General features: G+C 70.5%; 50 protein-coding genes (2 of these 50 only partly in view). 35 read left to right on the top strand and 15 right to left on the bottom strand.

The annotated features are described in order from the left end of the window. The 21 genes from OED52_RS06815 to OED52_RS06915 all read left to right on the top strand — a co-directional run. Positions 1–515: the end of an ABC transporter permease gene (locus OED52_RS06815; protein WP_264153898.1), read on the top strand. 619 nt of this gene lie to the left of the window's left edge; 515 of the gene's 1,134 nt are visible here — the last part of the coding sequence; the start codon falls outside the window, past its left edge; it ends in the stop codon at positions 513–515. Beyond that, the gene (locus OED52_RS06820) at positions 512–1,342 is read left to right on the top strand and encodes an ABC transporter permease (RefSeq protein ID WP_264153899.1); all 831 of its coding nucleotides are present in this window, start codon (positions 512–514) and stop codon (positions 1,340–1,342) included. The genes OED52_RS06815 and OED52_RS06820 overlap by 4 nt, the downstream gene beginning before the upstream one ends. Beyond that, positions 1,335–2,249: an ABC transporter ATP-binding protein gene (locus OED52_RS06825; RefSeq protein WP_264153900.1), complete on the top strand. Its 915-nt coding sequence runs from the start codon at positions 1,335–1,337 to the stop codon at positions 2,247–2,249. Before OED52_RS06820 ends, OED52_RS06825 begins: the two co-directional genes overlap by 8 nt. Beyond that, positions 2,246–3,115 (top strand): ABC transporter ATP-binding protein, encoded by an 870-nt coding sequence (locus OED52_RS06830; RefSeq protein ID WP_264153901.1) that lies wholly within the window; start codon positions 2,246–2,248, stop codon positions 3,113–3,115. Before OED52_RS06825 ends, OED52_RS06830 begins: the two co-directional genes overlap by 4 nt. After that, positions 3,112–3,852: a cupin domain-containing protein gene (locus OED52_RS06835; RefSeq protein WP_264153902.1), complete on the top strand. Its 741-nt coding sequence runs from the start codon at positions 3,112–3,114 to the stop codon at positions 3,850–3,852. Before OED52_RS06830 ends, OED52_RS06835 begins: the two co-directional genes overlap by 4 nt. 94 nt (positions 3,853–3,946) lie before the next feature. Next, complete coding sequence (locus tag OED52_RS06840) at positions 3,947–4,750, top strand: IclR family transcriptional regulator (RefSeq protein ID WP_264153903.1); 804 nt, start codon at positions 3,947–3,949, stop codon at positions 4,748–4,750. Between the two features lie 73 nt (positions 4,751–4,823). Further along, positions 4,824–5,573, top strand: a complete 750-nt coding sequence (locus OED52_RS06845; RefSeq protein ID WP_264153904.1) for a maleate cis-trans isomerase family protein — start codon at positions 4,824–4,826, stop codon at positions 5,571–5,573. A gap of 29 nt (positions 5,574–5,602) precedes the next feature. Beyond that, complete coding sequence (locus OED52_RS06850; RefSeq protein WP_264153905.1) at positions 5,603–6,787, top strand: FAD-dependent oxidoreductase; 1,185 nt, start codon at positions 5,603–5,605, stop codon at positions 6,785–6,787. A gap of 206 nt (positions 6,788–6,993) precedes the next feature. Continuing rightward, positions 6,994–8,076, top strand: a complete 1,083-nt coding sequence (gene rutA / locus OED52_RS06855; protein ID WP_264153906.1) for a pyrimidine utilization protein A — start codon at positions 6,994–6,996, stop codon at positions 8,074–8,076. A 71-nt stretch (positions 8,077–8,147) separates the two neighbouring features. Then, positions 8,148–9,107: a carbon-nitrogen hydrolase family protein gene (locus OED52_RS06860; RefSeq protein ID WP_264153907.1), complete on the top strand. Its 960-nt coding sequence runs from the start codon at positions 8,148–8,150 to the stop codon at positions 9,105–9,107. Further along, entirely contained in the window at positions 9,104–10,756 is a 1,653-nt protein-coding gene (locus OED52_RS06865; protein WP_264153908.1) for an amidase, read from the top strand. Before OED52_RS06860 ends, OED52_RS06865 begins: the two co-directional genes overlap by 4 nt. After that, positions 10,749–12,236: an MFS transporter gene (locus tag OED52_RS06870; protein ID WP_264153909.1), complete on the top strand. Its 1,488-nt coding sequence runs from the start codon at positions 10,749–10,751 to the stop codon at positions 12,234–12,236. The genes OED52_RS06865 and OED52_RS06870 overlap by 8 nt, the downstream gene beginning before the upstream one ends. After that, the gene (locus OED52_RS06875) at positions 12,233–12,883 is read left to right on the top strand and encodes an isochorismatase family protein (protein WP_264153910.1); all 651 of its coding nucleotides are present in this window, start codon (positions 12,233–12,235) and stop codon (positions 12,881–12,883) included. Before OED52_RS06870 ends, OED52_RS06875 begins: the two co-directional genes overlap by 4 nt. 151 nt (positions 12,884–13,034) lie before the next feature. Then, positions 13,035–14,216 carry a sugar ABC transporter substrate-binding protein gene (locus OED52_RS06880; protein ID WP_264153911.1) on the top strand — a complete coding sequence of 394 codons (1,182 nt, stop codon included), beginning with the start codon at positions 13,035–13,037 and terminating at the stop codon, positions 14,214–14,216. Continuing rightward, a complete protein-coding gene (locus OED52_RS06885; RefSeq protein WP_264153912.1) occupies positions 14,213–15,763 on the top strand; it encodes a sugar ABC transporter ATP-binding protein in 1,551 nt (516 codons plus the stop codon). Before OED52_RS06880 ends, OED52_RS06885 begins: the two co-directional genes overlap by 4 nt. A 7-nt stretch (positions 15,764–15,770) precedes the next feature. Beyond that, the gene (locus tag OED52_RS06890; protein ID WP_264153913.1) at positions 15,771–16,796 is read left to right on the top strand and encodes an ABC transporter permease; all 1,026 of its coding nucleotides are present in this window, start codon (positions 15,771–15,773) and stop codon (positions 16,794–16,796) included. A 166-nt stretch (positions 16,797–16,962) separates the two neighbouring features. Beyond that, on the top strand, positions 16,963–17,466 hold the full coding sequence (locus tag OED52_RS06895) for an NADPH-dependent FMN reductase (RefSeq protein ID WP_264153914.1): 504 nt from the start codon (positions 16,963–16,965) through the stop codon (positions 17,464–17,466). Further along, complete coding sequence (locus OED52_RS06900) at positions 17,463–17,960, top strand: flavin reductase family protein (protein WP_264153915.1); 498 nt, start codon at positions 17,463–17,465, stop codon at positions 17,958–17,960. The genes OED52_RS06895 and OED52_RS06900 overlap by 4 nt, the downstream gene beginning before the upstream one ends. Next, complete coding sequence (gene ribB, locus OED52_RS06905) at positions 17,957–19,177, top strand: 3,4-dihydroxy-2-butanone-4-phosphate synthase (protein WP_264153916.1); 1,221 nt, start codon at positions 17,957–17,959, stop codon at positions 19,175–19,177. Before OED52_RS06900 ends, ribB begins: the two co-directional genes overlap by 4 nt. Before the next feature lie 220 nt (positions 19,178–19,397). Beyond that, positions 19,398–21,326 carry an ABC transporter ATP-binding protein gene (locus OED52_RS06910; RefSeq protein ID WP_264153917.1) on the top strand — a complete coding sequence of 643 codons (1,929 nt, stop codon included), beginning with the start codon at positions 19,398–19,400 and terminating at the stop codon, positions 21,324–21,326. Continuing rightward, positions 21,323–22,150 (top strand): energy-coupling factor transporter transmembrane component T family protein, encoded by an 828-nt coding sequence (locus OED52_RS06915; protein ID WP_264153918.1) that lies wholly within the window; start codon positions 21,323–21,325, stop codon positions 22,148–22,150. Before OED52_RS06910 ends, OED52_RS06915 begins: the two co-directional genes overlap by 4 nt. A 4-nt stretch (positions 22,151–22,154) precedes the next feature. Here the strand turns inward: OED52_RS06915 and OED52_RS06920 are convergent, their stop codons facing one another. After that, positions 22,155–22,811, bottom strand: coding sequence for a DedA family protein (locus OED52_RS06920; RefSeq protein ID WP_264153919.1), 657 nt, complete (start codon positions 22,809–22,811; stop codon positions 22,155–22,157). Positions 22,812–22,945: 134 nt separating this feature from the next. Here OED52_RS06920 and OED52_RS06925 point away from each other — a divergent pair, with 134 nt between their 5' ends. The 3 genes from OED52_RS06925 to OED52_RS06935 all read left to right on the top strand — a co-directional run bounded on the left by OED52_RS06925 (position 22,946) and on the right by OED52_RS06935 (position 24,912). Next, positions 22,946–23,449, top strand: coding sequence for an NADPH-dependent FMN reductase (locus OED52_RS06925; protein ID WP_264153920.1), 504 nt, complete (start codon positions 22,946–22,948; stop codon positions 23,447–23,449). Further along, positions 23,446–23,928, top strand: a complete 483-nt coding sequence (locus OED52_RS06930; protein ID WP_264153921.1) for a flavin reductase family protein — start codon at positions 23,446–23,448, stop codon at positions 23,926–23,928. Before OED52_RS06925 ends, OED52_RS06930 begins: the two co-directional genes overlap by 4 nt. Positions 23,929–24,120: 192 nt before the next feature. Further along, positions 24,121–24,912, top strand: a complete 792-nt coding sequence (locus OED52_RS06935; protein ID WP_264153922.1) for a maleylpyruvate isomerase family mycothiol-dependent enzyme — start codon at positions 24,121–24,123, stop codon at positions 24,910–24,912. Between the two features lie 71 nt (positions 24,913–24,983). On the opposite strand, the gene OED52_RS06940 is transcribed toward OED52_RS06935, so the two are convergent. Next, the gene (locus OED52_RS06940; protein WP_264153923.1) at positions 24,984–25,259 is read right to left on the bottom strand and encodes a hypothetical protein; all 276 of its coding nucleotides are present in this window, start codon (positions 25,257–25,259) and stop codon (positions 24,984–24,986) included. Positions 25,260–25,441: 182 nt separating this feature from the next. Between OED52_RS06940 and OED52_RS06945 the strand changes: the two genes are divergently transcribed. Beyond that, positions 25,442–26,110, top strand: coding sequence for a hypothetical protein (locus OED52_RS06945; RefSeq protein WP_264153924.1), 669 nt, complete (start codon positions 25,442–25,444; stop codon positions 26,108–26,110). Here OED52_RS06945 and OED52_RS06950 read toward each other — a convergent pair. Next, positions 26,098–26,922, bottom strand: coding sequence for a helix-turn-helix domain-containing protein (locus OED52_RS06950; RefSeq protein WP_264153925.1), 825 nt, complete (start codon positions 26,920–26,922; stop codon positions 26,098–26,100). The genes OED52_RS06945 and OED52_RS06950 overlap by 13 nt on opposite strands. A 37-nt stretch (positions 26,923–26,959) precedes the next feature. On the opposite strand from OED52_RS06950, the gene OED52_RS06955 reads away from it, so the two are divergent. Together OED52_RS06955 and OED52_RS06960 are read left to right on the top strand one after the other, a co-directional pair. After that, on the top strand, positions 26,960–27,523 hold the full coding sequence (locus OED52_RS06955) for a maleylpyruvate isomerase family mycothiol-dependent enzyme (RefSeq protein WP_264153926.1): 564 nt from the start codon (positions 26,960–26,962) through the stop codon (positions 27,521–27,523). A gap of 13 nt (positions 27,524–27,536) precedes the next feature. Further along, on the top strand, positions 27,537–28,445 hold the full coding sequence (locus OED52_RS06960) for a pseudouridine-5'-phosphate glycosidase (protein ID WP_264153927.1): 909 nt from the start codon (positions 27,537–27,539) through the stop codon (positions 28,443–28,445). Between the two features lie 7 nt (positions 28,446–28,452). On the opposite strand, the gene OED52_RS06965 is transcribed toward OED52_RS06960, so the two are convergent. After that, positions 28,453–29,118 carry an NUDIX hydrolase gene (locus OED52_RS06965; RefSeq protein WP_264153928.1) on the bottom strand — a complete coding sequence of 222 codons (666 nt, stop codon included), beginning with the start codon at positions 29,116–29,118 and terminating at the stop codon, positions 28,453–28,455. A 78-nt stretch (positions 29,119–29,196) separates the two neighbouring features. On the opposite strand from OED52_RS06965, the gene OED52_RS06970 reads away from it, so the two are divergent. Further along, the gene (locus OED52_RS06970) at positions 29,197–30,603 is read left to right on the top strand and encodes an ADP-ribosylglycohydrolase family protein (RefSeq protein ID WP_264153929.1); all 1,407 of its coding nucleotides are present in this window, start codon (positions 29,197–29,199) and stop codon (positions 30,601–30,603) included. Between the two features lie 84 nt (positions 30,604–30,687). Continuing rightward, a complete protein-coding gene (locus tag OED52_RS06975; RefSeq protein ID WP_264153930.1) occupies positions 30,688–31,848 on the top strand; it encodes an iron-containing alcohol dehydrogenase in 1,161 nt (386 codons plus the stop codon). Between the two features lie 7 nt (positions 31,849–31,855). On the opposite strand, the gene OED52_RS06980 is transcribed toward OED52_RS06975, so the two are convergent. After that, positions 31,856–32,050, bottom strand: a complete 195-nt coding sequence (locus OED52_RS06980; RefSeq protein WP_264153931.1) for a hypothetical protein — start codon at positions 32,048–32,050, stop codon at positions 31,856–31,858. Between the two features lie 207 nt (positions 32,051–32,257). Between OED52_RS06980 and OED52_RS06985 the strand changes: the two genes are divergently transcribed. Further along, positions 32,258–32,755: a beta-class carbonic anhydrase gene (locus OED52_RS06985; protein WP_264153932.1), complete on the top strand. Its 498-nt coding sequence runs from the start codon at positions 32,258–32,260 to the stop codon at positions 32,753–32,755. Between the two features lie 21 nt (positions 32,756–32,776). Here OED52_RS06985 and OED52_RS06990 read toward each other — a convergent pair whose 3' ends face one another. The 4 genes from OED52_RS06990 to OED52_RS07005 all read right to left on the bottom strand — a co-directional run bounded on the left by OED52_RS06990 (position 32,777) and on the right by OED52_RS07005 (position 43,078). Beyond that, positions 32,777–33,550, bottom strand: coding sequence for a PIG-L deacetylase family protein (locus tag OED52_RS06990; protein WP_264153933.1), 774 nt, complete (start codon positions 33,548–33,550; stop codon positions 32,777–32,779). A 38-nt stretch (positions 33,551–33,588) separates the two neighbouring features. Then, on the bottom strand, positions 33,589–35,631 hold the full coding sequence (locus OED52_RS06995) for an elongation factor G-like protein EF-G2 (RefSeq protein WP_264153934.1): 2,043 nt from the start codon (positions 35,629–35,631) through the stop codon (positions 33,589–33,591). Between the two features lie 92 nt (positions 35,632–35,723). After that, positions 35,724–37,484 carry a sulfite reductase subunit alpha gene (locus OED52_RS07000; RefSeq protein WP_264153935.1) on the bottom strand — a complete coding sequence of 587 codons (1,761 nt, stop codon included), beginning with the start codon at positions 37,482–37,484 and terminating at the stop codon, positions 35,724–35,726. Then, positions 37,481–43,078 (bottom strand): glutamate synthase-related protein, encoded by a 5,598-nt coding sequence (locus tag OED52_RS07005; RefSeq protein WP_264153936.1) that lies wholly within the window; start codon positions 43,076–43,078, stop codon positions 37,481–37,483. Before OED52_RS07005 ends, OED52_RS07000 begins: the two co-directional genes overlap by 4 nt. Before the next feature lie 314 nt (positions 43,079–43,392). Between OED52_RS07005 and OED52_RS07010 the strand changes: the two genes are divergently transcribed. Then, the gene (locus OED52_RS07010; protein WP_264153937.1) at positions 43,393–44,817 is read left to right on the top strand and encodes an aldehyde dehydrogenase family protein; all 1,425 of its coding nucleotides are present in this window, start codon (positions 43,393–43,395) and stop codon (positions 44,815–44,817) included. 16 nt (positions 44,818–44,833) lie between these two features. On the opposite strand, the gene OED52_RS07015 is transcribed toward OED52_RS07010, so the two are convergent. Together OED52_RS07015 and OED52_RS07020 are read right to left on the bottom strand one after the other, a co-directional pair. Next, positions 44,834–44,995, bottom strand: a complete 162-nt coding sequence (locus OED52_RS07015) for a hypothetical protein (RefSeq protein WP_413247725.1) — start codon at positions 44,993–44,995, stop codon at positions 44,834–44,836. Positions 44,996–45,224: 229 nt separating this feature from the next. Beyond that, positions 45,225–45,518, bottom strand: coding sequence for a chorismate mutase (locus OED52_RS07020; RefSeq protein ID WP_264153938.1), 294 nt, complete (start codon positions 45,516–45,518; stop codon positions 45,225–45,227). A gap of 318 nt (positions 45,519–45,836) precedes the next feature. On the opposite strand from OED52_RS07020, the gene OED52_RS07025 reads away from it, so the two are divergent. Both OED52_RS07025 and OED52_RS07030 read left to right on the top strand, forming a co-directional pair. Beyond that, positions 45,837–46,634 carry a hypothetical protein gene (locus tag OED52_RS07025; protein WP_264153939.1) on the top strand — a complete coding sequence of 266 codons (798 nt, stop codon included), beginning with the start codon at positions 45,837–45,839 and terminating at the stop codon, positions 46,632–46,634. Positions 46,635–46,766: 132 nt separating this feature from the next. Continuing rightward, positions 46,767–47,951, top strand: a complete 1,185-nt coding sequence (locus OED52_RS07030) for a thiolase family protein (RefSeq protein ID WP_264153940.1) — start codon at positions 46,767–46,769, stop codon at positions 47,949–47,951. A 145-nt stretch (positions 47,952–48,096) separates the two neighbouring features. On the opposite strand, the gene OED52_RS07035 is transcribed toward OED52_RS07030, so the two are convergent. Genes OED52_RS07035 through OED52_RS07045 form a run of 3 tightly spaced genes read right to left on the bottom strand, consistent with a single transcriptional unit; the run spans position 48,097 to position 54,433 of the window. Beyond that, positions 48,097–52,266: a TIGR02680 family protein gene (locus OED52_RS07035; RefSeq protein WP_264153941.1), complete on the bottom strand. Its 4,170-nt coding sequence runs from the start codon at positions 52,264–52,266 to the stop codon at positions 48,097–48,099. Next, complete coding sequence (locus OED52_RS07040; RefSeq protein WP_264153942.1) at positions 52,263–53,375, bottom strand: TIGR02678 family protein; 1,113 nt, start codon at positions 53,373–53,375, stop codon at positions 52,263–52,265. The genes OED52_RS07035 and OED52_RS07040 overlap by 4 nt, the downstream gene beginning before the upstream one ends. After that, positions 53,372–54,433 (bottom strand): DUF2397 domain-containing protein, encoded by a 1,062-nt coding sequence (locus OED52_RS07045; protein WP_264153943.1) that lies wholly within the window; start codon positions 54,431–54,433, stop codon positions 53,372–53,374. The genes OED52_RS07040 and OED52_RS07045 overlap by 4 nt, the downstream gene beginning before the upstream one ends. A gap of 100 nt (positions 54,434–54,533) precedes the next feature. On the opposite strand from OED52_RS07045, the gene OED52_RS07050 reads away from it, so the two are divergent. Next, a complete protein-coding gene (locus OED52_RS07050; RefSeq protein ID WP_264153944.1) occupies positions 54,534–55,022 on the top strand; it encodes a MarR family winged helix-turn-helix transcriptional regulator in 489 nt (162 codons plus the stop codon). Beyond that, the gene (locus OED52_RS07055) at positions 55,015–56,805 is read left to right on the top strand and encodes an AMP-dependent synthetase/ligase (RefSeq protein ID WP_264153945.1); all 1,791 of its coding nucleotides are present in this window, start codon (positions 55,015–55,017) and stop codon (positions 56,803–56,805) included. Before OED52_RS07050 ends, OED52_RS07055 begins: the two co-directional genes overlap by 8 nt. Positions 56,806–56,854: 49 nt before the next feature. Here OED52_RS07055 and malQ read toward each other — a convergent pair whose 3' ends face one another. Further along, positions 56,855–57,671 carry the end of a 4-alpha-glucanotransferase gene (gene malQ / locus OED52_RS07060; RefSeq protein ID WP_264153946.1) on the bottom strand. Its footprint extends 1,307 nt past the window's final position, so 817 of the gene's 2,124 nt are visible here — the last part of the coding sequence; its start codon lies beyond the right edge, outside the window — the gene reads right to left on this strand; it ends in the stop codon at positions 56,855–56,857.

Raw genomic sequence — 57,671 nt, forward strand, 5'->3', positions numbered from 1 at the left:
TGGGGCAGCTCCCGATGACGGCGTCGTCGCCCCCGGCCATCACCGGCGCAGCGTTCCTGGACGCCGTGCTCACCGGTGACTGGAGCACGGCGGGGGCCGCCGCCCAGCAGATGGTCCTGCCGATCGCGGCGCTCGGGATCTCCGGCAGCGTCGTGTTCGCCCGCGTGGTGTACGCGGCGGCCGCGGAGGTCTTCGCCTCGTCGCACACAGCGTTCGCCCGGGCCCGTGGGATCGGGGAACCGACCGTCGTCCGCCTCGCCGTGCGTGCCTCGCTGCTTCCGGCGGTGGCGGCGAGCGGAATCGTGGTCGGCAGCCTGATCGGCGGCAGCGCGGTGGTCGAGGTGGTCTTCAACTGGCAGGGGCTCGGCCAGTGGGGCGCGGAGGGCGCGCTCGAGGCCGACATCCCGGTGCTCGAGGGCTACATCATCGCGGGTGCCGGCCTGGCGCTGCTCGCGTACATCGTCGCCGACATGTCCATGTACTGGCTCGATCCGAGAGTGCGGGTGAAGAGATGAAACGTACCGACTGGAGCGTCGTCGTCGCCGTCGTCGTGGTGGCCGGGCTCCTGCTCGCCGGCTTCGGCCCCCTGCCCTTCGATCCGCGGGAACCGCACCTCGAGGCGATCCTGACCGGTCCCGGTGCCACCCACTGGTTCGGAACCGACCGCAGCGGCCTCGACGTGTTCTCGGTGACGCTGGCCGCGACCGCGGAGATCCTGCCCATCGCGCTGGTGGGCACGCTGGTCGGCGGAGCGCTCGGCGTCGTCCTCGGTGCCCTGGCGGCCTCGGTCCTGGCGGGCCGGCAGTCGGGTTCGTCCGGCCGCAGCGAATGGCTCCTGCGCGTGCTGGACATGATGCAGTCGCTGCCCGTCGCCGTCCTGATGATCATCGTCGTCGGCATCGGGGGCAGGGGCACCAACGTCACCGGGGTGATCGCCGCTCTCGCCCTGGTCAACATCCCGCTCTTCGCGAAGGTCACCTACGCCCAGGCACTGTCGGTGGTCCACGAACCGTACGTCGTCGCGGCGCGCGGCTACGGTGCCTCCCGCACCCGGATCGCGTTGCGGCACATCCTCCCCGGGGTGTCCGGCATCATCGCGAGCCAGTTCTCGCTGTCGATCGGCAACGCGATCATCGCCCTCGCGGCCCTGGGATTCCTCGGAATCGGTATCGCCCCGCCCGACCCGAGCTGGGGTGAGCTCATCCGGCAGGGCTCGGAGGAGGTGGCCAGCGGGGTCTGGTGGCTGCTGGTCTTCCCGACCGCCACGATCTGCGCGCTCGTACTGGCGCTGAACGCGCTGGCACGTCGCCTCTCGACCAGGAAGGGGCTCGCCCATGCCTGAATCCGCCGTGCTCGGCACACCGCCGAGCCTCGTCGACACACCGACGGAACCGGTGTTGTCGGTTTCGCACCTGAGCGTCACCTATCCGGGACAGGAATCCGGCAGCCGTGCGGTGGAGGACGTGTCCCTGGACCTGCACCGCGGCGAGATCGTTGCCGTGGTGGGGGAGTCCGGATCCGGAAAGTCCACCCTCGTGCGGTCCGTGATCCGGTTGCTGCCCGCTTCGGCCGACATCCGGGGCACGATCGGTGTCGTCGGGCGGGACGGGACCCGGTACGACGACCTCCTCGCCCTTCCGGACCGGACGTTGCGGCAGGTGCGCGGCAAGGTCGTCGGATTCGTCCCCCAGAGCACGTCCGGGGCGCTGAACCCGGTGATCTCGATCCGTCGCCAGTTCGAACTCACCCTGCGGTCCGAGCGGATGAGCAGGAAGGAGATCCGCGAACGTGCGATCGAGGCACTGTTCGACGCCGGGGTCCGGGACTTCGATCTCGTGTGGCAGGCCTATCCCCACGAACTGAGCGGCGGTCTCGCCCAGCGGGTCGTGATCGCCCTGGCCATCTGCAAGCGACCCAGCGTCCTGCTCGCCGACGAACCCACCACCGCCCTGGACCCCATCGTCCAGGCCGACGTGCTGGCACGCCTGCGTCACACGGTGATGGAGACCCGTTCGGCGGCCCTGCTGATCACCCACGATCTCGGTGTCGCGGCGCGCTACGCCGACCGCATCGTCGTGATGCTGCACGGGCGTGCCGTCGAATCCGGTGCGGTGGGTGACGTCGTCTCCGATCCCCGGCACCCGTACACCCGCGAACTCCTCGCTTCCGGAATGGGACGCGGCGCAGCCCTGCTCGGGACCACAGAACCCGTGGCCGGCGACACCGACGAGAAGGGGGCCGATCGATGACGACGGTGGAATTCGACACCTCGACCGGTGCCGTCGACGAGACACAGATGGACCGGAACTGCGCGGTCTCCCTCCGGAACGTCACCAAGCGCTACCGCAAGGGAAACCGGGACGTGCTCGCCCTCGACAGCGTGGATCTGACGATCCGGGCGGGGGAGCGGCTGGCGCTCATCGGCGAGAGCGGTTCGGGCAAGTCCACCATCGGCAAACTCGTCCTCGGCCAGATCGGCGCGGACGAGGGAGATGTGGACGTCCTCGGAACCGGCACGCTCGGAGGCAAGGACCGCACTCGGCAGCTCGCCCGTCGCGTGGGCTTCGTCTTCCAGCAGCCCTTCGACTCGCTCGATCCGCGGATGAAGGTCGGCTCGTCCCTGGCCGAACCGCTGCGTATCCATCGACGCGACCTGTCGAAGGCCGAGATCGCCGAGCGGGTGTCGGACGGCCTCGCCGCCGTAGGACTTCCCCGCGAGTTCGTCTCCCGCTATCCGGGACAGTTGAGCGGCGGTCAGGCACAGCGCGTGTGCATCGCGCGGGCGTTGATGCTCCAGCCGGACCTGCTCGTCCTCGACGAACCGACCTCGGCGTTGGACGCGACGAGCCAGCGCGAGGTGCTCCGCCTGTTGTGCGACCTGCACAGCGCGCGGGAGATCGCATGGCTGTTCATCACCCACGACCTGCGCGTCGCCGAGGCGATCACCGACACGACTGCCGTCCTGCGGCACGGCGTCATGGTCGAATACGGCCCGACCGTGGAGGTCCTGGGAAATCCGGTCACGGACTACGCCCGCCGTCTGATCGATGCCAGCCTCGGGTCCGGTCTCCACGCTTCGGAGCCCGCCCCTGTCGCGGGAGGTGCGGCGCTGTGACGACGCAGGAGACACATCACAGCGGCACCCGGGTGTGCTACGACACGAACCTGTCCCGATGGGACGACCTGATCGGCGGAGGTGGATCGTGGACGGTGCTCCGCCGATCCCCGGACGGGTCCGTGCTGTCGGCACTCGTGCGCCTGGCACCCGGATCCACCCGCACCCATCGGATGCGGGCCGGTGAACTGCCGCTGATCGGCTACGTCCTCGACGGCACGATCACGATCCGGGGCGCACAGCGCGGTCGCGGCACGATGGTGGCGTTGCGCCCCCGCGGCGACGAGGAACTCACCGTCACCAGCGAAGCCGGCGCCACCGTGGTGCTCATCCGGCGCCCCGACCACGGTGCCTGCCCGGGGCTCGCCGACCACGGTGAGACGGTCCTGGTGGCGACACCGGAGGACATGCCGGTGGTCGAGTCCGTCGTGGCGGGGAAGAAGACCGGCATCACACGCCGGGTCATGTGGGTGGATTCGGCCCTCGGTGGCGACATCCGCGAGCTGACCGTGCCGCCGGGTTTCGTCGGAGCCGGCCGTGGCCACCACCCCTGTGGTGAGGAGATCCTCTGTCTCGACGGCGCGATCGTGGCGGACGAACTGCACGAGATGAAGCAGGGCTGGTATCTGTACAACCCCGCCGAGTACGTACACGGCGGGCACGAGTTCTCCGAACACGGAGCGACACTGCTCGAATGGCACGACGGTGCTTGGGATCTCGTTCTCGACCCCGCGTGACCGGTGATCGCGGCGGCATCCGGAGGAACTGCGTGACGCCGCGACACGAAGGGCACCGGCACACAGTTCGTAAGCGACGTGGAGGAGAGCACACATGGTGACGACGAACGCCGTCGGAAACCGGAATCGAACCGAGAAGGTGGCGCGGACGGCCGCGAGCGGCTCGGAGACCCACCGGCGCCGACTGGGTGTGCTGCTCGGTTTCACCGAGGAATGCCACACCCAGACGGTCCAGGAGATCGCCGCACGCATGGACATCCCGGTCAGCTCGGCGTACCGCTACGTCAGCCAACTGCGTGAGGTCGGCCTGCTGGAGGAAGCCGAGTTCGGCGGGTACCGCGTCTCGCTGCGCGCAGTCGAACTCGCACGGGCCGCACGGGCCGGGTCGGCCGGCATCGCCGAGATCACTCGCCCGGTACTCGAGCGGCTGACCCGCGAGCACGGAGAGACCTCGCTCCTCATCCGGCGGATGGGTCATGCCGTCGTCGCGGTGGACATGGAGGAGACCCGGTCCTCGGTGCGGCTGGCGTTCGAACGCGGACGGCTCATGCCCCTGAACCAGGGCGCCGCCGCGCGTGTGCTGCTGGCGGCCATGAAGCCCAGGGAACGCACCGAGTACTACGCCTCGGTCTACTCCTTCGGCGCGAGCCCGGAACTGCCCGGCGACGCCGAACTCGCCATGATCGCCGAGCAGGGCTGGGCCGAGAGCTTCGGCCAGATCGAGGAGGGCATCTGGGGATGCGCTGCCGCCATCAGGGCCCGTCGCCAGGTCGTCGCCGCACTGAGCATGGCCGGACCCATCTACCGACTCGACGCGAACCGACGTGAACAGGTGAAGGCCGCGGTCAGGGAGGCCGCCACCGAGATCAACGAACACCTGGCCCGCATCGAGTTCTGAGGAACCGGTCCGGGCGGATCGGTCCGGACACCCGCGACAACACTTTTCCGCACACGAATCTAGGGGTATTTCAATGGGACTGGATGTCACCGGCTACCGAGCGAAGATCGGAGTGGTGGTTCCCTCGACGAACACCGTCGTCGAACACGATTGCGCACTGCTGGCGCCGCACGGCGTGACCTTCCACGTGGGCCGCTCCTATGTGGAACAGCCCGCGATGGACGACCACGAGACGTTCATGGGGCTTCAGAAACAGATCAACGACTCGACCGCCGTGGCGCTGCGCGACGTGATGACGACGCAGCCCACCCACATCATGATGGGCATGTCGGCCCCCACCTTCTGCAACGGCGTGGCCGGCAACGAGGAGTTCCGTCGCCGGGTCACCGAACAGGTGGGAGGGCTTCCCGTCACGACGGGCGCCTCCGCCTGCCGCGCCGCGCTCGAAGCGCTCGGGGTCAAACGCATCGCGGTGTTCTCGCCCTACCAGCCGGTCGCCGACGGGTGGGTCGACCAGTACTTCGGTGAAGCGGGATTCGACGTCCTGCAGGTGACCGGCCTGCGCATTCCCTCGGCCACTGCGATCGCCGAGGTCGGCCCGGAACAGATCGTCGACGTGCTCCGGCGGATCGACGGCCCGGAGGTCGAGGCGATCGTCCAGGTGGGCACGAATCTCTCGATGATCCGTGTTGCGGATCAGGCCGAGCACTGGCTCGGCAAGCCGGTGATCGCGATCAACGCGGCCACCATCTGGCACACGCTGCGGATGGCAGGGTTCGACGACACCTGGGGTGACGCCGGGACGTTGCTGCGGCACCACTGACGGACAATTCTCGAAGGAGCTCGACAGACATGATGCAGGATACGAACCCGGCCGCACTCGACGCCGATGTCGTGGTCGTGGGCGGTGGCCCCGTCGGGACCACCACTGCGCTCAAACTGGCCCACGGAGGGATGCGCGTGATCGTGCTGGAAGCGCGGGAGGCGAATCTCCTGGAGGGCCGCGCCACCACCTTCCACCCCCCGACACTGGAGATGCTCGAATCCATCGGGGTCACCGAGGAACTCGTCCGGCGCGGTCTCAAGGCACCCTACTACCAGTTCCGTGACGCGAAGCTGGGAAAGATCGTCGAGCTCGATTTCGGTGTCCTGCACCAGGACACGCGTTACCCTTACCGGCTGCAGCTCGAACAGAGCCACCTCACGAAGCTCGCCGTCGACGGTCTGGAAGCACACCCGCTCGCGGATTTCCGGACCGGTTCGCGCGTCGAGTCCGTGACGCAGCTGCCCGATGGGGTCGAGGTGCACGTCGACGGTGGTGAGGTCCTCCGGGCCCGCTGGGTCGTCGGGGCCGACGGGATGCGCAGCGTGGTGCGGACCGGCCTGGGGCTCGACTTCAGTGGCCACACCTACCCGGAGAGGTATCTGGTGCTCTCCACGAGCCTTCCTCTGCACGAGATGATGGAGGACCTCGCCGCGGTCAACTACGTCGCGGACCCGGAGGCCTGGCACGTGCTCCTCCGCAATCCCGCGGGGTGGCGGATCCTCTTCCCGGCTCCGCCCACCGCGGGGACCGATGAGGAGGTGCTCAGTGACGAGTACGTCCGCCGCGAGCTCCGGCGCGTCCTGCCGGAGGCCGATCTCGCGGATCTCGACCGCGTGACACTGTACGAGGTGCACCGGAAGGTCGCGGAACGGTTCCGCGTCGGGGACATCTTCCTCGTCGGCGACGCCGCACACGTCAACAATCCGCTCGGGGGCATGGGCATGAACAGCGGCATCCACGACGGCATGCTGCTCGCCGACGTCCTGCTCGCCGGCGCCGACTCCGACGCCCTGGACGAGTGGGCGGCGAACCGCCGGGCGGTCGCCCTCGAGTTCGTCGGTGAGGAGACCGAAGGGAACTGGGAGGCGCTGCGTGAGGACGACGAGGAACGCCGGGCCCGCAAACGGGAGGAATGGCGCGCCCTCGAAGCGGACCACGGTGCTCAGCGGGAGTTCCTGCTGCGCTCGTCCATGCTCGCCAGCCTGAAATAGGTCACCTGTCCTCGGGCCGCGGGCCGGCGAACGGCCCGCGGCCCGTTCGTGTTCGGGTCCACCGTGCCGACCGTTAACCTGGGCAACAGTGCTGTTACCCGGGGGTCCGAATCCCGCAACAAGCGGTGAATACATTCGAAGTCACAGCGTGTCGGGCAGCGTGGCCGGAGCGCTTTCCCGTCTCCCCGTCCTCAGGAGTGAGTGTCATGGAAATCGGCGTCTTCATCCCCATCGGCAACAACGGCTGGCTCATCTCCAAGAGCGCCCCGCAGTACATGCCCTCGTTCGAATTGAACAAGACGATCGTGCAGAAGGCCGAGTCGTACGGACTCGACTTCGCTCTGTCGATGATCAAGCTGAAGGGGTTCGGGGGTGAGACCGAGTTCTGGGATCACAATCTCGAATCGTTCACGTTGATGGCGGGTCTGGCCGCGGCGACGGAGAAGATCAAGTTGTTCGCCTCGACGGCGATCCTGACGTTGCCGCCGGCGATCGTGGCGCGGATGGCGTCGACGATCGATTCGATCGCGCCGGGCCGGTTCGGGGTCAACATCGTGACCGGGTGGGCGCCGAACGAGTACACGCAGATGGGGTTGTGGCCGGGGGAGGAGTACTTCGGGTACCGCTATGCGCAGGCCACCGAGTACGTGACGGTGATGAAGCAGTTGTGGGCCGATGGGGTCAGCAATTTCAAGGGTGAGCACTACACGATGGACGAGTGTGTGCTCTCGCCGCGTCCGACCGGTGGTGGTGTGCCGATCGTGGCGGCGGGTCAGTCGAAGGCGGGGATGAAGTTCGCGTCGGAGATGGCCGATTTCAATTTCATCATGGGGTCGGGGATCAATACGCCGACGGCGATCTCGGAGTCGGTGGCGAGCCTGGTGTCCGCGGTCGAGGAGACGGGCCGGGATGTGGGTGCTCTGACGTTGTTCATGATCATCGCGGAGGAGACCGACGAGGCGGCGCAGGCGAAGTGGCAGGACTACCACGACAATGCCGATCTGGCGGCGCTGGGGTACATGGCGGATCAGTCGTCGGCGGATGCGACGGCCGATGAGTCGTCGACGGCGAAGACGATCTCGTTGCCCGAGGGTGCGGTGAACTTCAACATGGGTACGTTGGTGGGTTCGTACGAGTCGGTGGCGAGGATGCTCGACGAGGTCGCGGGGATCGACGGGATCAAGGGGATCATGTTGACCTTCGACGATTTCGTGGAGGGTATCGAGAAGTTCGGTACGCGGATCCAGCCGTTGATGAAGAGCCGTACCACGATTCAGGCCGCAGCCTGACACGAGCGGCGGGTGGGAGCGCGTGCACCCGGCCGCGCTCCCACCCGTCATCCCATTCCCAGGAGGTCCCCTTGTCATCACGCACCCTCGACGTCGCCATCGTGCAGGCCGGTGAACTGACCGAGGACCTCCTCGGCAACCTCGCCACGCTCGCGGACCTCGTCCGCACCGCGGCCGCGCCCGGCGACGACGGCACCACCCCCGACCTGGTGGTCCTTCCCGAACTGATCACCACCCCCTACTTCTGCACCAGTCACGAGGTCGACCGCACATCCTGGGCCCGGACCATCCCCGGTGACGCCACGAACCTCTTCGGCGACCTCGCCCGGGAACTCGGATGCGCCGTCGTCTTCGGTATGTTCGAGCGCACCGCGCACGACGTGACCCACAACTCCGTCGTGTTCGTCGACCCCACCGGAGAGGTGCTGAGCTGGCGCACTCCCGACGGGGGTGCGTTGCCCGCCTACCGGAAACTGTCGCTGCCCGCGAGCAAGGTCGGGGACGTCGACATCGACGAGAAGTACCACTTCGCCCCCGGTCAGGCTCCCGCCACCGTCGACGCCTTCGGTACCCGCTTCGGCTGCGTGATCTGCTACGACCGCACCTTCCCCGAGAACTGGGCCGTGGCCCGCGCCCTCGGCGCCGAGGTGATGCTCGCGATCGTATCCTCCCTCGGCACCCGCGAGGACCTCTTCCTCGCCGAACTGCAGACCCGTGCCCTCGAATCGCAGATGTGGATCGTTGCCGCCAACCGCGGCGGCCCCGAGACCCTCAACGGGGTGACCGTCGACTACTTCGGCCTGTCGTGCGTGATCGCCCCCGACGGTGCCATCGTCGCCCAGGCCCCGGCACACAAGTCGGGGGAGACCTTGCGGCTCACACTCGACCTCGACGCGGTCCCGGCCCAGCGTGCCGCATTCCCGCTCACCCGGGACCGCCGCCCCGACGTGCTGCGCCTGCTCGCCGACCTCACCGCCGGAACCGTACGGCCCGCACCGCTGCCCCGCGCTTCGAAGGAGCCGATCGGATGACCACCACCGACTACCCCGATCTCACCGCCGCGCCGGCCACGACCGTCGACGACCTGCTGCCCCGGGCCCGCACCGACATGGACGCCCTGCTCGAGACGAGCTGTCGCGCACCCCTGCCCCCGGTACCGGACGGACCCGCCTGCGAACCGGCGCATTCGGTGGTGTTGCTCGCCACGAGCCCCGTCCCGTCGGCTTCCGTGGCAGCCCCCGTCCACGGCGTCCGCACCGACGCGCCGTTGCACGAACTCGGTGTCCTCGACCTGCTCGCCGCCTACCGCACCGGAACCACCACACCCACCGATGTCCTTGCCGCGCTGCGGGTCCGGTGGAGCGATGCGGAGCTGGTGGGCGGGGCCGTCCTGGCCGTCGTCGACGGTGCGGACGAGGCCGCCGCGGAATCGGACCGGCGCTGGAGCACCGGCACGGTCCGGCCCCTCGAGGGGATCTTCTTCGCGGTCAAGGACATCATCGACGTCGCCGGAGCCCCCGTCACCGCGGGGTCGCGCACCACCGGCGACCGCATCGCCGCCGCCGACGCGACCGTCGTGGCGCGCCTGCGGGAGGCCGGTGCCATTCCCGTCCTCATGACGGCGACCACCGAGTTCGCCTGCGGTGCACCGCACAACGCGCGCTACGGCGCCGTGACCAATCCCTGGGACCGCACCCGGTGGACGGGTGGCTCCTCCACCGGATCGGCCGGTGCCCTCGCCGCCCGGCTCGTGCCGCTCGCCCTCGGCACCGACACCGGCGGATCCATCCGGGTGCCCAGCGCCCTGTGCAATCTCACCGGCATCAAGCCGACCTACGGGCTCGTACCCCGCACCGGGGTGGCGTCGCTGTCGTGGACCCTCGACCACATCGGGCCGATGGCACGCTCCGCCGCCGATCTGCGGGCCGTCCTCGACGTCCTCGCCGGGCCCGACGGCCACGACCCCGCCGCCGTCCCGGACGCGGTGGCGCGGCAGGTGCGGTCCGCGCTCGCCGCCGCGGGCAGTTCCGAGGCGCCGTCGCTGGCCGGGGTTCGGCTCGGCGTACCCACCGCCTGGTTCACCGAACTGTGCGACGCCGGTGTGCTCGCTGCCTGGCAGTCCGTGGTGGAGACCTTCCGCGGCCTCGGCGCCGAGATCGTGCCCGTCGACGTCCCCGACGCGCACCGCCTCCACGACGACGTCACGATCGTCATGACCAGCGAACTGGCCTCCAATCAAGAGGGTTCTCTCGGCAGGTTCGAGCTCTACGACATCGGCACCCAGGTGCGGATCGCGCGTGGATTCGTGCCCTCGGCGGTGGACTATCTGCGGTCGGTGCGCCGTCGCAGCCTGGCCCAGCGCGCAACCCTCGACGCCTTCGACGCCGCCGGTGTCGACCTGCTCGTCACCCCCGGTATCGGTGCCACCGCCGCCCGCCTGTCCGACGTGACGATGGAGATCGACGGCGTGCGGCATCCCATGCAGTCCATCGTGGGCCGCAACACCGGGCTGTTCGACTACCTCGGATTCCCCGCCGTCATGGCACCCGCCGGCTTCTCCGAAGGGATGCCGGTCGGGGTCCAGCTGGTGGGGCGGCCCTGGGCGGACGACACGTGCCTGCGCCTGGCGCAGGTGCTGCAGGCAGTCACCGACGTCCACGACCGCCGGGCCGATGACTGATCTGGCAGTGCAGCGCCATCCGCATCCTTGGCGGGTCTTCTCGGCGACGAGCATCGGCGTCGTCGCGGTGTTCCTGAGTCTGAGCGGACTGACGGTGGCGCTGCCCACCGTCACCCGCGAGCTCGACGCCTCCGGGGCCCAGTCGACGTGGATCCTGCTCGGCTACATGCTCGTCACCACCGCACTGATCCTCGTGTTCGGCCGGCTCGCCGACATCATCGGGCGACGCCCGCTCTACCTCGCCGGTCTGATCACCTTCGCCGCCGCGACGGGTCTGTGCATGCTGGCACCCTCCGCCGGCTGGCTCGTCGCCGCCCGCGTGGTCCAGGGCGTCGGTGCCGCCGCGATCGTCACCAACAACACGGCGCTGCTCACCGACACCTTCCCCCCGCACCTGCTCGGTCGGGCCCTGGGCTGGAACGCGACGGTCGCGGCGGTCGCGCAGGTGGTCGGGCCGCTCGTCGGAGGCGCCGCCACCGCCGTGCTGGGCTGGCGCGGACTGTTCGCTGTGGTCCTGCCCGTGGCGCTGCTCGCGATCGTGGCGTCGATCCGGGTGATCCCGCCCGGCCCGTCCCGCGCGGTGGCCCGCGAACCGTTCGACCTCGCCGGAGCGGTGCTGTCCACGGCCCTGCTCGCCGCCGTCGTGCTCGCGCTCACCCCCGGGGTGGGGTCGGCACCGTGGCTGCCCTGGGTGTGCGGCGGAGCGAGCGTCGTCCTGGCGGTCGTGTTCGTGGCCGTGCAGATCCGGCGGGCCCACCCGCTCGTGGACCTGTCGCTGTTCCGCAATCGGGGCATCGCCCTGGTACTGGTGGCGGTGCTGGTGAACGCGGTCGCCACCTATGCCGTGACGCTGCTCGTCTCGCTGTACGGGCAGGCGGTGGAGGGGATCTCCGCCGTCACCGCCGGTGCCCTGGTGATGCCGGTCGCGATCGGCACCGTCGTCGCCGCGGCCGCCGCGGGTTCGCTCGTCGTGCGGTTCAGCCCGCGCACGCTCACCGCGATCGGTATGGCCCTCAACGCCGCCGGACTGCTCGGTGTCGCGCTGCTGCTGGATCCCGACGGTGGGTCGCTCGGGGCGACCGCGCCCCTGCTGTTCGTACTCGGTTGCGGCAACGGTCTGTTCATGACCCCCAGCACCAGCGCGCTGATGCTCACCGCCCCTGCGGACCGACGCGGTATCGCCAACGGTCTGCGCTCGACCCTGCAGAACGTCGGGTACCTGCTCAGCACCGCGTTGGCCCTCGTGTTCGCGACGGCCGGCCTGAGTGCCGCCGCTCGCCAGGCCGCCTACGGCGGCACCCTCGGTGAACTCGGCGGTGGGGAGGTGGCGCGCTTCGCCGACAACGTGCGCGCCGTCGGTATTGCCCTCGCCGTCGTCGCCCTGATCGGAGTCGTCGTCTGCCTCGCGTTCCCGCGTCGCAACCCCACGGCGACGGTCCACACCCTCGAATCCGTCACGACCCTGAAGGAGTCAGCTTGACCATCGCAGATCGCATCGAACAGGCCGCGGACTACGCCCGCGCAGGATTCGGGAAGGAACTCCGGCCCGGCACCCGGCCCGCGTTGATCGTCGTCGACCCTGCCCGCGCCTACATTGATCCCGAGTGCGCGCTCTACGCCGGCGTGGAGGAGAACGTGGAGGCGATGCGCGCCCTGCTCGCCAGTGCCCGCGAAGCCGGAATCCCGGTGGTGATCACCGAGGTACGGCTCCGCGCCGACGGCGCCGACGCCGGGGTCTTCTTCAGGAAATCGGGCACGCTCGTCGCCTTCTGCGAGGGCAGCCCCTACGGAGAGCTGATCGAGGGTCTCGAACCGACCTGCGCCGAAACCCTGGTGACGAAGAAGTATCCGAGCGCATTCTTCGGTACCACCCTCAACTCGCATCTCACCTCGCTCGGTGTGGACACCGTGCTCATCGCCGGCCTGTCCACGAGCGGTTGCGTGCGCGCGACCACCCTCGATGCGATGCAGCACGGCTTCATCCCGATCGTGGTGGAAGATGCTGTGGGTGACCGTGATTCGGCGATCCACAATTCCAATCTGTTCGACATGCAGCAGAAGATGGCCGAAGTGTGGCCCCTGGACCGCGCGCAGCAGTACCTGAAGGAGATCACCGTGCGCGACTGAATCTCCGGGCGGCAATTAACACGAATGAACCAAGGATGTCGCCGCATGCAACACGCCGCAGATACATTCGAAGTCATCGACTTTCCCAGCCGGTTCCGCAACGACGCGGCCGCTTCTTCTTCGGCACCCTCCTCATCCCTCAGGAGAATCCATGCGTCACATCCTCCCCGGCCGCGCTGCGATCGCCGCGCTCGCCCTCTCGACGGTTCTCGGCCTCACTGCCTGCAGCAGTGACGGATCGAGCGGCGGCGACGTCTCCGACGCGGACGTCGCCGCCGGAATCGATTACGCCCGAGCACAACTCGCCCTGTACGCGGACGATCCCGAGTTCACGCTCGAGGCCGAACCCTTCCCGATGGCCGAGATCGCCGGGAAGACCATCTTCGCGATCCCCACCAACAGCGAGAACCCCTACAACGTCGCCGTCGACGAGGAGTCCAGGAAGGTCGCCGAACGCTACGGTGCCACCTGGATCGAATACACCAACCAGGGCCAACCCGCCCAGTGGGCGACCGGCGTCGAGCAGGCCGTGAACCAGAAGGTCGACCTCATCATCCTGTCACAGGGTGTCGACGCATCCCTCATCAAGCCCTCGCTCGAAAAGGCCGAAGCCGCCGGGATTCCCGTCCTTCTCACCCACACCATTCTGCGTGGCGAACCGGTTCCCGCCGACCTCGAAGGACTGATCGACGCCACCACCGACGCCCCGCTCTCCGAGGCCAACCGGCTCACCGTCGACTGGATGATCGACCGCACCGAAGGCGAGGGCAACGCACTCATCATCACCTCCAACGAGGTGCCCCCGGCCAAGGCCGAGGTGGCTGCGATGGAGGACGAGATCGCGCAGTACTGCCCGAAGTGCACGTACAAGATCGTCAACGTCCCGGTCACCGAGTGGGCCACCAAGATCCAGTCCGAGGTGCAGTCCGCGCTCTCCGCCGACCCGAACATCAACTTCATCCTGCCCATCTACGACTCGATGTCGCTCTACGCGCAGTCCGGCATCAAGGCCGCGGGCAAGACCGGGCAGGTCGAGATCTCCTCGGTCAACGGCACCCCCGCGGTCCTGAAGATCCAGCAGGACGACGGCATCGTCACCATGAACGTCGGTGAATCCATCCCGTGGCTCGCCTGGGCGACGATGGACCAGGCCGGTCGGCTCCTGCTCGGCTACGAACCCGTCCCGAACGGGGCGCAGGAGACTCCGCTCAAGCTCATCACCGCGGAGAACATCGACGAGACCGGCACCCCGCCGCAGCCCGACAAGGGATACGGCACCGCCTACGTCACCGGTTACGAGGCGCTGTGGGGTCCCGCCCAGGGGGCGCAATGAGCAGCCCCGATCCCATCGTCAACATCGTCGGCCTCTCCAAGACCTTCGGTGACCACACCGTCCTGAAGAAGGTCGGCCTGACCATCCACGCGGGCGAGGTGCACGGACTGCTGGGGGAGAACGGCTCCGGCAAGTCCACCCTCATCAAGGTCCTGGCAGGCTTCCACGCCCCCGACCCCGGTGCGGCCCTGCAGGTCCGCGGCCGGGACGTGCCCCTGCCCGTCCCGGCCGGCGGATTCCGCGACCTCGGAATCAGCTTCGTCCACCAGGACCTCGCCCTCGTCCCCGACCTGTCGGTGGTCGAGAACCTTCGCGTCGGACCCGTCGTGGCCGGCTCGAAGCCGTGGATCTCCTGGCGGCACGAGAAGCGCACCGCCCGCGCGCTGTTCGAACGGTTCGGACTCGACATCGACCCCGACGCCCCGGTGTCGACCCTGAACGAGACCGAACGCGCCCTCCTCGCGATCCTGCGGGCCACCGAGGAACTGGGGGAGCGTCGCACCCTGCTCGTACTCGACGAACCGACGGTCTTCCTGCCCCGTGAGGGCACCGACCTGCTGTTCTCCGTCGTCCGCGAGATCGTCGCCGACAGGAAGGCCGCGGTGCTGTTCGTCTCCCACGACCTCGACGAGGTCCTCGACCACACCGACCGCGTCACCGTCCTGCGAGACGGCGTCTCACAGGGCACGCACCGCACCCGGGACCTGACGGCGAACTCGCTCATCGATCTCATCGTCGGCCGCAGCCTCGATTCCGCCGACCCGCGCGTCGCCGGTCCCGCACGCGACTTCGACGGGGTGGGGCCACTCGCCCGCGTCGAGAACCTCGAGACCACGACCGTCGACGGCATCGGATTCGAGGTGCGGCCGGGCGAGGTCGTCGGCCTCACCGGCATCGCGGGTTCCGGCTACGACGACGTGCTGCCCGCGCTCTACGGGGCACGGCCGGCCCGAGGCGGCCGCCTGACCGTCGGCGACGACCCCGTGGACCTGCCGACGATCACCCCGATCGAGGCGCTCGCCCGCAAAGTGGTGTACGTACCGCCGGACCGCAAGGTCGAGGGCAGCGCACCCGAGTTGACCGTCGCCGAGAACGTCACCCTGCCGGTGCTGGGCTCGGGCTTCGTGAAACCCCGCGCGCTGCGGGAGATCGCGACCGCGCTGGCCGACCGCTGTGACGTGCGGCCCCGCGACCCGCAGGCCGTCTACGGGTCGCTGTCCGGCGGCAACCAGCAGAAGGCCCTGCTCGGCAAGTGGCTCCAGACCGACCCGGTGCTGGTGCTGCTCGCCGAACCCACCCAGGGCGTGGACATCGGTGCCCGCGCCCGCATCTTCGAGATGCTGCGGGAGACCGCACGCGGGGGAGCGGGCATCGTCGTCGCCAGCTCCGACTACGAACAACTGTCGGTGCTGTGCGACCGCGTCCTCGTCTTCTCCCACGGGCACGTCGTCGCCGAACTCACCGGCGACAACCTCTCCAAGCATCACATCTCGGACAGTGTTCTCGGTCTGAAGACAGTGTCCTCGGTTCGATCCGACAGGAAGTGAACGCCTGATGTCCGTCACCATCGACAAGACCACCTCCGCGAAAAAGACCACCACCGAATCGGATTCCGCACGTCCCCGTCGTTCCTTCGGGCCGCTGTTCGAGAAGTACGCGCTCGTCCTGGCGCTCGTCGCCGTGGTCGTCGTGTTCAGCGCCCTGCGTCCCGAGACCTACCCGACCGCCAACAACCTGCAGAACATCCTCGGCTCCCAGGCCGTGCTGCTCGTCCTGGCGCTGGGCCTGATCGTCCCGCTCACCGCCGGCGAGTTCGATCTGTCCACCGTGTCCACGATGTCGCTGGCCGCGATGACCATCGCGGTACTGAACGTGCAACAGGGCTGGTCGCTGCTGCCGGCCATCGCGGTCGCCGTACTGGCATGCCTCGTCGTGGGTCTCGTCAACGCCCTGCTGGTCGTGCGGTTGCAGATCGACTCGTTCATCGCCACCCTCGGCAGCGGCACCGTCGTCCTCGGTGTGGTGCAGTGGATCTCCGGCTCCACCTCGGTCACCGGTATCGACTCCGCGCTCGTCGACGCCACCATCGGCACCCGCATCTTCGGGGTGTCGCTGCAGTTCTACTACGCCCTCGCGCTCGTGCTGATCATGGCCGTGGTCTTCCAGTACACGCCCATCGGCCGCCGGCTGTTGTTCGTCGGCCGCGGTGCGCAGGTCGCCCGGCTGAGCGGTCTGCACGTCGACCGCATCCGGGCCGGGGCGCTCGTCACCTCCGCGCTCGTCGCCGCCGTCGCCGGCATCGTCTACGCGGGCATGCTCGGTGGTGCCGACCCGTCCTCGGGACAGTCGTTCATGCTGCCGGCCTTCGCCGCAGCCTTCCTCGGGGCCACGGCGATCGTCCCCGGCCGGTTCAACGCCTTCGGCACGCTGGTCGCCGTGTACTTCCTCGTCGCCGGCGTCGTCGGGCTGCAGATGCTCGGCGTGGCCAGCTTCGTGCAGCAGCTGTTCTACGGCGGCGCGCTCGTGGTGGCAGTCGCGCTGTCCGGAGCGGTACGCCGGCGTACCGCCTCGCGTCGATAGAACGGCGCGATCGCGGGACCGGGCTCCGGAACGCCTGGTGACGAAGGCGACCCGCAGCCGACGAGCGGCGTAATACGGCCGCCATCGTTCGGTCGCATTCCCGACATCGTTCTTGTGTCGAATGACAGACGACGGGCGGAACGTCTCGCCCGAAAAGGAGAAGCTCATGAAGGTCACAGTCGTCGCAGGCAATCCGAAGCCCGGTTCCCGCACTCTCGACGCCGCCACCCTGCTGGCCACCGCGCTCACCGGATCGGCTCCCGACCACGTCGTGGACGTCGTCACCCTCGGCCCCGCCCTGCTCGGCTGGGGTGACGACGCGGTCGAGGAAGCGGTCGGGACCGTCGCCTCCTCGGACCTGGTGATCTTCGCCAGCCCGACCTTCAAGGCCACCTACACGGGAATCCTCAAGCTGTTCCTCGACCAGTTCGCCACCGGCGACGGACTGCGCGACGTCACGGTCGTGCCGCTGATGCTCGGCGCCGGACCGGCCCACGCGATGGCGCCGGACCTGCTGCTCAAGCCGGTTCTCGTCGAACTCGGCGCGACCTGCCCCGCCCCGGGGCTCTACCTGCTCGATTCCACCTACACCACCGACACCCGGATCGCCGAGTACGCCGAGCGTTGGGCGCCGGTGCTGCGATCCACCATCCGGACGGAGGCACGATGACCACTCTCTCCCTGGACGGCGCCACCCTGCGCCGCGCATTCGCCCACGTCCCCTCGGGTGTCGTCGCGATCTGCGCCGACAACGGCACCGAACGCATCGGCATGGCCGCCAGCACCTTCGTGCCGGTCTCCCTCGAACCGCCCCTGGTCGCGTTCTGTGTGCAGAACAGCTCCACCACCTGGCCGAAGCTGGAAGCGCAACCGCGGCTGGGGATCAGCGTCCTGTCGTCCGAGCACGACATCGCTGCTCGGGTGCTCGCCGCGAAGAACGGTGACCGGTTCGCGGGTATCGAGACCGAGACGCGCGACAGCGGTGCCCTGTTCATCAGTGGCTGCAGTGTCCGCATGGACGTGTCCATCGAGCAGCAGGTGCCGGCCGGCGACCACGCCATCGTCGTGCTCCGCGTGCACGAGTTGCACTGCGACGAAGAGGATTCGGTGACCGAGCCGATCGTGTTTCACCGCAGCTCGTTCCGCAGGCTGGTGGCGTCGTGAGCCGCGTCGACGCGGCGCTCGATGCCCTGCGGGCGGGCAAGCCCGTCCTCGTCGCCGACGCCGCCGACCGTGAGAACGAGGGCGATGTCATCCTCGCGGCGCAGCACGCGACACCGGAATGGATCGCGTGGACGGTGCGGCACACCTCCGGTCTGTTGTGTGCCCCGATGACCGGTGCGCGCGCCGACGCCCTGGACCTGCCGGCGATGGTGGCCGACAACCAGGATCCGAAGCAGACGGCCTACACCGTCACCGTCGACGCCGCGCGCGGCGTCACCACCGGTATCAGCGCAGCGGATCGAGCGACGACCCTGCGGGTGCTCGCAGACCCGTCGGCCACCCCGCGCGACCTGATCCGCCCCGGCCACATCCTGCCGTTGCGTGCCCGCGAAGGTGGGGTGCTCGAGCGTCCCGGCCACACCGAGGCCGCCGTCGACCTGTGCGGTCTCGCGGGGTTGCCGCAGGTCGGGGTGATCGCCGAGCTCGTCTCCGACGACGGCTCGATGATGCGGATGCCGGAGATCGAGGAGCTCGGGGCCCGCTACGACCTGCCGGTGCTCACCATCGAGGAGTTGATCGAGTATCGGCTCGCGCATCCGTTTCCGGCACCTGCGGTGCCCACCGGGCGGGTCGTGAGGGCCGACGAGGCGTGGATGCCGACGCGCTTCGGTACCTTCCGCGCCATCGGCTATCTCGACCGTCTGACCGGCGCCGACCACATGGCGCTGGTCTCCGGGCCGGTGGGAGACGGTTCGCTGGTGCGGGTGCACTCGGAGTGCCTGACGGGCGAGTCGTTCGCGTCGCAGCGCTGCGAGTGCGGCCCGCAGCTCGATGCCGCCCTCGAGCGGATCGCGGAGAAGGGTGGCGTCCTGGTCTACCTGCGCGGACACGAGGGCCGGGGGATCGGGTTGCTCAAGAAGCTCGCCGCCTACCGGTTGCAGGACGACGGGTTCGACACCGTCCAGGCCAATCTGGAACTCGACGAACCCGCCGACGGCCGCGAGTACGGCGGGGCCGCGGCGATCCTCCACGATCTCGGCATCGGCGCGGTGCGGCTGCTCACCAACAACCCCGCGAAGATCTCGGGCCTCGAGGAGAACGGCGTCGCGGTGACGGCGCGGGAACCGCTGTACGTGGGCGTCGTCCCGGCGAACGTGCGGTACCTCGAGACCAAGCGCCGGCGTATGGGGCACATGCTGCCGATCGCACAGAGCTGAGAGTTCGCCCCTCGAAACGAGGTTCGCCCCTGCTGCAGTGGGGGCGAACCTCGTTTCGGCGCGCCAACCGGTGGGTGACCGCTGTCGGGCACGTCGACCTGCCGGATCGGTGGGGCGGCTGCCTGGCAGACTGGGTCCGGTGCGATCGGTGAGCAGGAAGAAAGGACCCCTTCGACCGCCGGAGGCAGCAGCGGCTGCGGTCTTCGGCACTTTGACGGCCGTGCTGTCGGTGGTGGCGGGACTGATCCCCGTCGGGGTCGCGCAGGTGCTCGTCGCCCTGCCCGTCGCTTTCCTCGCCGCGATCGGGCGGCTGCGTGCGATCGTCGCCGCGACCGTCGCTGCCGGAGTGGTGGCGCTGGTCGCCGGTGGGCCGTTCGCCGTCGCCGCCGTGGTCGTGCTCGCCGGCATCGGCACCCTCGTGGGGTTCGCGCACCGCAGGTGGGGAGATCTCGCCCTGCCGTTCGTGTTCGCCGGATCGATCCCCATCGGTCTGTTGCTCGCCGCGCTCGTCGACGGGTTGCTGCTGCTCTTCGACCGCACCCGCGTCCTGCTGCTCGACTCGCTCGAGGCGTCGATGCGCGGCGTGATCCGCACCTTCGAAGCGGTGGGGGCGGGGAAGCAGTTCGTCGACACCTGGAACACGACCCTCGACGTGCTGGTCCGGTTGTGGTGGGTGTGGATCGGGGGTGCGGTGCTCATCGGGGCCGTCGGCACGGCCCTGCTGTGCTTCGGCATCTTCCGGGTGGTCGCGCTGCGCAGCCGCTGGGCGTCGCCCGCCCCGGAATGGCCCGAACGCGCGGAGCGAGGTGAACCCGCACCGCTGCCCGTCGCCCTCCGCGCGGTCGGCTACCGCTATCCGGGCGGCACCGCCGACGCGCTCACCGACATCGACCTGACCGTCGGGCCCGGCGAGTTCGTCGCGATCGTCGGCGGCAACGGCTCCGGCAAGTCGACCCTCGTGCGCCTGCTCGCTGGCCTCGAACCGACCACCGGTCTCGTCGACCGGCCCGGACCGGTCGGGCTCGGGCGACCCGGCGGCACCGCGATGATCTTCCAGCATCCCGACAGCCAGGTCCTCGGCCGCACGGTCGCCGAGGACCTGCGATGGGGGAGCAGCGAGGACGTCGACGTCGACGCCCTGCTCGCCCGCGTCGGACTCGACGGCCTGGCCGACCGGGCCACCGAGGACCTGTCCGGGGGACAACTCCAGCGCCTCGCTCTCGCCGCGGCATGGGCGCGGAGGCCCGCCCTGCTCATCGCCGACGAGATCACCGCCATGGTCGACTCCGACAGCCGCGCGGGCCTGATCGGCCTGCTGGCCTCCCTCGCCCGTGAGGGCACCGCCGTCGTGCTCGTCACCCATCTCGACGACGAGGCCGCGGCCGCCGACCGCGTCGTCCATCTCGACGGCGGCCGGATCGTGCCCCGGCCCGAGACCCCGCCGCGACCGGCTCCGGTGCCCGCGGCCGCACCGTCCTTCCCACAACCGCTCCTCGAACTGCGCGGCGTGACCCATGTGTACGCCGCCGGCACCCCCTGGGCGCACACCGCCCTGCGCGACGTGTCGCTGACGATCTGCCGCGGAGAAGGCGTGCTGGTGGTCGGCGCGAACGGGTCCGGCAAGTCCACCCTCGCGTGGATCCTCGCGGGCCTGACCCGGCCCACCCGCGGCACCTGCACCCTGAACGACACCCCGACCGCCGAGCTGCGCGGGCAGATCGGGATGGTGTTCCAGCAGGCCAGGCTGCAGCTGCAGCGGCCCACCGTCGCGCAGGAGATCTGCGACGTCGCGGGCATGCCGCACGTCGACCGTGCCTACGTCGCCGCGGTGCTGCACCGGATGGGACTGCCACCCGACCTGACGGACCGGCCCGTCGACCGTCTCAGCGGCGGCCAGATGCGTCGCATCGCGATCGCCGCGCAGCTCGCCCGCAGCCCGCGGGTGCTGGTGCTCGACGAACCGCTCGCCGGCCTCGATGCCGCCGGCTGCCGGGAGATCGTGTCGATCCTCGCCCACCTGCGGGCGGTCGAACACGTCACCGTCGTCGTCATCTCCCACGACCTGCACGGCATGGAAGAGGTGTGCTCGCGCACCGTGGTGCTCGACGAGGGACGTGTCGTGCAGCAGACCGGGGCGGTGATCGCATGAGCCGGCAGGCCGCGAACAAGCAGCGCACGAACAAGCAGCGCACGAACAAGCAGCGCACGAACAAGCAGCGCACGAACAAGCAGGCCGCGAACAAGCAGCGCCGTCCCGTCGTGCTGTTGCGGCCCGTACCGCGGGAGACCCCGCTGCACCGCGTGTGGGCCGGCACCAAGGTCGTCTCCGCCGCGGTCCTGTCCGTCGCGGTGAGCTTCGCCCCGAGCTGGACCGGCCTGGGCGCCCTGCTCGCCGTGCTGGTCGTGGGGGTGCTGGTCGCGCGGATTCCGCGCGGGGTGGTGCCCACCATCCCGTGGTGGGTGTTCGCGTTCCTGGCCTTCGGAGCGGTGCTCAACGTCGTGGGCGGTGGACTCGACGCCTACGTCCGGTCTCTGCTGCTCGGGGCCGGGCTGCTGGTCCTCGCGTCCCTGGTGGGGTGGACGACCCGGTTGTCCGACCTCGTCGACGCTCTGCCGGTGCTGTTCGCGCCGCTGCGGCTGCTGCGCCTGCCCGTCGACGAATGGGTGGCCGCGTGCGCGCTGGCCCTGCGGATGCTCCCGACCATCCGCGCCGAACTGCGGGTGCTGTTCGCCGCGCGCACGGTCCGCGGCAAGCCCGGCATCCGGAACCCGGCGGGCTGGTGGCACGAGGTCGCCGACTCCGTGGGGGCGGTGGTGTCGGTGTCGATGCGGCAGATCCGCGATCTCGGCGACGCGCTGTCGGTGCGGGGACTGCGCCCCGCGACCCGTCCGCCGCTGAGGCTCGGTCCCGGGGACCTGGTGACCGTGCTGGTCGTGGCCGCCGCGTGCACGGTGATGTTCGTGTGGGGCTGAGCGGTCAGCCCGCCTCGGGTTCGGCCGCCCGCCGGCGGGCCCGGATGCGTTTGGCCAGCCCGTACCCCACGACCGCCACAACGACCGCGATCACCACGTACTGCAGCACCTGAGCGTAGGGCTCCACGGCGCTCCAGTTCTCGCCCAGCTTGTAGCCGGCCAGCACGAAGATCGAGTTCCAGATCAGGCTGCCGGTCGCGGTGAAGGCGAGGAACTGCCAGATCGGCATGGCGGTGATGCCCGCGGGGATCGAGATGAGGCTGCGGAAGATCGGCACCATCCTCCCGAAGAACACCGCCTTGCGGCCGTGCCGCTGGAACCACGCGGTGGTCCGGTCCAGGTCCTCCACGTCGACGAGCGGCAGTTTCTCCACCGCCGCACGTATCCGCTGCTCACCCACCCAGCGGCCCAGCGCGTACAGGCCCAGCGCCCCGACGACGGACCCGAGGGTGGTCCAGAACAGGGCGCCGACGAGGGAGAAGCTCCCCAGCCCCGCCGCGAAACCGGCCAGCGGCAGGATCACCTCGCTGGGCAGCGGCGGGAAGAAGTTCTCGAGTGCGATGGCGAGGCCGGCTCCGACACCGCCGAGGCGGTCCATCAGGTCGAGCGCCCATCCGGCGAGACCGTCGGTAGGCGCTGATCGGGAATCCGCGACACTCATCCATCCGAGCGTAGCGACGCGCCGTCCACCATTCGGCTCGCGCCGATCGAAACCGTTCCTTCGGCGAACCGGTGGGGGAAGGATGGCGGGTGCCCTCCGTCCTTCGCGGACGGGCCCTACGGAGGTGACCTTCAGTGACGATCGTCGTCGTCGCGGGCAACCCGAAGCCCGCGTCCCGCACCCTCGACGCCGGGACCCTCCTGGCCACGGCGCTGACCGGACGAGAGCCCGATCACGTCGTGGACGTGATCACCCTCGGCGCCGGACTGCTCGGCTGGGGCGACGAGACGGTCGCCGCCGCCGTCGAGACCGTCGCCGCGGCCGAGCTGGTGGTGTTCGCCAGCCCGACCTTCAAGGCGACCTACACCGGCGTGCTCAAGCTGTTCCTGGACCAGTTCGCCACCGGCGACGGCCTGCGCGGCGTCGTCGCGGTGCCGCTCATGCTCGGCGCCGGACCGGCCCACGCCCTGGCCCCGGACCTGCTGCTCAAGCCGGTTCTGGTGGAACTGGGCGCCACCACCCCCGCGCCGGGGCTGTATCTTCACGATTCGACGTATACAACCGATTCCCGTATCGCGGACTACTCCGAACGCTGGTCGCCGGTGTTGTCCGCCGCTATCCGAAGCGAGGCCTCATGACCACACTCGACGGTGCTTCCCTGCGTCAGGCGTTCGCGCACGTGCCCTCCGGCGTCGTCGCGATCTGCGCGGAAGTGGACGGCGAGCGGATCGGCATGGCGGCGAGCACGTTCGTTCCGGTGTCGCTCGAACCGCCGCTGGTGGCGTTCTGCGTGCAGAACACCTCGACGACCTGGCCGCGCCTGTCGGCGCTGCCGAACCTGGGGATCAGCGTGCTCAGCGAGGAGCACGACGGCGCGGCGCGGGTGCTCGCGGCGAAGAACGGCGACCGCTTCGCCGGCATCGAGACCGAGACCCGCGAGACCGGCGCGCTGTTCGTCTCCGGCACGAGCGTGCGGATGGACGTGTCGGTCGAGCAGCAGGTCCCCGCCGGTGACCACGCGATCGTCGTGCTGCGCATCAACGAGCTGCTCACCGACGCGGACGTCGAGCCGATCGTCTTCCACCGGAGCTCGTTCCGGCGTCTGCTCGTCTCCTGATCCCGGCGGGTGCCCAGTGCGCGGCGCCGTGGAAACGGTACATCCGCACGCGCGGCAACAGCTGCGACCGGGAACAGTGTTTCGAGTGCGGACCCACCGGCCGGCACAGGTCTCGGGCCATCGGCCGGACGGGCACCATCGGAGGCGTTGCACCCGATCGGGTGCTTCCGACGAGCTGGGAAGATCACCCGGATGGGGAGGCGAACCGTGCTGGACTACGACCGGTACCGCGGGGCGATCGTCGAACAGACAGATGCGTTCGCCGACCTGCTGGCGGGCCGCGACACGACGACCCCGGTGCCGTCGTGCCCGGGATGGACGGTCGGGCAGCTCGCGCGGCACGTCGGCTACGGGCACCGCTGGGCGACCGAGGCGGTCCGTGGGCGCGGCAAGCCACGTACCGACCGGGCGATGCGGGAGCTGTCCCAGTACGTCGACGAAGATCCCGGTGAACTCGCGCACTGGCTGCGTGAGGGCGCGCGCGAACTCGACGCCGCGCTCGGGGAGGCCGGCCCGAATGTGCAGGTGTGGACGCCCGTTCCCGGAGGGAGGAGGACACCGGAGTTCTTCGCGCGGCGCTTCGCCCACGAGACGCTGGTCCACCGGGTCGACGCGGTGCTCGCGCTGGGGGAGCGGATCGTCCTCGCCCCGGACCTGGCCGCGGACGCCGCGGACGAATGGTTCGCCCTGGTGGAGTCGACATGGCCACGGTATCTCGCCGAGGAGCATCGTGCACTGCACGGCCCGGACAGAACCCTGCACTTCCACGCGACCGACGAGCACGCGGAGTGGGTCGTGGACCTCACCGGCGAGACGTTCGTGTGGCGGCACGCGCACGAGAAGTGTGCGGTCGCGGTGCGCGGTCCGCTGCAGGAACTCCTCCTGCTGCTCTACCGGCGACGTCCGGTGGAGGAGGCCGAAGTGGAGGTCCTCGGCGACGCCGGGCTGCTCGTGGCGTGGCTCGAGGTGAGTGCTTTCGGGTAGTCCCGGACGGTCTCCGAGGCCGGGACCACCCGACTGCACTCAGTACGCCCCGGGGTCGGGGCGCCTCGGACTCAGTGCGACGGCTGGAGACCGGAATATGCCTGCCGGATGGCTTCGAGGGCGCTGGTGCAGGGAATGTCCTCCGCGCGCAGGGAACGGAGCACCTCCGTATCGGGTCCGGCCTGGTCGAGAATTCGTTCGGGAACCACGGCCCAGACGACTTCGCCCGGTTCGAAGGTTCGTGTGGGCTTCCAGCCCCGCTGGGGTGCGAGTTCGCGAAGCGTGCTCCAGTGAGCAACTTCGTCCGCATCCGGGCGTCCGATGAAGAGCAGTCGGTCGTGTGCCACGATGAACCCCTTTTGGCGCTTCGTTGTGCTTCGACATATAGGTCGTACACGATGTGTTCTTCGTTACATCGACCCGACATGCCGAAGTTGCGGGACGGTGACGTTCCGGTATGTGGTCATGCGGACGGATCCGCGCGAGTAACGTGATCCCCACGGATTCTCAACGCCCCTGCGAGGTCGTCATGGTCGAAGCATCCGCAGACGGAACCCCGGCTTCGCCCGAGAGCAAAGGAACCCTCTCGTCCGTCGCCTCCAACATCCTCGACGGTCCACTCACGGGCCTGGCGCCCTGGATCTTCCTCGCCGTCTTCGAGGGCCCCGGCGACATCGGCTGGGTCTCGGGTGTGGCGCTGGCGATCTCGGTGTTCTTCCTCGTCGCCGACCGGCTGAGGGGCAAGACGTTCAAGCTCTTCGGGGCGATGGACGTCGTGTTCTTCCTCGGTCTGTTCGTCGTCCAGTTCATGCTCGACGCCGACGGGCAGGTGTGGCTGGAGAAGTGGATCGGCGAGATCGCCAACATCACCCTGTTCGTGCTGGCCGCCGGGTCGATCCTCATCCGGATCCCGTTCACCTTGCAGTACGCCCGCGACGAGGTCGAACCCGAGTACTGGCACGCCCCGCTGTTCCTGCGCATCAACTACGTCATCACCGCGGCGTGGGCCCTGGCCTTCCTCGTCGCGGCGATCGCCGGCTGGTACGGCGACGCGATCCTCGACGACAGCGACAACATCTGGACCGGCTGGGTCATCCAGCTGGCCGCGATGATCGCGGCGATCCGGTTCACCGCCTGGTATCCGGACCATGCGAAAGCGAAGGCCGAAGCCGACGAGGCGCGCGATCAGATGCGGTAGCGGTCCGCGAAGGCACCAGGCGTCGTCCCCACGACCCGGGTGAAGTCGCGGACGAAATGCGGCTGGTCGGCGTACCCGAGTTCCGCCGCGAGCGCGGCCATCGAAACGGACCGCTCGCGCAGCCGGCCCGCGGCCTCCTGCAACCGGCGGCGCTGGATCAGCCACTTCGGGGTCAGGCCGATCCGGTGTCGGATCAGCCGCTGCAGGGCGCGTTCGGACATCCCGAACTCGGCGCAGATCTGCTCGACCCGCAGCACCGTCGAGTCGTCCTCGACGAACGCGACGATCCGGTTCACGAAGCGTCCCTCGTCGTCGACGGGCGGGCACGAGCGCAGCAGGTCGTCGAAGGCGCCCATCGCCGCGCGCTGCGATCCGGGGGCCGCGGGGTCCGTCCGCATAGCCGCGCGCACCCGCGCGACCAGCCGCGCCCCCGCATCGCCGAGGAGCTCGGTGAGGTCGACCGTGCGGTCGGTGAACGCGGAGAGCGACCCCTCGGTGAGCAGGGCGCCCGCCGCGGGGGTGAGCATGACGCCGACCGCCCAGCCGTCGCCGGTGAGGACCGTCGTGGACAGGCCGCGTTCGACGCCGTAGAAGCGGGCGTAGTCGTGCGCGACCACCAGCAGGCAGACAGGATACCGCAGCACCTGCTGCGGGGCCCCCTGCCCGGCCGGCACCGACCAGACGGGGATCCAGTACCGCTGCACCAGATCGGTGAGATCGGGTGGTGGGCGATAGCGGAAGATGCGGTGCGAGGCGTCGCCGGGCACGTGCAGGTGAGCGCGTTCGAGGGGTTCGCGCCCGTCGGGTTTCATCAATACCTCGCGCTGGGATGGCCGATACCGTCGCCCCATGAATACAACAGCGCTACGACACAGTGAGGCCGATCGGCCTCTCACCGAGGTGATCTCGTCGCTGCGGGCCGACGACTGGAACGCCGCATCACCGTGCGAGGGCTGGACCGCGCGCGATGTGGTCGCCCACCTCGTCGACACCCAACGCGAATTCCTCACCGGCCGGGGTCTCGACGTCGGGGAACGGCCCGACCTCGGCGACGCCGTGCAGGCGTGGACGACGCACGCCGCGCGGGTCGCGCGGATCCTCGCGGACGACGCCACCGCCGGAACCCCCTTCGACGGCTACTTCGGGCCCTCCACGATCGGGGCGACCTTCGAACGGTTCTACGTGTGGGACATGCTGGTGCACCGCTGGGACCTCGCTCGGAGTGCGGGGCTCGATGCATGGTTCACCGACACCGAACTCGACCGGATCGAGGCGGGGATCGACGGGTTCGGCGACAGCCTCTACATGGAGGGGATCTGCGCCCCGGCCGTCCCCGCTCCCGAGGACGCCGACCGGCTCACGCGGGTGCTGGCCCGGCTGGGCCGGAACACCACCGCACCCGTCCGGGGGTAGTTATGGTCGGTCCATGAGTGAACCGATCCGCGTGGCCGACGCCGTGCGCGCGGCGGTCGCGGCCGATGAACCGGTGGTCGCACTCGAGTCGACGATCTTCACCCACGGACTCACCCGGCCCCTCAACGTCGAGGTCGCCCTCGACGCCGAACAGCGCCTGCGTGATTCGGGTGTGCTGCCCGCGACGATCGGGGTGCTCGACGGCACTCCGATCGTCGGGTTGTCGGAACAGCAGATCCGCACCCTGGGGGCGGAGGACTCGTCGGCGGTGAAACTCGGGGTCCGCGACCTGCCGCTCGCGATGACCGAGGGCCTGCACGGGGGGACGACGGTGTCGGCGACCGCGCTGCTCGCGCACCGCGCGGGGATCCGGGTGTTCGCCACCGGAGGGCTGGGTGGGGTGCACCGCGGCGCGTCGGCCAGCTTCGACGAGAGCGCGGATCTCCTTGCGCTGGCGTCGTTTCCGATCGTGGTCGTGAGTGCGGGCGTCAAGTCCGTCCTCGACGTGCCGGCCACCCTCGAACGCCTCGAGACGCTCGGGGTGGTCGTCGTCGGCTACCGCACCTCCCGGTTCCCCGCCTTCTACGTGCGCGACAGCGGGTGCGAGGTCGACGGGATCGACTCGCCGGAACAGGCGGCCGCCCTGGCGCGGGCGCGGGACGCGCTCGGGTTGCATGCGGCGGTGCTCGTCGCGAACCCGGTGGCCGAGTCCGAGCAGATCGATCCGGCGCTGCACGACCGGGTGCTCGCCGAAGCGGAGAAGGAGGCCGCCGAGGTGGGTGTGCGGGGCAAGGCGCTCACCCCCTTCCTGCTCGGCCACATGCACCGGGCGACCGACGGTCGGACCCTCGACACGAACGTCGCGGTGTACCGGGGGAACGTGGCGGTCGCCGCGGACATCGCTCGCGCTCTCGCCCGCTGAGCGGCGGTTACTGGAGAAGGAAGGCCGTGGTGGAGGAGGGGAGCGGGGCACCGCGGTGGCGGTAGATCTCCGCGGGCCGTCCGGTGCCCTCGCGGTGCAGTTCGCCGGTGGGTTCGAGGCCGTGCAGCAGGTGCCGGCGGAAGGTGTCCTTCGGGTAGCTGCGGTCGTAGACGGTCTCGTAGAGCATCCGCAGGTCCAGCACGGTGAACCGCTCACCGAGGAGACGGCCGGGGTCGACCTCGGCGGCGTAGCGACGGCGCAGGTCGGCGACGGCGAGCTCGACGATGTGGGAGTGGTCGAAGGCCAGATCGGCGGTCTCGGTGACGGGGACGAGGTGGGCCTCGGCGGGGATCGCGGCGACCGGGACGACCGCACTGTGGGCCATCGACAGCACCCAGCCGCGGTCGTCGCGATCCGGTTCGTCGAGCATGGCGAGCTGGTGGAATTCCACGCCGGTCAGGCCCGCCTTGTCGCGCAGGGCGCGGGTGGCGGCGTCGGCGAGGCGTTCACCGGGGTGCAGGAAGGTGCCCGGCAGGGCGAAGGTCCCCTCGGGGCGTTCGACGACCAGCACTTTCAGTACCTCGTCGACGGTGAGGACCGCGACGTCCACGGCCACCGAGGGCCGGGGATAGTCGGTGAGGGACTTTCCGGTCGAGTCGGTCGTTGCGCCCATGCTGGACATTCAATCATCGATGCGCTAACTTTAGCGCAATATTGATCGAATAGATCGTCGATCGGACAAGGGGATTCCATGAGGCTCACCGCAGTACAGAACGACCGGGCCGCCGGTGTCCTGCTCGCCACCGCAGTGGGCGACGCGCTCGGGGCGGGATACGAATTCACCCACCCCACCCCCGAGACCCGCATCGACATGATCGGCGGCGGCCTCGGCCCGTTCGCGCCCGGCGAGTGGACCGACGACACCTCGATGGCGCTGGCCATCGCCGAGATCGCGGCCACCGGAGCCGACATCGGCAGGGGCGCCGGTCTCGACGCGGTCGCTACCCAGTTCCGGCACTGGTACGCCACCGACCCCAAGGACATCGGCAACCAGACCCGCAGCGTGCTCTCCGCCGCCGGGCCCTCCGCTGCGAGCATGCAGGCCCGCGCCCGCAGCCTGTCCGGACGCAAGGGCGGCAACGGCTCGCTCATGCGCACCGCGCCCGTCGGCCTCGCCCACCTCGACGACGCCGGGAAGTGCCTGGCCTCGGCTCACGAGATCAGCAGCCTCACCCACGACGACGACCAGGCCTCCGAGGCCTGCCGCATCTGGTCGTTCGGCATCCGGCACGCCGTCCTGCACGGCACCTTCGACGGCGTCCGCCTGGCCCTCGACCACCTGCCGCGCGCCGCGGCCGCACGTTGGGCCGCGCTGCTCGACGAGGCCGAGACCGCCGCGACCGCGCGGGTGTTCGGCAACAACGGCTGGGTGGTCCATGCACTGCAGGCTGCCTGGTGGGCGATCACCCACGCCCGCGCCGGCGGACCCGAACACCTGCAGGAGGCCCTCGAACTCGCCGTGCGCGCCGGCCACGACACCGACACCGTCGCCGCCATCACCGGCGGGCTGCTCGGGGCTCGGTGGGGCGCCTCCGCCGTCCCCGCCCGGTGGCGGCGCATGGTGCACGGCTGGCCCGGCTACCGCGCCCGCGACCTCGTGCGCCTCGGCCTGCACACCGCCTGGGGCGGCAGCGACGACGGTCGCGGCTGGCCCGCCACCCCCGTCGTCGACTACGCCGGCTACCGCACCGATCGCCGCGCCACCCACCCGCACGACGCCGGGGTGCTGCTCGGTGGCGCCGACCTGCTGCGCGCACCCGATGTCGACGCGGTCGTGAGCCTGTGCCGGGTCGGCCCGGCCCCGCACGCCGGTGAACACGTCGAGTTCTGGATGGCCGATGCCGATCACCGCCGCAACCAGAACCTCGCCTTCGTGATCGACGACGCCGCCCGCACCGTCCGCGCGCTGCGCGCCGAGGGGAAGATGGTGGCGGTGCACTGCGTCGAGGGGGAGAGCCGCACCCCGGCCGTGGCCGCACGGTACGCGGTGCTGCTCGGCCGCGACCCGCACGACGTGCTGCAGGCGATGCCCTGGGCGGCGCCGCAGCCGGCGCTGTGGGTGGCGGCCACCACCGGGGCGGGGCGGCTCGTCGGCTGAGATCGGGCTGCCGGGATCGGGCCCGGGAGAGCGCGTGATGCGGTAGACAACAGGGGACTGCACGTACCACGAAGGGACCCCGAGTTGGCCGCATCCATCGCACTTCCACGGATCATGCGGATCGGTGGCGGAGCCGTCGACGATCTCGGCGAGGTGGTCGCCGGCCTCGGTCACGGCCGGCCGCTGATCGTCACCGACGGATACCTCGTCGGGACCGGCGCGGTGGATCGTATGGTGGCGAACCTGAAGGAGGCCGGGCTGCAGCCGGCGGTGTTCGCCGAGACCGTCCCCGACCCGACCACCGCGTCGCTCGAGGCGGGCGTCGCCGCGGTGCAGGCGCACGACGCCGACTGCCTCGTCGGTTTCGGCGGCGGCAGTCCGATGGACACCGCGAAGGCGCTCGGGTTGCTCGCCCGGCAGGGCGGGCACATGCGCGACTACAAGGCGCCGCGCCTCAACACCGGACCCGCACTGCCGGTGATCGCCGTCCCCACCACCGCCGGAAGCGGTTCGGAGGCAACACAGTTCACGGTGATCACCGACAGCGACACCGACGAGAAGATGTTGTGCCCCGGGCTCGCCTTCCTGCCGGTCGCCGCGGTGGTGGACTACCGGCTCACCCTCACCATGCCGCCGCGGCTCACCGCCGACACCGGCGTCGACGCCCTCACCCACGCCGTCGAGGCGTACGTCAGCCGCAAGGCGAACCCCTTCTCCGACGGACTGGCGCTGCAGGCGATCGGCACCATCGGGCAGGTGCTGCGCCGGGTCTACACCGACGGACAGGACGTGCAGGCGCGGGAGGCGATGATGCTCGCCGCCACCCAGGCCGGGATCGCGTTCTCCAACTCCAGCGTCGCCCTGGTCCACGGCATGAGCCGGCCGATCGGCGCGCACTTCCACGTCGCGCACGGCCTGTCGAACGCCATGCTGTTTCCGGCGGTCACCGCGTTCTCGGTGGAGTCCGCCGAGTCCCGCTACGCCGACTGCGCCCGCGCGCTGGGCGCGGCGAGCGCCGACGCCCCGGACGCGACGGCCGCCGCGGATCTGGTCACCGCGCTGGAGGAACTGTGCCGGGACGTGGAGGTGCCCACGCCGAAGTCGTACGGCATCGACAGGGCGGTCTGGGACGAGCGGGTCCCGGTCATGGCCGAGCAGGCGCTGGCCTCCGGATCCCCGGCCAACAATCCGCGCGTCCCCACCGCCGAGGAGATCCGGGAACTCTACGGACGCATCTACGGCTGACGGTGATTCACTCGGGCGCCTGGTCGTCGGGTTCGACCTGGTCGGTCTCCTCCCGGTCCGAGACGCTGCCGGGGACACCCTCCTCGTCGCGTTCCCGCTCGATCTTCTGCTCGAGATCGTCGACCATCCGCGAGATCTTCTGTCCGGTGAGGTCGTCGTTGTCCTCCGGGCGGCCCGAGCCGTGCTTGGCGGCGTTGTCCATCGACGTCCGTCCTTTGCGTTCGTAGGTGCCCGTGAGCAGTACCCGGGCGGTGGCACCCCGAAACCGACCGCACCTCACGGGACCGCGGCACGTTCGCCGACCGTCGCGCGATCCGCAAGGGTTGTGTTCATTGCGATTCGGTGTCTTCACGCACCCCTCGTCCGGGGTGATGATCGGGATCATGTCCGCCTACGAAGGGAGCAGAACGTGACCGTCACCGACGAATACCTGAAGAACAACGAGAGGTACGCCGCCGGCTTCTCGGGACCGCTGCCGCTGCCGCCCAGCAAGCACATCGCGATCGTCGCCTGCATGGACGCCCGCCTCGACGTCTACCGGGCGCTCGGGATCCAGGAGGGTGAGGCCCACGTGATCCGCAATGCCGGTGGCGCGGTCTCCGAGGACGTCATCCGCTCGCTCACCATCAGCCAGCGGCTGCTCGGCACCACCGAGATCGTGCTGATCCACCACACCGACTGCGGCATGCTGACCTTCACCGACGACGAGTTCACCCGCGCGATCCAGGAGGACACCGGCATCCGTCCGTCCTGGGCCCCCGAGTCGTTCCGTGATCCGGCCGAGGACGTGCGGCAGTCGCTCCGCCGCATCGAGTCGAGCCCGTTCGTCACGAGGACGACCTCGCTGCGTGGCTTCGTCTTCGACGTCAAGTCCGGGCAGCTCGACGAGGTCGACCGGAACGGCTGACAACCGCTCCGGGCCTGCGGGTCAGAGGGGAAGTGCGTTCTCCTGCAGTCCCGGAGGAAGCCCGCGTCGCCGGAACCATTCGATCCCGAACGCGGCCCGCAGGTGGTCCTCGGGCAGCTCCAGCATGGGCCCGAAGTCGCCGATCTGCGATTCGTAGCCGACCATCGCCGCGCGTTTGGCGCCCAGGGCCGCCGACACGTCCACCGCGGTGGTCAGTTCCGACTCCGGCAGGCCGAACGTCTCGAGATCCGGTGGCCGCACGTCCTCCGGGGCCTGCGGCAGCATCGCGAGCAGCCGCTTCAGGTGGTCCCGGTTCGTCGACGCCTCGTAGACGGCGTCGTGCCCGGTGATCCGCTCGGCGTGGACCCCGGCGCGGTGGACCTGGACGTGGTCGGGATGGCCGTAACCGCCGTGCTCGTCGTAGATCGTGACGACATCGGCGCGTTCCTGTTCGATCACGGTGGCCAGCCGCGCGCCCACCTCCCGCGGATCGGCGTTCGCGAAGGCCTCCGGGTCGTGGTTGCCGGCCGTGCCGGCCATCCCCGAGTCGCCGTAGCCGAGGGTCACCACCCGCGACGCGCCCAGTGCGCGAGCGGAGTGCTCGAGTTCCTTCATGCGGCGTGCGGCGAGGGATTCACCGGGTGCGAGGAGCCCGTCGGGGTACTCGCCGCGCGACCCGTCGGTGGCGACGACGAGCACGACCCGATGTCCCGCATCCGCTGCGTCGCGCATCACCCCGCCGGTGAGGAACACCTCGTCGTCCGGGTGCGCGTGGAAGCACAGGAGAACGCTCATGGCGTTCATGCTGACACGCCGCCCGAGACCCGCCGCGGTCAGTCCGGCCGGGCGAAACGGGACGCGAGGTTCTCGGGCATCGGCTCGTGCCGCAGGTACTGGCGCGCGAACTCGGCGGTGCCCTGCGTGATCGCCCGCAGTTCCACCGGATAGCGGCCCAGTTCGAGCTCGGGCACCTCGGCCCGCAACAGGGCGATCCCCGGCTCCGGGGACTCCGTGCCGAGCACTCGGCCGCGCCGCGCCGACAGGTCGCCGAGCACCGCGCCGAGGAACTCCTCGGGCACGATCACCCGCACCGCCGCGACCGGTTCGAGGATGCGAATCGTGCTGTGCTCGGCGGCATCCCGCAACGCGAGCCCCGCCGCCGCCTGGAAGGCCGCGTCCGACGAGTCCACCGAGTGGGCCTTGCCGTCGACCAGCGTCACCTGCACGTCGACGAGGGGATGGCCGGTGGTGACCCCCTTCTCCGCCTGCGCGTGCACCCCCTTCTCCACCGACGGGATGAACTGCCGGGGCACGGCACCGCCGACGACCCGTTCGGCGAAGACGACGCCGCTGCCCACCGGCAACGGTTCGACCTCGACGTCCACCACCGCGTACTGGCCGTGCCCGCCGGACTGCTTGACGAGGCGCCCGTGCCCCTTCGCCGGGGCGGTGAAGGTCTCCTTGAGCGGCACCCGGTACTCGACGGTGTCCACCTGCACACCGTGCCGGGCGCGCAACCGTTCGAGGACCAGCTCGGCGTGTGCCTCGCCGGTGCACCACAGGACGATCTGGTGGGTCTCGGCGTTCTGCTCCACCCGCACCGCCGGATCCTCGGCGGCGAGCCGGGCCAGGGCCTGCGAGAGCTTGTCGTCGTCGCTGCGGCTGTGGGCCTCCACCGCGACGGGGAGCAGGGAAGTGGGCACCGGCCAGGTGATCAGCGACACCGGATGGTCGGGATCGTGCAGCACGTCGCCGGGCTGGGCCGTCGCGAGTTTCCCGACGGCGACCAGATCGCCCGCCACGGCCTCGGGGACCGGGCGCTGCTGCTTGCCGAACGGGCTCGTGAGCGCCGGGATGCGTTCGCGGCTGTCGCGGTCCCCGCCGGTCAGGGCGACGATCGTGTCGGGCCGCAGGGTGCCCGCGTAGACCCGGACGAGGCTGATCCGCCCGACATAGGAGTCGCCCGCGACCCGCACGACCTGCGCGGCGAGCGGCGCGTCCGGATTGCATTCCGGGGCTCCGCGCCCGCGGTGCGTCGGGTCGGGGAAACCGGTGGTGACGAGCTCGAGGAGTTCGACGGCCCCGATCCCGGTCTCGTCGGCGGGCACCGCCGGGTGCAGCGAGCACGCCAGGATCTCCCGGGTGAGCCCTTCCTGCAGGGAGTCGGTGTCGAGCTGCTCGCCCGACACGAACCGCTCCATGAGCGTGTCGTCCTGCCCGGAGATGGCCTCGACGAGGCTTTCGCGGGCCTCCTCCGAGACCGGGCACGGTCCGGGTTCGCCGTAGTGACGGCCGGTCAGCAGACCCATCGACCCGATCGGGCGATCACCGTCGTAGACCGGCCAGAACAGCGCCCGCAGGGTGTCCGGGCCCAGCCCGAAGGCGTCGTGGCAGGCGGTGAGCATCTCCTCGTAGCCGTGGCGGGCGATGTCGAGCTTGTTCACGACGATCGCGCGGGGGATGGCCTCCTCGTCGCATTCACGCCACAGCGCGCGGGTCGCGGCGGTGATCGGGTCGGTCGCGGAGACGACGAAGATCGCCGCGTCCGCCGCGTGCAGACCCGCCCGGACCTCCGCGTCGAAATCGGGATGCCCGGGCGTGTCGATCAGGTTGATCTTGATTCCCTTCCATTCGAGGGGCAGCACCGACAACTGCACCGACCTGCGGTGTCGCTGCTCGATCTCCTCGTAGTCGGACACCGTGGTGCCCTCGGCCACCCGCCCGGCCCGTCCGACGGCACCCGCGGCGACGGCCAAGGACTCGGCGAGGGTGGTCTTCCCGGATCCGCTGCACCCCACCAGGGCGACGTTGCGGATCCGGTCCGGACTGTCGGCGGTGGGGGCCTGCCGGCTGCGTGCTGCGGTGCGATCGGCCATCGATCTGCTCCTCGGGTCGCTTGCGCCCAGTCTAGGCAGGGCGCAAGCGACTTCGAGGAGGTTCGTGCACCTCGATTTCGGTGCGGGCCGGTTCAGTACACGTCGCGCACGTACCGCTTCTCGCGCTTGAGGGCGGTGACGTACTCGGCGGCCTGCTCGTCGTTCAGTCCGCCGTGCTCGGCGACGATCTCGTGCAGCGCCCGGTCGACGTCCTTCGCCATCCGCGACGCGTCACCGCAGATGTAGAAGTGGCCGCCCTCCTCGAGCCACGCGAACAGCTCCGCGCCGTTCTCCTTCATGCGGGTCTGCACGTAGATCTTCTCGACCTGGTCGCGGGAGAACGCCAGGTCCAGACGGGTGAGGACCCCCGAGTCGACGAACTCGTTCAGCTCGTCCTCGTAGATGAAGTCGCAGTCGCGCTTCTGGTCGCCGAAGAACAACCAGTTCTTCCCCGTCGCGCCCCGCGCCTTCCGCTCCTGCAGGAAGCCGCGGAACGGTGCGATACCGGTGCCCGGACCCACCATGATCATCGGCGCGGTGTCGTCGGCGGGAACCCGGAAGGCCTTGTTCTTCGACACGAAGATCCCCACCTTGCTCTCCCCGACCCGGTCGGCGAGGAAGGTCGAGCACACGCCGCGGCGCTCACGGCCGTCGGTGCCGTAGCGCACCGCCGCGACCGTCAGATGCACCGAACCCTCGCAGGCCTTCGGGCTCGACGAGATGGAGTAGGCACGGTGCTGCAGCGGACGCAGCAGCGCAAGGAACTGCTCGGCCGTCAGCTCGGGGGCCGGATCGAGCAGCAGCACGTCGAGGATGTCGCGGCCCCACAGCCACTCGTCCAGTGCCGCCTTGTCGCCGTGCCGCAGCACGTAGGTGAGTTCCTCGTTGCCCGTGTGCTTCTCGATCTCCTCGAGCAGGTCGACGGACGGCGCGGTGATCTCGTAGTTGTAGGTGAGCAGGTGCTCGAGCGTCTCGTCGTGCCCCGCGGGGACCGTCGCACCGTCGAGACCGAGCCGGGCGAGGATCGCGTGCACCAGTTCGGTGTCGTTGACGGGCACCACGTTCAGCGCGTCGCCGGCCTCGTAGTCGAGACCGGAATCGGCGAGCGCGAACTCGTAGTGCCGGATCTCCTTGCCCGAACCCGCACCGGAGAGCAGCACGTTCGAGGTCAGCACCGCCGGATAGGGATTCTTGCGGGTCCACTGCGACTTCGCCCGGGCCGGCGCCGCGGGAGCCGGCGCCGCGGCGACACCGTCGCCGACGATGCCCTCGACCGCCGCGACGAGCGGCAGGGTCTCGGCGATCCAGGCGGCGGCGGGCTCCTCGAACTCGACGTCGCAGTCCACCCGCGGCACGATGCGCTCGGCGCCGAGCTGCTCGAGCCGCATGTCGAGGAGCTTGCCGGTCTGACAGAACCCGTCGTAGCCGCTGTCGCCGAGGGCGAGCACTGCGAAGTGCATGCCCTCGAGGCGCGGCGCGGACTCCGCCGACAGCGCCTCCCAGAACAGCTCGGCGTTGTCGGGCATCTCGCCCTCGCCGTAGGTGGAGGTGACGATCAGGACCTGGCCGAGGGTGGTGAACCGCTCGAGGTCCATGTCGTCGAGGGCACACACGACCGGCGCGAAGCCCTGGGCGCGCGCCGCGGCCGCGGCGTCCTCGGCGACGGCTTCGGCGTTTCCGGTCTGCGACCCGTAGAGCACGTGCAGAGCGGGCGCCGAACCGGCGGTTCCGGCATCGTCGGCGGAACCACCGGAGAACAGGCGGGTCTGCATCCCGGCCACGAAGCCGGCGAGCCACGACCGCTGATCGGCGGTGAACGGAGCGTCGAGGGGAATGAACGGGCTGGTGGTCACGCGGAGGCTCCCATCGTGGACGCAGGAACGGTCGGCACGGCTGCAGGCGGCATCGACGCAGCGGCAGGCAATGTCGACGCAGCGGCAGGCACGGTGGCGAGGACGTTCGGGACCGCGTTGCGGGCGAACAGCTCCTCGTAACCGGGGAGGCGACCCGCGGCGTCGAGCACCTTGCGGCTCTGCAGGACGATCCAGCCGTAGGTGCCGGGCGCATCGATCGAGCGGACGTTGCGCAGGGCCAGCGCCTGCTTGTAGTCGTTCAGGCGCTTGTCGGCGACCAGCACCGCGAGCTGCTCGTCGGTGTGATCGGCGATCGCCGCGAGGGCGTACCGCTCGAGCTTCGCCACGAGGAAGAAGTCCTCGGTGAGCAGCAGGTTGCGCGCGGCCTTCTGCACCGCTGGATCCGACACGTCGGTGGCGCCGGGAACCTTCTGCAGCGCCATCTCCTGCGCGGCGGCGAGCACCGTGTAGTTGTTGAGCAGCGCGTACATCGCCTCGGTGTCCGTCGCGTCGGGGGTGGCCCCGCCGGCGACGGGCACACCCGTGCGGTAGCTCGCCTTGAACTTGCGCACCTGGTGGGCGACGAGCGCGGTGGCGACCTCCGCGGCGAGGTCCTTACGCGACGCCGCGGCCAGGATCTCGTCGAGGTCCTGGTACTGCAGCAGCGCACGGGGCATGCCGTAGGCGAAGTTGTGCTGCTCGACCTGCCAGTTGTCGATCAGGAAGCGGGCCCTCGCCGAGCCGGTGGCCTCGACGTGGAGGTGCAGCAGCTGCAGCACCGCGGCATTGTGGATCGCGGCCTGCGGATCATCGCCGGTGATCGACCCGAGCACGATCGAGTCTGCGCTGGCCTTGCGGGGGAGCAGGCCCTCGGGGTCGTACTGGTAGACGAACCCACCCGACATGCCGTTGCCGAATCCCTTGCCGAAACCACCGAGGTTGAGCACCGCACCGTTGGTCATGTACTCGCAGGCGAACTCGCCCACACCCTCGACGACGGCGGTCGCACCGGAGTTGCGCACCGCGAAGCGGTCACCGGCCTCGCCCTCGACGAACAGGCGTCCACCCGTCGCACCGAAGAGCGCGAAGTTGCCGATGAGCACGTTGCCGCCGCGCCGGTCGCTGCCGCCGCAGTAACCGATGGCGGCCCCGCCGCCGGGAGACCGCACCACGATCCGCCCACCGCACTGGCCCTTGCCGACGCCGTCGTTGGCGGTACCGGTGTGCTCGAGGTGCATGCCGTCGTTGCAGAACGCCCCGAAGGACAGGCCCGCCGAACCGGAGGTGGTGATCGTGACGGTGCCCTCGCGCAGCCAGCGGCGTCCACGCTCGTCCTCGAGCACGGACGGCAGCGCGCCGAGGTCCTCGTGGTTGAGCATGCGCTCGATGTCGACCGACAGCTGGGCGCCGACGCTCTTGTTGTTGTTCGTCAGCTGCACGCTGTCGCCGAGCGCGACGGTGAGCTCCTTCGCGTCGACGAGAGCCTCGCGCAACCGGACCACCCACGCGTCGTCGAGCGAGTAGTCCTTCTCCATGTACACGGGGTTGTCGATGTGCACCTCGGGCAGCACCGCGAGCATCGCCCGCAGGTCCAGCCGTCCCACGCTGGACGGGTGGTCGAGCAGGTGCAGCAGGTCGGCGCGGCCGCGCGCGTCGCGCAGCGAACGCAGTCCCAGGCGGGCGAGGAGCTCGCGGGTCTCGTGCGCGACGTTGAGCAGATACTGGGCCATCGCCCGCGGATCACCGTTGAAGACTTCGGGATTCGTGGTCAGGCCTGCCGGGCACTTGACGTTGCAGTTCTTCGCCATGACGCAGCCGAGCATCATCAGCGCGGTGGTGCCGAACTCGAAGCTGTCCGCCCCGAGCAGCGCCGAGACGATGACGTCCGACGCCGTCTGGTGCGCACCGGAGCAGCGCAGCACGACCTTGTCGCGCAGACCGTTGGCGGTGAGGGCCTGGTGGACCTCGGCCACACCGATCTCCGCGGACCGGCCCGCGTACTTCAGCGAGGTCACCGAGGCGGCACCCGTGCCGCCGGTGTTGCCGGCGACGTTGATGACGTCGGCGCCCGCCTTCGCGACACCCACGGCGATCGTGCCGATGCCCTCGGAGGAGACGAGCTTGACGATCACCCGCACCCGCGCCGCCTTGGCGTCGTGGATGAGCTGGGCGAGGTCCTCGATGGAGTAGGTGTCGTGGTGTGGCGGCGGCGAGACCAGTTCGACGCCCGGCGTGGCGCCACGCGCGGCGGCGATCTCCACGGTGACCTTCTTGGCGGGCAGCTGGCCGCCCTCGCCGGGCTTGGCGCCCTGCGCGATCTTGATCTCGATCTCCTCGAGCATCGGATCGGCGAGGTAACCGGCCCACACACCGAAGCGGCCGGACGCGAACTGCTTGATCCGCGAACCGCGGATGGTGCCGTAGCGGGAGATGTGCTCTCCGCCCTCACCGCAGTTCGACATACCGCCGACCATGTTGGTGCCGTGGGCGACGGCCTCGTGCGCGTTGGAGTTCAGCGCGCCGTGGCTCATCGCGCCCGACGCGAGCGCCGGGGTGATCTCGTGGGCCGGCTGCACCTGGTCGAGCCGTACGCTCAGCGGCGCCTGCCGGACCTGCGCGAGGTACTGCGCGGCCGCGCCGGCCGCCTCCACGGTGAGCGTGTCGCCGTAGCAGCGGGTGGAGACCACGTCGTCGCCGAACCGCGCGACCAGCGACGCGGCGAGCGCCTCGGGGCGGTCGTGGTCGTCGGCGAGCGGGCCGGTCAGGCGCAGCACGAACTCGTTCTCGCCCACGCGCGCGGCGGAGATGCCGCGCACGAGCATCGAGTTGTTGCCGAACCGGGCGAAGCGGCCCATCTCCTTGGTGAAGTCGTCGGCGGTGATCGCGTAGGTGACGTCGGCGGGCAGGGCGAGCACGTCGCGCAGTGCGGCGGGACGGTGGGCGCGCTCGTCGGCGACGGTGCGGGCGAACGCCCGGTAGCCGGGGGTGATCTCGAAGGAGTCGATCTCCTGCGGGGTCAGCGCGCGGAAGCCGCCGTAGCGGTAGGACGCGTCGTCGAGGCCGTGGGCGTCGGACAGCCGGTGCAGGGGCAGCAGCCGCAGCGCGTCGGTGAGATCCGGCTCCGCCTCCTTCTCGACCGGCAGCGTGATCGGCTCCTCGGTCATGTCCACGAAGCCGCGCACGGCGGTGGTGCCGAAGGAGTGCCCGGCACCCTCGGCGCGCTCCTTGAACAGGCCGAGCAGCGGGACGTCCTTCTCCGTCTCGACGGTGAGGGCACGGCGGTGCCAGTCTGCGACGGCCTGCGCGATGGTGGTGAAACCGACACCGCCGACGGGGGTCCTCACGTTGGGGAACCAGCGCGCGAGCACCTCGTCGTTGGTGTCGAGATAGCTCGGCTCGAAGAACTCGCCGCCGATGTACGACTCGACGGTGCACAGGCCGACGCGGCCCATGGTCTTCATGAGCGACTTCTCCGCGGCCTTGCGGAACTTCAGGAACGCGGCGTCGGCGTCGGCGTCGCCGTACTTCTCCTCGGCGCGCATCTGCACCGTGAGCGGGTAGACCGCGGCGGCACCGAAACCGAGGGTCGCGGCGATGTGGTGCGAGGAGAACAGCTGTCCCGACTCGACGATGACCGACACGCGCAGGCGCAGGCCGTCGTCGATGAGGCGCTGGTTCACTGCGGCGATCGCGAGGACCATCGGCAGCGCGGCACGCTCGGTGGACACGTGCCGGTCGGTGAGCACGGCGATACCGCCGGACTCGCGGGCGAACTCGGCGATCGCCTCGGCGACCCCGTCGATCGCGGCGGCGAGTGCGGTCGCGTTGGCCTCGGGATCGTCGAACACCGGGGTGTAGAGCATCTCGAAGCGCCGGAACGGGGTGTCGGACTGCTCCCGGATCCGCAGCATGTCGAGGTGCGTGAGAATCGGTGTGGGAACGACGATCTGGGTGGCGGAGGCGGAGGGCGCCCCGCTGCCGGGGCGGGCTCCCAGCGCGACGCGCAGCGTCATGCCGTCGGCCTCGCGGATCGAGTCCAGCGACGGATTGGTGACCTGCGCGAAACGCTGCGAGAAGTACTTGGCCACACCGCCTTCCTGATCGGACAGGGCGTTGATGGCGTTGCCGTAACCCATCGCGGAGATGCGCTCCTGACCCGAGGCGAGCATCGGATCGAGCATGAACCGGAAGGACTCCTGGTTGATGCTGTAGGAGACGTACCGCTGGTAGCGCTCGAGATCGCCGTTGTAGCGCAGTGGGGATCCGGCCTTCTCGGCGGGGATCTCGGGCAGGGCCCCGAGCTCGCGTCGCGCCTCGCCGACGAGTGTGGCGTAATCACGCTGGGCAGCAAGCAGTTCCAGTGCCTCGACGGTCTCGTAGGATCGACCCGTGGCGTGGTCGAAGTACAGCATGCCGCCGGCCTCGATGCGGCCGCGGCGCAGCACCGTCTCGGGCGCGAAACCGAACTGGCCGGCCTCGGAGGTGACCGCCAGGTACTCCTCGGTCTCGACGGTGCGCAGCGGACGCAGGCCGAGGCGGTCGAGGCGGGCGCCGACGACGGTGCCGTTGCCGAAGATCAGTGCGGCCGGGCCGTCGTTCTTCTCCTCGTACAGCGAGAAGAACTCGAGCATCGCGCGGACCTGCGGCGACAGGTCGGTGTCGTTCTCCCAGGCCGGCGGCATCATCTGCACGACGGCGGTGACGAGATCGAGGTCGTTGTGCGCGATCCGCGAGGCGAGGGTCTGGTCGAAGCGGCAGCTGTCGGACTGTCCCGGCGGGCGGATGATGTCGCGTCCCACCGCGCGGGCCTGGGCGCCCTCGAACAGCCGGTTCTTGCGGTCGGTGTTCAGCTCGCCGTTGTGCGCCATGAGACGGAACGGCTGCGCCATCGTCGGGTGCGGATCGGTGTTCGTCGAGAACCGGGTGTGGAAGAACAGCGTGTGCACCGCGTGCCGCGGATCGGTGAGATCGCGGAAGTAGGGGATGACCTCGTGAGAGTTCAAGCGGTTCTTGAGAACCTGCGTGCGCGCGCTGAGCGAGAGCGGGTACAGGCCGGCCAGCTCCGGCTCGGTGTAGGCGCGGGCCTCGACCTCGAGGAGCACGTCGTAGAGCAGGCGGTCGAAGTCCTCGACGGTCGCGCACGAGGCAGGACGCGAGAAGACCCACTGCCGGATCGGCAGCTGGTACTTCAGCGCCGTGGGACGCAGGGCGTCGTCCTCGACGGGGACGTCGCGCACGGCCAGGACGGTGACGCCGGCGCGGGTCAGTGCGGAGGAGACGAGCTCCTCGGCGGCGGGGTGCGCGGCCGCGTCGGTGGGAAGGAAGAAGTTGCCGACACCGAAATTACCGGCCTCCAAACTCTTTCCTGTGATCGCCGAGAAGAACGCGACCGACAGGTCGACGTTGACACCGGCGCCGTCGCCGACACCTTCGGCGGACATGCCACCGCGGTGCGGGACCACGCACAAGGCGTCGTGGCCGAGGGTGAGGACGTCGTGGGTCTGCACCCCGTCCTTGCGGGTGATGAAACCGACACCACAACTGCTCTTGTCCAGCGTGCTGTCGTACAGGCCGGTGTCACTGGCGTGCGTCACGGACTTCCTCCTCGGCACATCGAAGTCGGCGTCGACCGGCAGTGACGATGCGGAAGAACATGCGTGAGTGAGGCGCAGCTCCAGTAGGCGCATAGACGTGTGCCGGAGACGATCGGGAAAGGCAGACAACGTTGTCCGAATGCGCCGTGCGTTGCGACGTTGGAGCGCGCGAGCAGCACGGACCAGTGTAGCGCACGTGTTAACTCAGGTGACGGCGGTGTGGATCACAGCTGGTCGGGACCAAACGCCCCCTCGCGAGTGTGGTCTTGGTTACTCTCACGCCGGAACCGTCCTACGAGCAGGGGAGACCGAAGATGACGGACGTACTCGACCGCACGAAGATCTACATCGGGGGCCGATGGGTCGACTCCGACGGCACCGGCCGGATCGAGGTCGTCGATCCGGCGACCGAAGAGGTCATCGCCGTCGTCGCGGAGGGCACGACCTCCGACGTCGACCGCGCCGTGGCCGCTGCCAAGGCCGCCTTCCCCGAATGGGCGGCCCTCAGCGGCGCCGCCCGCGCCGCCTACCTCGAGAAGGTCTCCTCGCTCGCGAACGAACGCGCCGAGGAGCTCACCCGCATCGTGTCGCAGGACATGGGGATGCCCGCGCACTTCGCCCGCGCAATCCAGATCGGGATGCCGCTGAAGAACATCGCCGGCTACGCCGAACTGGCGGGCAGCTACGACTTCGACGACCGGGAGATCGGCAACGCCCTGGTGGTGCGCGAACCGATCGGCGTCGTCGGCGCCATCACCCCCTGGAACTACCCGCTGCACCAGGTGGTGCTCAAGGTCTTCGCCGCGCTCGCCGCCGGCTGCACCGTGGTCCTCAAGCCCACCGAGGTCGCCCCGCTGGTCACCTACGCGCTGATCGACATCGTCGACGAGGCCGGGCTGCCGCCGGGCGTGCTCAACGTCGTCAGCGGTTACGGCCCGGTCGTCGGTGAGGCCGTCGCCGCTCACCCGGACGTCGACATGGTCTCGTTCACCGGCTCCACCCGGGCCGGCAAGCGGGTCGCCGCGGTCGCCGCGGAGACCGTCAAGAAGGTCGCGCTCGAACTCGGCGGCAAGTCGGCCAACATCATCCTCGACGACGCCGACCTGGCCGCCGCCGTCACCGAGGGCATCGGCAAGTGCTACCTCAACTCGGGGCAGACCTGCACCGCCCTGACCCGCATGCTCGTGCCGGCGAACCGGATCGACGAGGCCACCGAACTGGCCGTGCAGGTCGCACGGGCCTACACCCTCGGCCTGCCGACCGACCCGCAGGCCAAGCTCGGCCCGCTCGTCAGCGGCACCCAGCAGGCCCGCGTGAAGGCGTACATCGACAAGGGGGTCGAGGAGGGCGCCGAACTGGCACTCGACGGCCGCGAGACCGGGTTCACCACCGGCTTCTTCGTCGGCCCCACCGTCTTCACGCGGGTCACCCCGGACATGACCATCGCCCGTGAGGAGATCTTCGGGCCGGTGCTGTCGATCATCGGGTACGAGGACGAGGACGACGCCGTGCGGATCGCCAACGACAGCGACTACGGCCTGTCCGGTGGGGTGTGGTCGGCCGACCCGGCGCGCGCCGAGGCCGTGGCCCGGCGCATGCGCACCGGTCAGGTCTACATCAACGGTGGTGCCTTCAACACCGACGCGCCGTTCGGCGGCTACAAGCAGTCGGGCATCGGCCGGGAGGCCGGCGTGTTCGGTCTCGAGGAGTTCCTGGAGATCAAGTCGATCCTGCGCTGAGCGCAGCGCTCGGCGTTCAGCAGTGGACGGCTCCGGGCACCCCGGTCGCGGCGGACTGCTCGGCGAGCCGGGCGACGAGCCGCTCGGTGCGGGTGCGGCCCGGGTGCACCACGGTGACGTTGATGCCGTGCGGGCCGAGTTCGTCGGCGAGATTCGTCGTCACCGCCGCGACGCTCACGTTGCGCACTCGTTCCGCTGCCGCCCGTGACGATGGCGCGCTTGCCGGTCGGTCCCGGATCCATGCTGTTCCTGTCGGGCGTGATGCCGAGAGGTTTCGACCCTGTGCCGGGTCGGTCCGGAACGAGAGGGTTGATCTCGGCGTGATCCGATCGCGGGGCCCGCATCACGGATCGGACACGGCGAAGGCCCTCGCACCGGGCGGTGCGAGGGCCTTCGTGAGCCGTGGATCAGGCCCGGGTGCGCCCCAGGCGCAGCAGCGTCATCGCCAGGGCGCTGCCGTCGGCACCGAGCTCCTGGAACCGGTTGAGCACGGCCATCTCCTCGGCCTGCGCCTCGCGGGTCGCAGCGGCGGCCTCCGCGGCCGCCCCGATGCGCTGGGACAGTTCCGAGCGACGCTTGATCACCTCGAGGATCTGAGCATCGAGAGCCTTGAGCTGGTCGAACATGTGCCCGAGCTCTGCCTCGGTCGACGACGCTTCGTCGACGGACGCGATGCCAGGCGAATCAAGCTGGACAGTCATGCAGACTCCTCCGGTCTCGTCTGAATCGTCACAGATTCTGTCGGCTTCCGGGCCATCGGCGTTACCGACACGTAGGAAAATTTTCTCGTCGTCCGCTCCCGGCATCGCCATCCCCCCCAGAAAACCGTCTCGTACTGGGAAAACACGAGATCGACCGCGGGGTATGGTAATTGTCACATTTGCGTCGCAGCAACCGGGCGCGCCGGAAGGCGGTGCCTCCGCTCGTCGGCGGCTCCTCGTCGGAGTCTCGAGGTAGCGTTCGCGCCACCGGCAGGGGGCGGGAGCGTCGGGGCTTCCGGTGGTCCGGAAGGGGGATCGATGCGCCGAAGTGTGGACCTGCGGGTCTCGATGTCGGTGGTCTGCGCCGCGGTCATGGGGATCCTCGCGGCGTTCCGTGCTGCCTCGATGGGGCCCGGGGCTACCCGGGGGGAAGCGATGTTCTTCCTCGTCCTCGCGGTGCTGATGCTTCTCACCGCCGCCTTCGGTGCCGTCTACTGGTGGCCCGGCCGCGGGGCGCCCCGGGTGCGGTTCGTCGATCGGGCCGGGTACGTCGGCACGGAGATCCGGGCCCGCGGGATCGTCTTCGCCCTGCTGGTCCTCATGGTCACCTGTGCCGGTTTCCTCTCCCTCGGCGCCGGTGTGGAGATCGTGCTCGGCAACGACGGGCTGCCCTGGGTGGGCGTGATCCTGCTGCTCGTCGCCGTGCCCTGTCCGGTCTTCCTCGCCGAGGTGGCACTCGGGCACGTCCGATCGACATCCCTGGTGCTCGCACCCGACGGGATACGCTCGCGGGGCTGGTCCGCCGAGTCGTATCTACCCTGGATCTCGGTGCGCCGCGTCCGGATGGTCCACCACGGCTTCCCGGAGGTCCTCGTCGAGGGTGACGAGGGGGCCGCGTGGGCCCGCCGCCGCACGAGCCGGCTGTTCTCCTTCGACCGGATTCCCGGCTCGCCCCGGATCGAGGTCGACGCACGGCGATTCGCCGTGGATCCCGAGCTGCTGCACCGTTTCCTGACGCTCTACGCCGAGCAGCCGCAGCTGCGTCGCGAGCTCGGCACACCCGTCGCGGCCGAACGGCTGCGCAGCGGATCGCTCCAGGTTGTGCGGTCGCGCTGAGGGCGGACCGCCACGCAGGTCGACGCCTCTTTCCTCGAACCCGTTCCCGAAGGTAAGTTCGAGACACGAAACGTGCGGCACTCGGTGCCGTAATCGTTGTGCTGAGACGTGTCGTACGAGATTGGACGAGGGATGACTACTCCGGAACGAATCGTCGTTGTCGACGGGGCGCGTACCCCGATCGGAAGCTTCGGCGGTGCCTTCAAGGACGTGCCGGCGCACGAGCTGGGCGCGGTCGCCGCGCGCGAGGCCCTGCAGCGCGCCGGTGTCACGGGCGAGGACATCGACGAGGTGATCATGGGCTGCATCGGCCAGGTCGGCCCCGATGCCTACAACGCCCGCCGTGTCGCCCTCGCGGCCGGCCTTCCGATCTCCACCCCGGCGCTGACCGTCAACCGCCTGTGCGGCTCGGGCCTGCAGGCCGTGTGGTCCGCGGCCCAGGAGATCCGCTGGGGCAGCGCCGACATCGCCCTCGCCGGTGGTGACGAGAACATGTCGCGGATGCCGTTCTACGACTTCGGTGCCCGCAGCGGTTACAAGCTCGGCAACCGTGAACTCGTCGACGGCACCGTCGCGATGCTCACCGACCCGTTCAGCGGCAAGCACATGGGTGTCACTGCTGAGAACGTCGCTGCCAAGTACGGTGTCAGCCGCGAGCAGCAGGACGAGTTCGCGCTCGAATCGCAGCGCCGCGCCGCCACCGACGCCGCCAAGGCCGCCTTCGCCGAGGAGATCACCCCGGTCGAGGTCGGGGGCCGCAAGCCCGTCACCGTGACCGAGGACGAGCACCCCAAGCCCGACACCACCCTCGAGGTGCTCGGCAAGCTGCGGGCAGCGTTCGTCTCCGACGGCACCGTCACCGCCGGCAACGCCTCGGGCATCAACGACGGCGCCGCGGCGCTGGTGCTGGCCCGCGAGTCCGTCGCCCGGGAGCGGGGCCTGGACACCTCGGTGGTGCTCGAATCGGTGGCCACCGCCGCGATGGAGCCCGAGCTGATGGGCTACGCCCCGACGCTGGCGCTGCGCAAGCTGTTCGACCAGAACGGTCTGACCCCGGACGACGTCGACACCGTCGAGCTCAACGAGGCGTTCGCCTCCCAGGCCGTCGCGGTGATCCGCGACGTGAAGCTCGATCCGGCCAAGACCAATCCGTACGGCGGCGCGATCGCCCTGGGCCATCCCGTGGGTGCGACCGGCGCGATCCTGACCCTGCGCGTCGCCAAGGACCTGATCCGTCGCGACCTCGAACTCGGCGTCGTGACCATGTGCATCGGCGGCGGTCAGGCCCTGGCTGCGCTGCTGCGCCGCGTGAAGTGACCCGCGGCTGTGCTGCTGCGCCGCGTGAAGTGACCCGCGGCTGTGCTGCTGCGCCGCGTGAAGTGACCACCCGGCCGCGGTAGCGGCCGCACGGGAGAACACCGAGGAGGCGGTGGGTGCGACGTCCGTCGCACCCACCGCCTCGTCACATGTGGGGGCCGACGAGCGGCCGGGCGTGGCGGCCGTGACCGTGCTCGCGGACCAGGGTCGCCACCGCCGCACCGTCCTCGTCCCGATGGATCTCGTACACGTCCAGCTCGGCCTCGTGCGACACGCACCGCCAGGAGGAATGCCCGGTCGCGAGGACATCGAGGTCGCGCCGGGTCAGCAGCTCCACCAGCGTCCCGGCCGTCGGCTCGTCCATCCCCGCGAAGACATCGTCGAGCACCACCGGACGCCACGCCCGATCGCTCTCCGGCAGTCCCGACAGGCACAGGTCCACGGCGGCGAGCATCGTCGCGTACGACACGAAACGCAGCTCTCCGCGGGAGATGCGGGCGCGCGGGGAGATCCGTCGTTCCCGCCCGGTCTCCGGGCCGGTGAGCGTGACCTCGACGTCGTGCCACCGCCGGGGATCGAGTGCCCGCGCCAGGTGCTGCACCCAGCCCGCGGCCGGGTCGGCGGCGTACGACCGCTCGATGCGACGACCCAGCACCTCGGCGAGTTCCTCCGCAACCTCCGCGGTGGTGGGCTCCGCGAACAGGTGGGCGAGCTGCTCCGCGTCGGGATCCGCGTGCGCGGGAACCCAGCCGAGACGCACACCGATCCCGTGGGTGGTGCGGGTCGCGGTGAGACACTCGTCCACCTCGTCGACCAGCCGCCGTGCCCGGTCGAGACACCGCCGCACCTCGTCGACCGTGCCACCGAGCATCACCGTCGTGAGCACCTCGCGCTCGCGCTGTGCCATCTGCCGCCGGTGCTCCTCGACCCGCCGCGCGAGGGTGGTGAGCAGCGCCGCCGGGGTGCGGACGTCGCCGTTCTCGGCGATCCGCACCCGATGGGTGCCGTCCTCGGCCGTGTGCTCGACCGTGAACCGTCCGGCCGTGTCGCGGTCGAATCGCCGCACCGCGTCGAGGAGGGCGTCCTCGTCGGTCTCCGAGGCCGGTGGCAGGGCATCGAGCAGCTCCTGCGCCACCGCGCGGACGTGCTCGGGGTCGTCGGGCCGGGTGAGGGCGTCCGGGAGCGGCACGGACCCCGGGCCGTCCGCGAGCGCGGCCCGGAACTCGCACAGCCGCCACGCCAGCCGTTCCCCGGCGGCGAGGAGGTCCGCTCGGTCCCGCTTCAACCGCGCGCGGGCCGCGGCGCACCGCTGCCGGACCTCCGCGACCGCGCGACCGAGTCCCTCGCGGTGCGCCACGGTGCGACGGCACTGCTCGTCGGCGCGGGCCCGTTCCTCCTCCGACCGGCGCAGTTCCCGTTCCAGTTCCGCGACGTCGAGGTCGGCGGCCGCCGCCCGGGCCGCGGCGGCCGCGGCCGCCGCGTGCCATTCGCGCCGGCACGAGTCGGCGAGCTCCTCCGCGTCGACCCGCACCGACGTGGACAGATCGAACCGTTCGACGGCGGCGGCGAAACGGGTGCGTGCCGCATCGACCTCCGCGAGATCGCGGGCCAGCTCGGAGCAGGCGGTCTCGGCGGCGCGGCAGGCCTCGACGAGGGCCTCGAGATCGGCGAGGTCGGCAGGCACCCCGGCGTGACGGCACAGGGCCCGGTGGGTCTCCAGTTCGGTACTCCACTGCGCCCGCAGTGCGGTGGCGCGGTCGCGGAGCCCGACCGCGGTGGTGACGGCAGTGTGGACACCGGCGGTGACCTGCCGGCGCCGGTCCAGGGCCGCGCGCAACGCCCCGGAATCGGGGGCGGTCGCCAGATGGTCGTCGATCTCCCGGCGACGACGGGCGGGATCGGGGGTGTCGACCAGGCGCTTGCGTTCCGCGAGGTCGAGTCGTGTGAGGTCCGCGCGGATCTCGTCGAGCCGCACCCGCCGTGCCGCGGTGGCGACGTCGCGGGCGGCGCGCCCGATGTACCGCGCGGTCTCTGCGGTGTGCCGCCCGCGCAGGACCCCGTTGTGCCAGCGTCCATCCCGTGACACCGACGCCACCGCGGCCGGGTCCTCGAAGCCGATGGTGTTGAGCACCGCGGTGATCGCCGCGGCGGGCAGCCCGGCGTCGGGGTCGGGCAGCAGCACCGTCGACAGCGGCTGGGCGGGAGGTTCGCCGCGTGGGGAGACGAGGACCTGCCCGCCCTGCGCGCGCAGACGACCCTCGCTGTCGATCATCGCCGTGAGGAAACCCGCTGCGAGCAGGGCGGATTCGATGCCGGTGCGGTCGTCGTCGCCGAGGGTGCCGGCGAAGTCGACTGCCTGCCAGAAGGGCACACCGTCGGTCCGCGGGTGCCAGGCCGCAGGCCGGGGTCCTTCGCTCTCCTGCCGGAGCGCTGCCTCCTCGTGCTCCAGGGCCTCGCGGGCGGCGCGGTCGAGACGGTCCCGGGTCTCGCCGGCGGCCGCGGCCTCCTCGCACTCGGCGATCGCGGCGCGGGCCGGCTCGCGGGGCAGGTCGTCGACCTCGTCGAGCACCTTCCCCGCATCCTCCGGATCCTCGAGCAGAGCGTCGAGCCGCTCGGACAGATCGTGCAGGAGACCGACGCGTTCACGTCCCACCGCCGGCAACAGGGCGAGGGTGCGGTCCGCGATGATCCACTCGCGCCAGCGGTGCAGCAACGCGGACGCCGCCGCACCGACCCGGGTCTCGGCCTCGGCGACCTCGGCGGTGAGACGCTCGGCCTCCCGGCCGGCCCGGTCGGCGATGCTCTGCGCCTCGCGCACAGCGTATTCCGCGGCCTCGAGACGACGGGCCTCCACGAGACGGCGATCCGCCTGCTCGCGGCGCCTCCGCACCTCGGCGCCGGCCCGCTCGACGGCCTCGCGCACCGGATCGATCTCGTCGGGGACGAGGTGTACCAGCGGCACGGTCGGCCGGACCACCGGCTCGGGGGCGGTCTCCCGCCCCGTCCGGACGGAGCCGAGAGCGGGTGCGACACGGTCGATCCCGAGATACAGCGGCCCGGGAACGGGATCGCCCGGCAGACCCACCGGAGCGAGGGCGGAGCGTGCCGTCCCGAGACGTTGCGCGGCGCGGGTGACGGCGGCGGTCAGCTCGTCGAGCAGGACCGCGGCGTGCTCGGCCTCGGTGTGCTCCTGGTGGCGGGCGTGCTCGGCGGCGTCCGCCGTGAGGTCGGCGGTGCGGGCGAGCGCGCCGACCGTGGCCCGACTCTGCGCGAGATCCTCTGCCGTGCGGAAGGATCCGTGGGAGGTGAGACCGCGCAGGGCGTGATCGAGTTCGTCGATCTGATCGCGCCGCTCCTGCCACCGCACCTCGGCCGCTGCGACCTGCGTCCGGAGATCGGCCTCCTCGGCCTCCGCGGCGGCGCCCTCCCGTCGGGTCTCGGACACGCGCTGTGCCGCGGCACGGGCCGCCTCCGCGTCGGTGCGCAGGGCCTCCGTGGCGTACCGGCGGAGGACCTCGTGGAAGAGCTGCAGCCGGTCGTGCTCGGTCTCGAGCCGGATCTGCTCGCGCCGGGTCTCGTCGAGCAGGTCGAGTTGCCCAGCGGCCGCCGCGAACACGTCCTCCGGCAACGGTGGCAGCGCGTCCGTGAGGCTCCGGGCGAGGTCGTCCGTGCCGGGACGATCACCCGTATCGGGGGAGCGCAGCAGGTGCAGCAGGTGCAGCAGAACGGAATACCGTTCGAGCCCGGCCTCGCCGCGCAGCCCGAAGACCCGTTCGGCGACCCTCGCACGGTGTCGTTCGGGATCGCGGGTGACGTCGTCCGGTCCGACGAGCCGGGTGAGTTCGTCGCGGGACAGCGGGACGCGGTGCTCGTCCACGAGGTGCAGGTCGACTCCGACGCGCAGGTTCGTCGTGAAGAAGTGCACCTCGCTGCGATCGGTGGTCGCGCTGTACCGGAGGCGGGCGACGATCGTGAGAGTATCTGCCGTTCCGGACAGTTCGAGCCACAGGAAACCGACGCGCTCGTCCTGTCCCGTCGCGCCGGTGCGCATGAGTTCGTCGAGATCGACCCGCCCGGCGCCGCTCGCGTCCAGCCGGGTGCGGTCGCCGTCGAGCAGGAAGGGCAGCAGCATTTCGAGGGCGCGGGTCCTGCCCACGCCGGTCGGGCCCCGCAGGACCAGGCGGCCCCCGGAGGCGACGAACTCGACGTCGGCGAAGTGCCAGACGTTCAGGATCCCGGCACGCGACAGACGCCGGCGGTCCGGGAACGGCAGCACACGAGGCCCGTCGGAGGAGGGAACGGCGAAATGCGTCATCGGCGGGAACCTCCGGGCGGGACGGGCCGGTACCGGGCTGCTGCGGCGGTGAGGGTGAACCCGCCGTCGTGGGGGCGGGCGAGGTTCAGGCGCACGAGCAGTGCGGTGACGTCGCGGCGGAACGATGCGGGGTCGCGGACGGAGGCGGTACCCCGCAGCCGCCCGGGAGCGGGGGTGAGCCCGGCGAGGATCTCGTCGGCGGTGGCGTCGTCCACCTGTGGCTCGGCTCCCGCATCGGTTTGGCGGGCGGCGAGTTCGGACACGAGGAGCAGAGCTGCCCGCTGGACGGGACCGGGGCCGGGGAACTGTTCGTCGGTGAGGGTGCCGTCCGGGTCGTACGCCAGGGCCCCCTCGGCGCGGATCTCGAGGACGAGCCCGAAGTCCTCCTCGAGCCGGCGGGCCAGTTCGTGCCGGTCGCGCACGAGCACCTCGGCCGTCTCGGCGTCGAGTTCACTGCGGGACACGAACGGGTCCTCCACCAGGCGGCGGTAGAGCCGGACGGCCGCCGGTACCGGCTGTGGGGTTGGGTGGGTGTGCGGGGCGGGGGGCAGGTGCACGGTGGTCAGGTGGGGGAGCAGATCGCGGTGCACGGTGAAGGTCGGGCCGGAAGTGCCCTCCGGCGAACCGGATCCGGTGAGCACACCCCATTCCTCGAGGAGTTGCAGGGCCGCGTCCAGGTCGCGTCGTGCGGACGCCTCGCCCCCGAGGGGTATGCCGAGATCGGCCGCGTCGACGCGGACCTGTTCCCGCAGCCGCGCGGCGGACACCTCGTCGCCGGTACCCGGCACCAGCAGGGCCGCGCAGGCCAACGCGAGGCACGCGTAGGTGGTGGGACCGAAGTGGTCTCCGTCCGCGTGCCGCGCACCGCGGGGCGGGGAAGCCGGGTCGAGCGGTGCCTTCTCGAGCCGGGCGAAGGTGGGCCCGACGACGAGCCGGTAGCCCAGCCGCTCGGCGAACATCGCGGTCAGGGCGGGAGCGTGACGGCGCGCCGCCGCGACGGTCACGGGATCGGTGGCGGAGGTGACGATCGGTTGCTGCAGCAGGGCGCGCGCCGCTTCCCGGCGCTCCACCGCGTCCCGCGCGGCGGTGAGCGTGTGCGGTGCGGTCACCGGGCGACCGTCCCGGACTCGACCCGCTCGCGCAGGAACGCGGGGACGGCGACGGGTTCGGTGTGCCACCACGACGTGCCCGCACCGGCGCGCGGATCCGGTTCGCGGGGGCCGCACAGCAGGTGCCGGCTCGGATGGGTACCGAAGGTCGCGGCGAACAACCGGTGGGCCTGCGCATCCGGCGCGTCGGCGAAGCGGCGGGCCAGGCGCAGCAACTCGGCGCGGTGCGAGCCGTCCGGTGCTCCCGTCCCGGTCCGGTGGGCGTGCGTGAGCAGGCGGTTCAGGGCCGCCGCCGCGGCCTCGCGTACGCGGCGCGGTCCCGCATCGTCGGCGTACCACCGGGCCAGTGCCTCCCACTCGGCCCGGTCGCGCCCGGGGGAGGTGAACGTGCCGGGAAGGGCCGCGAGCAGCAGGTCGAGCCGGGGGAGGATCTGCGACAGCCGGGTGGCGACGCGGGGTGCGTGCCGCCGGACGTCGGCGGCGTGCCTGTCGACCTGCTCGATCAGGGTGTCGACTTCGGCCGCGTCCCGGGGCGGGGTCTGCTCCCACCGGCCCAGGACCTCGGCCAGCTGGGCGTGGAGGTCGGCGACACCGGCGGTGAACCGGCGGTGGTGGTCGAAGACCGCGGTGACCTGCGCGGACGGCTCGAGTACAGAGGCGGTGGCGTCGAGGAGGTCGTCGAGTGCGTCGACGAGGGGGCCGAGCGGGGCCGGCGCGATCCCGCGGGTGTCCTCCCGGGATGCGAGCAGCGCGGTCGTCTCCCGGTGCACGCGGACGCCTGCCGGGGTGATCCGGTAGCGGACCGTGCCGGATCCACCGTCCCCACTCGTGCCGGGGTGCACGGCCGCGAGGTTCCCCCACCCGACCAGCTGCCGGCAGCTGGCCTCGGCGCGTTCGGGGTCGAGGGCCCGGCCCCGGGCGGTACAGGCCGCCGCAACCTGCTCGGCGGAGAGTTCGGCGGGCAGGAGATCGGTGAAGCAGTCCAGCACGGCGAGGTGGTCGTCGGCGTCGTCCACGACGAGGTGACGGAAGAGATTCCGGTCGGCGTCCCGGCCCATCCGAATCCCCCTCCCGAGTGCTCTGCGGTACCGACAGGCTAACCGGGTGGGGTCACCGGGCTCTTTCGTCCTGTGCTCCACTCCGGTTTATAGTTGCCCTGTGCAACACAAGCGGCAGCTCGGCCCGCCGTCCGAGGACGGCGTTGCCCGCGTATACGAGGAGTTCGTGCTTCTCGTACGCCTCCTCACGTCCGGAGCACGAGTGGAGGACGGTGGCCTCACTCTCGCACAGCATTCGCTCCTGGGCTTCATCGCCCGGAACCCCGGCTGCCGCGCCACCGACATTTCCGAGGCCTTCGGTGTCCACCGCTCGACCGTGTCGCGCCAGTTGCGGCACGCCGTCGAAGCGGGTTGGGTCGAGGCGGAGACGGGACCTGCCCGTATCGGTCATCCGCTGCGGCTCACCGACCACGGCGCACAGATCCTGCGGCGTGCCGTCGACAGCCGTCTCGACGACGTCCGGGCCGGACTCGGCGGATGGGCACCGGACGACCTCGACCGGTTCGTGACGCTTCTGCGCCGATTCCGAGCCGGAGTCGACCCCGATGCCCGGACACCCGACCAGAACGATGGAGATTGCAGTGCGTGAGTACTCGACCCCGGCCCCGTTCACCATCGGAGACGACGAGTCGGTCGTCCACACGGTGTTCACCCAAGCGGAGACGACCCCGCACCGGGTGATGTTCTCGCGTCCCCTGGGAGGCCAGTGGGTCGCCGTCACGGCACGGCAGTTCGCCGACCAGGTCGAGGCCGTCGCCAAGGGCCTGATCGCCAACGGGGTCGGCCCCGGCGACCGCGTCGCCCTGCTGTCCGCCACCCGCTACGAGTGGTCGCTGTTCGACTACGCCATCTGGGCTGCCGGTGCCGTCTCGGTCCCGATCTACGACTCCTCGTCCACCGAACAGATCCGCTGGATCCTCCAGGACTCCGAGGCCGGCCTGGCCGTCGTCGAGACCGCCCGCCACGAGGCCCTGTTCGTCGACATGCCCGACACCCTGCGCCGCGTGCTGCAGATCGAGAACGGCGCGGTGGACACCCTCGCCGCCGAAGGCGCCGAGGTCGACGACGCGGAGCTGAAGGCCCGCCTCGCCGGAATCCGCTCCGCGAACGTCGCCTCGCTCGTCTACACCTCGGGCACCACCGGGCGTCCCAAGGGCTGCATGCTCACCCACCGCAACTTCCTCTCCGAGGTCCGCGCGATCCTGCAGTCCGACATCGGCGTGGTCGCAGGCCCCGGCCGCCGCGGCCTGACCTTCCTGCCGCTCGCCCACGTGCTCGCCCGCGCGGTGTCGCTGGCCCTGTTCGAATCTGGTTCGGCGCAGGCCCACTGGTCCGACTTCTCCACCATCTCCGAGCAGTTCACCCGCTACTCGCCCAACGTCATCCTCGGGGTACCGCGGGTGTTCGAGAAGGTCCGCGACGCCGCGGCCGCCAAGGCCTCCTCGGGCGGACCGGTCAAGGCCGCGATCTTCCGCTTCGCCGAGGAGACCGCCATCGCCTACAGCGAGTCCCTCGACCAGGGCGGCCCGTCGCTGCTGCTCAAGGCCAAGCACACCCTCGCCGACAAGCTCGTCTACTCGAAGCTGCGCGCGGCGATGGGCAACGAGTGCTGGTACGCCATCTCCGGTGGCGGCGCCCTGAGCCCGCGCCTGGGCCACTTCTTCCGGGGCGTCGGCGTCCCGATCTACGAGGGCTACGGCCTCACCGAGACCACCGCCGCACACTGCGTCAACATGCCCGGCTCGCAGAAGATCGGCTCCGTCGGACGTCCCATGGGCGGCAACACCGTCCGCATCGCCGAGGACGGCGAGATCGAGCTGCGCGGCAACGTCGTCTTCGACGGCTACTGGCGCAACGAGGAGGCCACCGAGGCCGCCTTCCGCGACGGCTGGTTCCGCACCGGCGATCTCGGCTCCCTCGACGAGGACGGCTACCTGTCTATCACCGGCCGCAAGAAGGACCTCATCATCACCGCCGGTGGCAAGAACGTCTCGCCCGGCCCGCTCGAGGACCGCATGCGCTCGCACACCCTGGTGTCGCAGGCCGTCGTCGTCGGTGACGGCCGCAGCTTCATCTCGGCGCTCGTCACCGTCGACCCCGACGTCTTCGAGAACTGGAAGGCCGAGAACGGCAAACCCGCCGAGGCGACCATCGGCCGGCTGCGCCACGACCCGGCCCTGCGCGACGCGGTACAGACGATCGTTGACGACGCCAACACCCTCGTCTCCCACGCCGAGGCGATCAAGAAGTTCGTCATCCTCGACCGCGACCTCACCGAGGAGTCGGGGGAACTGACCCCCACCCTCAAGATCAAGCGCAACGTGGTCACGGAGCGCTTCGCCCACGAGATCGACGCACTCTACGCCAAGTGAGTCCCGGTCCCGGCCGCCGATCCGCGAGGCGGGCCGGCGGCCGGCCCGTTCACGACCGTGATCCGCGACCGCCTTCCAGGGCCCGGGCGAGCCGCGCGAACCCCTCGTGTTCGACGAGGTCCTCGACGAGGACGGCGCGGCCGCGCGCATCCGCGAGCGGCACCCGCCAGTTCGGGTACTCGTCGACCGTGCCCGGCTGGTTCTGGCTGCGCCGCTCACCCACCACGTCGACCAGCGAAAGCCCCAGCAGAGCCGACGGACTCGCGGCGATGAGGCGGTGCAGCGCCTCCACCTGCCGGTCCGTGCCGGTCTCGTCGTCGCCGAGCAGACCCCGCTCTCGCGCGAGGGCCAGCACCGCGTCCCGCTCGGCGGCCGCACCGGCGAGCTCGGTCTCCAGATCGTGTTCGAGCAGGCCGAGTTCCGACCGCAACCGGACGTGGTCGCCCGCCAGATATCCCGCGGTCGGCGGCAGGTCGTGGGTGGTCACCGAGGTCAGGCACAGCGCTCGATAACTCTCCGGTGCCCGCGCCGCGTCCTCGTCCCGCTCGAACCACAGGATCGAAGTGCCGGCGATACCACGCTCGGCGAGGTACTCCTGCACCCACTCCTCGAAGACCCCCAGGTCCTCACCGACGACCACCGCACCGGCTCGCTGGGCCTCGAGCGCGAGGATCCCGATCAGTGCCTCGTGGTCGCTACGGACGTAGGTGCCGTCGGCCGGGGACATCCCCTCCGGCACCCACCAGGTACGGAACAGACCCAGGATGTGGTCGACCCGCACCCCGCCGGCGTGCCGCAGCGCCGAACGCACCACGTCCCGGTAGGGAACGTAACCCAGTTCGGCCAGGCGGTCGGGCCGCCAGGGC

The organism is Rhodococcus sp. Z13 (genome assembly GCF_025837095.1).
GTDB lineage: Bacteria > Actinomycetota > Actinomycetes > Mycobacteriales > Mycobacteriaceae > Rhodococcus > Rhodococcus sacchari.

Coding starts and splice junctions, on each gene's coding strand:
- OED52_RS06820 (WP_264153899.1), top strand. CDS start 512: ATGAAACGTACCGACTGGAGCGTCGTCGTCGCCGTCGTCGTGGTGGCC.
- OED52_RS06825 (WP_264153900.1), top strand. CDS start 1,335: ATGCCTGAATCCGCCGTGCTCGGCACACCGCCGAGCCTCGTCGACACA.
- OED52_RS06830 (WP_264153901.1), top strand. CDS start 2,246: ATGACGACGGTGGAATTCGACACCTCGACCGGTGCCGTCGACGAGACA.
- OED52_RS06840 (WP_264153903.1), top strand. CDS start 3,947: ATGGTGACGACGAACGCCGTCGGAAACCGGAATCGAACCGAGAAGGTG.
- OED52_RS06845 (WP_264153904.1), top strand. CDS start 4,824: ATGGGACTGGATGTCACCGGCTACCGAGCGAAGATCGGAGTGGTGGTT.
- OED52_RS06850 (WP_264153905.1), top strand. CDS start 5,603: ATGATGCAGGATACGAACCCGGCCGCACTCGACGCCGATGTCGTGGTC.
- rutA (WP_264153906.1), top strand. CDS start 6,994: ATGGAAATCGGCGTCTTCATCCCCATCGGCAACAACGGCTGGCTCATC.
- OED52_RS06865 (WP_264153908.1), top strand. CDS start 9,104: ATGACCACCACCGACTACCCCGATCTCACCGCCGCGCCGGCCACGACC.
- OED52_RS06870 (WP_264153909.1), top strand. CDS start 10,749: ATGACTGATCTGGCAGTGCAGCGCCATCCGCATCCTTGGCGGGTCTTC.
- OED52_RS06880 (WP_264153911.1), top strand. CDS start 13,035: ATGCGTCACATCCTCCCCGGCCGCGCTGCGATCGCCGCGCTCGCCCTC.
- OED52_RS06885 (WP_264153912.1), top strand. CDS start 14,213: ATGAGCAGCCCCGATCCCATCGTCAACATCGTCGGCCTCTCCAAGACC.
- OED52_RS06890 (WP_264153913.1), top strand. CDS start 15,771: ATGTCCGTCACCATCGACAAGACCACCTCCGCGAAAAAGACCACCACC.
- OED52_RS06895 (WP_264153914.1), top strand. CDS start 16,963: ATGAAGGTCACAGTCGTCGCAGGCAATCCGAAGCCCGGTTCCCGCACT.
- OED52_RS06900 (WP_264153915.1), top strand. CDS start 17,463: ATGACCACTCTCTCCCTGGACGGCGCCACCCTGCGCCGCGCATTCGCC.
- OED52_RS06915 (WP_264153918.1), top strand. CDS start 21,323: ATGAGCCGGCAGGCCGCGAACAAGCAGCGCACGAACAAGCAGCGCACG.
- OED52_RS06920 (WP_264153919.1), bottom strand. CDS start 22,811: ATGAGTGTCGCGGATTCCCGATCAGCGCCTACCGACGGTCTCGCCGGA.
- OED52_RS06930 (WP_264153921.1), top strand. CDS start 23,446: ATGACCACACTCGACGGTGCTTCCCTGCGTCAGGCGTTCGCGCACGTG.
- OED52_RS06935 (WP_264153922.1), top strand. CDS start 24,121: ATGGGGAGGCGAACCGTGCTGGACTACGACCGGTACCGCGGGGCGATC.
- OED52_RS06945 (WP_264153924.1), top strand. CDS start 25,442: ATGGTCGAAGCATCCGCAGACGGAACCCCGGCTTCGCCCGAGAGCAAA.
- OED52_RS06950 (WP_264153925.1), bottom strand. CDS start 26,922: ATGAAACCCGACGGGCGCGAACCCCTCGAACGCGCTCACCTGCACGTG.
- OED52_RS06955 (WP_264153926.1), top strand. CDS start 26,960: ATGAATACAACAGCGCTACGACACAGTGAGGCCGATCGGCCTCTCACC.
- OED52_RS06960 (WP_264153927.1), top strand. CDS start 27,537: ATGAGTGAACCGATCCGCGTGGCCGACGCCGTGCGCGCGGCGGTCGCG.
- OED52_RS06965 (WP_264153928.1), bottom strand. CDS start 29,118: ATGGGCGCAACGACCGACTCGACCGGAAAGTCCCTCACCGACTATCCC.
- OED52_RS06970 (WP_264153929.1), top strand. CDS start 29,197: ATGAGGCTCACCGCAGTACAGAACGACCGGGCCGCCGGTGTCCTGCTC.
- OED52_RS06980 (WP_264153931.1), bottom strand. CDS start 32,050: ATGGACAACGCCGCCAAGCACGGCTCGGGCCGCCCGGAGGACAACGAC.
- OED52_RS06990 (WP_264153933.1), bottom strand. CDS start 33,550: ATGAGCGTTCTCCTGTGCTTCCACGCGCACCCGGACGACGAGGTGTTC.
- OED52_RS06995 (WP_264153934.1), bottom strand. CDS start 35,631: ATGGCCGATCGCACCGCAGCACGCAGCCGGCAGGCCCCCACCGCCGAC.
- OED52_RS07010 (WP_264153937.1), top strand. CDS start 43,393: ATGACGGACGTACTCGACCGCACGAAGATCTACATCGGGGGCCGATGG.
- OED52_RS07020 (WP_264153938.1), bottom strand. CDS start 45,518: ATGACTGTCCAGCTTGATTCGCCTGGCATCGCGTCCGTCGACGAAGCG.
- OED52_RS07025 (WP_264153939.1), top strand. CDS start 45,837: ATGCGCCGAAGTGTGGACCTGCGGGTCTCGATGTCGGTGGTCTGCGCC.
- OED52_RS07030 (WP_264153940.1), top strand. CDS start 46,767: ATGACTACTCCGGAACGAATCGTCGTTGTCGACGGGGCGCGTACCCCG.
- OED52_RS07035 (WP_264153941.1), bottom strand. CDS start 52,266: ATGACGCATTTCGCCGTTCCCTCCTCCGACGGGCCTCGTGTGCTGCCG.
- OED52_RS07045 (WP_264153943.1), bottom strand. CDS start 54,433: ATGGGCCGGGACGCCGACCGGAATCTCTTCCGTCACCTCGTCGTGGAC.